Source organism: Geodermatophilus siccatus, from assembly GCF_900103785.1.
Taxonomy (GTDB): Bacteria; Actinomycetota; Actinomycetes; order Mycobacteriales; family Geodermatophilaceae; genus Geodermatophilus; species Geodermatophilus siccatus.
On the sequence record NZ_FNHE01000005.1, the window covers coordinates 57225 to 114895 of the forward strand.

Consider the following 57671-nt stretch of genomic DNA (forward strand, 5'->3'; position numbering starts at 1 on the left):
GCCGTCGTCCCAGCTGCACAGGTGGGCCAGCACCTCGGGGTGCGGCTGCTCGAGGACGGTGAACGCGCCCCAGCCCAGCTCGGGTGACTCCCGGTACCGGCGGACCAGCAGCTTCACGAACGACAGCAGCGAGTCGGGGTCGCGGCGCTGGTCGGCGACGTTGACGAAGCGCGGGGCGAACCCGCCGTCGACGACCGGGCCGGGCAGCCGGTCCGGGTCGGCGGTGGAGAAGCCGCCGTTGGGTCCCGACGTCCACTGCATCGGCGTCCGCACGGCGAGCCGGCCCTCGGCGTCGAGGTCCTCCCCCATGCCGATCTCCTCGCCGTAGAACAGCACCGGGGTGCCGGGCAGGGAGAACAGCAGGCTGTAGACCATGCGGATCCGGCGCGGGTCGCCGTCCAGCATCGGCGGTAGCCGGCGGCGCAGCCCGCGGCCGTAGACCTGCATGCGTTCCTCGGGGCCGAAGGCGGCGAAGACCTCCTGCCGCTCGTCGTCGGTGAGCTTGTCGAGGGTGAGCTCGTCGTGGTTGCGCACGAAGGTGGCCCACTGGCTGTCCGGGCTGATGGCCGGGCGCTGGGCCAGCGCGGTGGTGAGCGGACCGGCGTGGCCGCGGGCCAGGGAGAGGTAGAGGGCCTGCATGCCGACGAAGTCGAAGAGCATCGTCAGCTCGTCGCCATCGGCGCCCCCGAAGAAGTCGACCTGCTGCTCGTGCGGCAGGTTCACCTCACCGAGCAGGATGCCGTCGCCGGTGCGGCGGCCGACCAGCTGGCGCAGCGCGCGCAGGTACTGGTGCGGGTCCGGGAAGCGGTCCCGGTCCTCCTCCTGCACCTCCAGGAAGAAGGGCACCGCGTCGACGCGGAAGCCCGACAGCCCCAGCTGCAGCCAGAAGTCCATGACCTTGGCGACCTCGTCGCGCACCCGCGGGTTGGCCACGTCCAGGTCGGGCTGCTCCTTGTAGAAGCGGTGCAGGTACCACTCGCCGGTGGGCTCGTTGAAGGTCCAGAGGCTCTGCTCCTGGTCGGGGAAGACGACCTGGTCGGAGGTGTCCGGCGGCTCGTCGTCCCGCCAGACGTAGAAGTCGTGGAACGGGTCGTCGCGGCTGCGCCGGGCCCGCTGGAACCAGGGGTGCCGGATCGAGGTGTGGTTGACGACCAGGTCGGCGATCACCCGCATGCCGCGGTCCCTGGCGGTGCGGATGACCTCGATCAGGTCGCCGTGGGTGCCCAGCCGCGGGTCGACGCCGTAGAAGTCGGTGATGTCGTAGCCGTCGTCGCGCTCGGCGGTCGGGTAGAAGGGCATGAGCCACAGGCAGGTCACCCCGAGGTCGGCGAGGTGGTCGATCCGCTGTGCGAGGCCCGGGAGGTCGCCGCAGCCGTCGCCGTCCCAGTCCATGTAGGTCTCGACGTCGAGGCAGTAGACGACGGCGTTCTTCCACCACAGGTCCGCGGTGTCGGTGATGCGCATACCGGCGTCCCTACCGCATCCCGGGCTCGTCGAGCAGCTGGAACAGCAGGTGGTCCTGCCACTCGCCGGCGATGCGCAGGTACCGCGGGGCGACTCCGATGGGGGTGAACCCGCACTTGCGCAGCACCCGCTGGGAGGCGGCGTTGTGCAGCAGGGTGCCGGCCTGCAGCCGGTGCAGGCCGGCCTCGCCGAACGCCCACCTGGTCATCGCGGCGACCGCGGCGGTGGCGACCCCGCGGCCGGTGGCGTGCCGGGAGACCCAGTAGCCGAGGTCGCCGGAGAGGAACGGCCCGTGGACGACGTTGTTCACGCTGATCCGCCCGACCGGCTCGCCGTCCAGGAGGACCACCCCGGGCAGGATGCCGCCGAGCCGGTGCAGGTCCAGCAGCCGGGCGGTGTCCTGCCGCTGGAACTCCTCGGTCCAGTACCCGTCCGGGCGCGCGGGGTCCCACGGCGCGAGGTGGTCGCGGTTGGCCGTGAGCAGAGCGGTGAGGACCGGGACGTCGTCCTGGCTGACGAGACGGACGGTGACGCGGGGAGCCGGACGGCCCCGCTGCAGGAGCCCGCCACGAGCGTGCGAGTGGTGGGGAGCAGCGGGGTCCTTCATGGGAGGGCAGCCGGCTGCGGTTCCTGGTGGGGCCGGCGCGGCTGCGACGGGGCGGCCGGGTCGGTGGCCACCGCCGGGGCCGGGCGGGTCACGCCGAGCTGCGGCAGGACGTGCTCGCCGAAGGCGTCGAGGAAGGGCAGCTGCTCCTTGCCCACGTGGTGGAGGTAGATCTCGTCGAAGCCGAGCTCGGCGTACTCGGCGATCCACTCGGCGTGCTGCCCGAGGTCGGAGCTGACCCGGACGGCGCCCTCGACCGCCTCCTGCGGCACGTGCCGGCTGGCCTGCTCGAATGCCTCGGGGCCGTCGATGTCCCAGCACAGCGGCGGCGGGAAGGTGTTGGTGTGCCACTGCTCGTAGGCGATGGCCTTCGCCCGGTCCGGGTCGGGGTCCCAGCAGAGGTGCACCTGGAGCACGAGCCGGCCGCGGCCGCCGGCGTCCCGGTAGGCGCCGGTCAGCTCGCGCAGGGTCTCGTGCGGCTGGTTGATGGTGATGAAGCCGTCGGCCCAGTCGGCGTGCCGCCGCGCCGTCGGCACGCTCATCACCGGGCCGATGAGGGCGGGCTGCTGCTCGGGCAGGGACCAGATCTTGGCCCGCTCGACGTCCACCAGCCCGCGGTGGGTGACCTCCTCACCGGCGAGCAGGGCACGGATGACGTCGACGCACTCGCGCAGCCGGGCGTCCCGGATCCGCTTGGGGGGCCACGGGTCCCCGGTGATGCGTTCGTTCATCACCTGGCCGCTGCCCAGTGCCATCCAGAAGCGCCCGGGGAACATGGCCGCCAGCGTCGCGGCTCCCTGGGCGATGATCGCCGGGTGGTAGCGCTGCCCCGGCGCGTTGACCACGCCGCACGGCAGGCCGGTGGTGGCGAGCGCGGCGCCCAGCCACGACCAGGCGAAGCCCGAGTGCCCCTGGGCCTTGTTCCAGGGCGCGAAGTGGTCGGAGCACATCGCGGCGGTGAAGCCGACCTCTTCCGCGTGCTGGACCGCCCGCAGCAGCTCAGCGGGGTGCACCTGCTCGTGCGAGTTGTGGAACCCGATCACCGTCATGGCGGGCCCCTACCCCGCTGCCGCGGCCGCTACCTGCGGGATCGGCCGAGCCAGCGAGTCGACCACGCGGTTGGTGCCGGCGACACGCGCAGACCCGCCGCCGCACCCGACGACAACCCCATGATCAACACCGGTGGTGAGGGAGAGAGCCGCGGGGGTGGGGCAGGCGACGAGGCAGGGGGACCACCACGGCGACGCCGGCAGCGAACCGGGCGGCGGTTCGGTGCGCGGACGTCAGGCGGGGGCGGCGGTGCCGGTCCCCTCGGCGGGCGTGCTGGCGCCGCCGAGCAGCAGCAGCTCGGCGTCCGTGTGCTCCAGCGGTGCGGCGAACAGGTAGCCCTGCGCCAGCGCCACCTGACCGTCGCGCAGGTGGGTGCGCTGGCGCTCCTGCTCGATGCCCTCGGCGACGATCTCCAGGTCGAGGGTGTGCCCGAGGTTGATCAGCCCGCGCAGGATGGCCGGCATCGACTCGGCGTCGTCGATGGTGCTGACGAACGACCGGTCGATCTTGAGGATGTCGACGGCGAACTGCCGCAGGTGCGACAGCGACGAGTAGCCGGTGCCGAAGTCGTCGAGCGCCACCCGCACGCCGAGGCCGCGCAGCTCGTGCAGCCGCTCGGCGGCCAGCACCGGGTCACGCACCAGCACCGACTCGGTCAGCTCGAGCACCAGGGCCGACGGCGGCAGCCCGCTGGTCGTCAGCGCCGTCCGCACGTCGTCGAGCAGCCCCGGCGACCCGAGCTGGGACGGCGAGACGTTGACCGCCATCGACAGGTCGGCCGCGGCCGGGTGGTCGCGGCGCCAGGCGGCCGCGGCGGCGCACGCCTCGGTGAGGACCCACCGGCCGATGTCGGGGACCAGGCCGATCTCCTCGGCCACCGGCAGGAACCGCTCGGGCAGCACGACGCCGAGGGTCGGGTGCTCCCAGCGGATCAGCGCCTCGAAGCCGGTGACCCGCTCGCTGCCCAGGTCGACGACGGGCTGGTAGACCAGCCGGAACTGCCGGTCGGCGGCCGCGGCCCACAGGTCGGCCTCGAGCTGGCGGCGCTCCGCGGCGGCCGAGCGCATCTGCGGGTTGAACAGGACGTAGCGGCCCGGTCCCGTGCCCTTGGCCCAGTACATGGCGTTGTCGGCGTCGCGCAGCAGCGAGGACGCCGTCGCCGCGACGTCGCCGGTGGCGATGCCGATGCTCGCCGAGACGGTGACCCGCTGCCCGCCCAGGTCGACGGGGCCGGCGAGCGCGGCGAGCACCCGCTCGGCGATCCGGGTGGCCTCCTCCACGCCGGGCGAGCGCTCGACGAGGATGGCGAACTCGTCGCCGCCGAGCCGGGCGAGCGTGTCCTCGGTGCGGACGGCGGACTGCAGCAGCCCGCCGACCTCGCGGATGAGCCGGTCCCCGGCGGCGTGACCCAGGCTGTCGTTGACGGACTTGAAGCCGTCGAGGTCGAGGAAGACGACCGCCACCTCGCCGCCGCTACGAGCGGTGCGGCGCAGCGCGAGCTCCAGCCGGTCGGTGAACAGCGCGCGGTTGGCCAGGCCGGTGAGGACGTCGGAGAAGGCCAGCCGGGCCAGGTCGGCCTCGGTGCGGCGCACCCGGTGGGCGCCGAGGGCGGCTGCACCCGCGGCCGCGACGCCGCTGAGCAGCAGGTGCAGCAGCACCTGCAGGGAGCCGGTCACCAGGAGGGCGACGGCCAGATGGGTCGCGGTCAGCGTGGCCGCCAGCGCCCCGGCGAGGACCGCGATCTGCAGGCCGCGAGCCGGGGGCCGGGCCGGTACGTCGTCCACTGCTGGCCTTCCGTCGGGGAGCGCGTCCCCGACGGTCTCGGCGCGCCGGCCCGGCCGCTTGAGCGGACCGGGCCGGGCCCACCCCCAGGGGTGAGCCCGGTCAGCCGAGCCAGGTCCGCGCCTGGTCCGGGCAGGTCGGCGACCGACTGCCGCCGGCGGGTCGACCGCTCAGCTGCCGAGGAGGGGCTCGTACACCTCCTGGGTCCGGTCGAGGACCTCCTGCAGCTCGTCGGCGCCGCGGAACTCCTCGTCGATGTACTCCGCGCCCACCTGCTCGACGACCGCGGGGTCGTCGTGCGCGGTGCGCAGCGCGTCCTCGAGGACGGTGACGACCTCCTCGGGCATCCCGGCCGGGCCGGCGAGGCCGAACGTCGACCCGGACAGGGTCAGCTCCGGGAAGCCGGACTCGACCAGGGTGGGCGTGTCCGGCAGCCAGGACAGCCGCTCCTCCGAGGAGACCGCCAGCGGCCGGAACTGCCCGCTGTCGATGTTCGCGGTGACGTCCGAGGAGGCGTTGATGAGGACGGCGTCGACGTTCCCGCCGAGCAGCGCCGTCGTCATCTCCGCGTTGCCGTTGAACGGCACCGCGGTCACCTCGACGCCGTGGTCCTCGCGCAGCCGCTGCAGCTCGATGCCCTGCGGGGTCGAGGCCCCCGGGACGCCGACGGTGACGACGCCCGGCTGCTGCCGGGCGGCGGTGAAGAAGTCCGCGGCGGACCGGTACGGGGAGTCGGCACCGACCGCCAGGACGGAGGGCACCTCGGCCATGACCCCGATCGGCGTGACGTCGTCCTTGGTGTACCCCACCTCGTTGGCCAGGGGCGTGAGGACCAGCGTCCCCGCGGTCACCAGGGACAGGGTGTGCCCGTCGGGCTCGGCGGCGATCAGCTCCTGGGTGGCGAGCGCACCCGAGCCGCCGGGCAGGTTCTCGACCACCACGGTCTGCCCCAGCTGATCCTCCAGCGAGGCGCCGTACGCGCGGGCGGTCAGGTCGGTGGGCCCACCGGCTGCGTACGGGACGAGCAGCCGGATCTCCTCGCTCGGGTACGCGGCCGGGTCGCCGGCCGCGCTCCCTCCCTGCTCGGCGCAGGCGGTGAGCAGGCCGAGGGCGGTCAGCGCCGCGATGGTCCGGACGGGACGGGGCATCGTTGCCTCCAGGGACGTCGGGTGGCCTCAGCCGGGGGGGACCACGGCCAGGTCGGACGGGAAGGTCAGCCGGGCGCCGGTCACCGCCTGCAGGGCGTCGGGCGTGACGCCGGGCGCCACCTCCCGGACGACGAAGCCCTCGGGGCCGACGTCGAGGACGGCCAGGTCGGTGTAGACCCGGTCCACGACGGCCGCGGCGGTCAGCGGGTAGGTGCAGTGCGCCAGCAGCTTCGGGCGGCCGTCGCGCGTGGTGTGCGTGGTCACGACGAGGACCCGCTTCGCACCCACGGCGAGGTCCATGGCCCCGCCGACGGCCGGCGGCAACGCGGCCTCGTCGGTGGCCCAGTTGGCCAGGTCGCCGGTCTCGGACACCTGGAAGGCGCCGAGCACGCTGACGTCGAGGTGCCCGCCGCGCATCATCACGAACGCGTCGGTGTGGTGGAAGAACGAGCCGCCGGGCAGCAGGGTCACCGGCTGCTTGCCGGCGTTGATCAGCTCCGGGTCCTCCTCGCCGGGCGTCGGTGCCGGTCCCATCCCGAGGATGCCGTTCTCGCTGTGGTAGACGATCTCCTTGTCCGGCCCCACCACGTCGGCGACGAGCGTGGGCAGGCCGATCCCGAGGTTGACGTAGGAGCCGTCGGGGATGTCGCGGGCGACCCGGCGGGCGACGTCCGTCGGTGACAGCGGGCGGATCACGATCCGTCCTCTCCGGCGCTCGTCGGTCCCGTGCCGGGGGATGCCGTGCCCCCGCGCGCCCTCGCGAGCTCGGTCACGGAGCCACCTCCACCACGCGGTCGACGAAGATGCCGGGCGTCACGACGGCCTCGGGGTCGAGCTCCCCCAGCTCGACGAACTCCCGCACCTGGACGACGGTCAGCGCGGCCGCCGTCGCCATCGTCGGACCGAAGTTGCGGGCCGCGGTGCGGTAGACGAGGTTGCCCCAGCGGTCGGCGCGGTGCGCCTTGATGAGCGCGACGTCCGCGGGCAGGGGCCGCTCGAAGACCTGGCGGCGGCCGTCGAGGACCCGGACCTCCTTGCCCTCCGCGAGCAGCGAGTCCGCGCCGGTCGGTGTGAAGAAGCCGCCGAGTCCGGCGCCGGCCGCGCGCATCCGCTCGCTGAGGGTGCCCTGGGGGACGAGCTCCAGCTCGATCTCGCCGGCCCGCCAGAACTGCTCGAACCACACCGAGCCGGCCGAGCGCGGGTAGGAGCAGATGATCCGGCGGACGCGGCGCTCGCGGATCAGCGCCGCGATGTCGGTCTCCCCGCTGCCGGCGTTGTTGGTCACCACCGTGAGGTCCCGGGCCCCCTGCTCCAGCAGGGCGTGCACCAGCTCCACCGGGACGCCGGAGTTGCCGAAGCCGCCGACGAGCACGGTCGCGCCGTCGGCGACGTCCGCCACGGCCTCGGCGAGCGTGGCCACCCGCTTGTCGATCACGGCGCCGCCTGCCGGCGCCGGTACCAGCGCGGCGAGGTGGACGGCGGCGGGGTGAGCGCCGCCCGGACCACCAGGACGTCCGGTCCCTGGGCGTCGAGGCTCGCCGCCAGTGCGGCGGCGAACTCCTCGCCGAAGCCGTCGACCGCGCGGGCCGGGACGCCGAACGACCGCGCGAGGGCGACGAAGTCCGGGGTGGTCAGGTCCACGCCCCGGGCCGGGACGCCGGAGTGCAGCTGGTCGAACCGCAGCATCCCGTAGCCGCCGTCGTCGACGAGGACGGTCGTGACCGGCAGCCGTTCCTGGGCGAGGGTGGCCAGCTCCCCGCAGGCGAACAGGAAGCCGCCGTCCCCCACCAGCGCCAGGGCCCGGCCCCTGCCCGCGGCGGCCGCGCCGATCGCGGCGGGGAACGCGTAGCCGAGGGTCCCCCAGCCCAGCGCGTAGGCCAGCCGCCGCGGACCCGGCACGCGGGCGAAGGCGGCCGCCCAGTAGCCGGCGATGCACATGTCCGCGAGCAGCACCCCGGTCCGGTCCGACACCCGGTCGAGGGCGTCGAGCAGCCCCTCGGCCTGGGGCTCGTCCGCGCGCACCAGCGCCCGCACCTCCCCGGCCACCGCGTCCAGGGTGCTGCGGAGGGCGGGCAGACCGTCCCGCTGCGGCAGGCCGTCGAGCAGGGCGGCGAGCACGGCGGACACGTCGCCGGCCACGGTGACGTCGGCCGGGTAGTTCTTGCCGGCGTCGGCGGGGTCGACGTTGACGGCGAGCAGCGTCGGCGGGCGTGGCATCGCCCAGTTCTGGGTGTTCGTCCCGTCGAGGTCGCTGCCCAGGGAGACCACCAGGTCGGCCTCGTCCCACAGCCGGCCGACCGCGGGGACGTGCGGCGGGCCGGGCACCAGGCAGGGGTGGTCGGGCGGCAGCAGGCCGCGGCCGCCGAAGGTGGTGACCACCGGCGCGGCCAGGCGTTCGGCGAGCTCGCCGACGAGGTCGCCCGCTCCGGAGCGCAGCGCCCCGCCACCGGCCCACACCAGCGGGCGGCAGGCGCGGGCGAGCAGCTCGCGGGCGCGGGCCAGCTGGTCGCCGTCCACCGGCTGCTCGGGGTCGGGCGGCGCCGGCGCACGCCCGGGGCTGCCGGCCGGTGCGCCGAGGAGGTCGGTGGGGACCCCGAGGTAGACCGGTCCGGTGGCCGGCCGCAGGGCGGCCGAGCCGGCGCGGACGGTGTCCGCGTACAGGTCCCCGGGCGCCGCCGTCGCCACGGTGGCCTTGGTGACCGGGGCGAACATGGCGGCCTGGTCGCGGGTCTCGTGGAGCACGCCGCGGTACACGCCGGGACGCCGCAGTGTCGACGGGATGTCCGTGGCGACCACGAGCACCGGCGCCCCCGAGGCCATCGCCTCGCCCGTGGCGCCGAGCGTGTTCGCCGCACCCGGCCCCGTGGTCACCACGGCCACACCCAGCCGGCCCGTGGCGCGGGCGTACCCGTCGGCCGCGTACACGGCGGCCTGCTCGTGCCGGACCCCCACCACCCGGAGGCCCGCGGCGGCGGCGGCCTCCCAGACGGCGAGGTTGTGCACGCCGGGCAACCCGAACACCGTCTCCACGCCGAGGTCCCGCAGGCCCGCGACCAGGGAGTCCGCGCCCGTCCCCGATGCCGGGCCGCCCGCTCCGGCCCAGGTCGCCTCAGCCGCCGACGACATCGCGGAAGGTCTCCTCCGTCTCGGTGAACAGCCCGGCCAGGTCCGCGCTGCCCAGGAACTCCTCCGGCACGTACCGCGGGTCCAGGGCCTCGACGACGGCCTCGTCCTCGCTCGCGCTGCGCAGAGCGCCCTCGAGCGTCGAGACGACCTCGTCCGGCGTCTCCGCGGGCGCGATGACGCCGAACGTCGCCGTGCTCTGGGTCAGCTCCGGGTAGCCCAGCTCGACGAAGGTCGGCGCGTCGGCGTAGGGCAGCCGCTCCTCGGTGCCGACGGCCAGCAGCCGCAGCTCACCGGACTCGATCGCCGGCAGCACGTCCTGCGAGAGGTTCACGAAGCCGGCGGCGACGTTGCCGCCCAGCAGCGCGGTCTGCACCTCGGCGTTGCCCTCGAAGGGCACGACGGTCAGCGGCACGTCGTGGAGCTCGGTGATCCGCCGGGTCTCCGCCGCGTGGGTGTTGGTGGCTCCGGGGGTCCCGACGGTGACGGCCTGGGGGTCCTGCCGTGCCGCCTCGAACAGCGACTCCAGGTCCTGGTGCGGGGAGCCGGCCGGGACGACGATGCCGGAGGGCACCTGGGTGACCACGCCGATCGGGGCGAAGTCCTCGCGGGTGTAGCCGACGTCGTTGGCCAGGTAGTTGAGCACCGCGGTGGGCAGGGCCGTCATCGACAGCGTGTGGCCGTCGGGCTGCGACCCGATGAGCTCGGTGTACGCGGTGGCGCCGGACGCCCCGGGCAGGTTCTCGACGACGACCGGCCGGCCGAGCTCGCCCTCCAGGTGTGCGCCGAGCGCCCGCGCCGCGATGTCGGTCGGGCCGCCGGCGGTGTAGGGCACCAGCAGGCGGATGTCCTCCGAGGGGTAGTCGGCGGCGACGGACGCGGGGTCCTCGGCGCACCCGGAGAGGGCGGCGGCGGTGACCAGCAGGGCGGCGAGGGGGCGCAGGGGTCTCATCGTTCTCCAGGGGCGGACGGGACGTCGGTGTCGACGCTGTCGGAGGTGCGGCGGGTGTCGCGCCCGGGCGTCGGTGCCGTGCCGAGGTCGGCCTCGCCCTCGGGTTCGACGTGCCGGAAGGCGGCACGCCGCCGCCGGGCCATGACGAGGCTGAGGACCACCACCGCGGCCATGACGGCCAGCAGGCCGCCGGACAGGGGGCGGGTCACGAAGACGTCGAGGCTGCCGCCGGACAGCAGCATCGACTGCCGGAACGCCCGCTCCATGATCGAGCCGAGCACGAAGGCGAGGACCAGCGGACCGGGCTCGAAGCCGGTCTTCTTCATCAGCCAGCCGATGACGCCGAAGACCAGCACGACCCACATGTCGAAGGAGTCGTTGTTGACCGAGAAGACGCCGGCCATGGTCACCAGCAGCGCGAAGGCGGCGAGGACGCCGGCCCGCACCCGGAGCAGCTGCACGAAGACCCCGACCAGCGGGATGTTCAGGACCAGCAGCATCACGTTCCCGACGACCATCGAGGCGATCACGCCCCAGAAGATCTCCGGCTCCTCGCTGATCAGCTGGGGTCCCGGGGTCACCCCCTGGATCAGCAGGGCGCCGAAGATGAGCGCCAGCACCACGTTGGCCGGGATGCCGAGGGTCAGCAGCGGGATGAACGCCGAGGTGGACGACGCGTTGTTCGCCGTCTCGGGCCCGGCCACGCCCTCGATGGCGCCCCTGCCGAAGCGGCTGGGGTCCTTGGCGCGGCGCTTCTCCAGCGCGTAGGAGGCCAGCGAGGAGATCACCCCTCCGCCGCCGGGCAGCACCCCGATGACGAAGCCGAGCACCGAGCCGCGGGCGATGGCCCCGGAGGAGTCCCGGAGGTCCTGCCGCGTGGGCCAGATGTGCCTGATCCTGCGGGTGACCGCCTGCACCTTGTCGGTGCGTTCGAGGCTGTGCAGGATCTCGCCCACCCCGAACAGGCCCATGGCCACCGCGACGAAGTCCAGCCCGTCGAAGAGGGCGACCGAGCCGAACGTGAACCGGGTGGTGCCGGTGATGGGGTCCTGCCCCACGGTGGCCAGCAGCAGGCCCAGCGCCGCCATCGACAGGCTCTTCAGCGGCGACCCGCTGCCGAGGTAGGTGACCAGCAGGATGCCCAGGGCGGTCAGCGCGACGTACTCCGGCGGGCCGAAGGAGACCGCCAGGTCGGCCAGCGGCGGCGCGAGCAGCATCAGGCCGAGGACGGACAGGATCCCGCCGACGAACGAGCCGATGGCGGCGATGCCCAGCGCCGGCCCGGCCCGGCCCTGCCGAGCCATCTGGTAGCCGTCGAAGGTGGTGACGACCGAGGCCGCCTCGCCCGGCAGTCGCAGCAGCACCGAGGTGATCGTCCCGCCGTACATCGAGCCGTAGTAGATGCCGGCCAGCAGGATCACCGCGGTCGCCGGCTCGATGGTGTAGGTCAGCGGCAGCAGCAGCGCGATCGTGGCGGTGGGGCCCAGACCGGGCAGCACGCCGATGACGGTGCCGATGAGCACGCCGGCGAAGACGTAGAGCAGGTTGACCGGGTCGAGGGCGACCGCGAAGCCCTGGACGATGCCGTCGGAGATCCCCACGTCAGCCCCCCAGCAGCTGGTCGACCGGGCCCGCGGGGAACGGCACGCCGAGGACGACGACGAAGACCAGGTGGAGGACGATCGCGCCCGCCACGGCGAGGACGAGGGCCATCCGCCAGGACTCGCCGCCCAGGAAGCGCAGCCACGCGAACAGCAGCAGGAACGCCGAGACGACGAAGCCGATCGTCTGGAACAGGACGATGAAGAGCGCCAGGCCGGCCAGGCCCGCGACGATGCGCGCCGTCCCGGCCGTCCAGGGCTCGTAGTCCTCCGCCGGGTCGAGGAACAGCAGCACGACCGACGTGGCGATCAGGAGCCCGGCCACGATGGTCGGCCAGAGACCGGGGCCGGGCGCGGTGAGCTCGCCGAGTCCCATGTCCCGGCCCACGAGCACGGCGCCCACCCCCAGCGCCAGGAGCAGCAGCGGGGCGAGCCGGCGCAGCTCGGACCGGGCCGACCGGGGGTGTCGCGCGGGCGCCGGTGCTGGAGGAGACGCGGACATGGGTTCCTCGTCGGGTCGCGGCCGGGTGTGACGCCCGACACTACGAGCGGGCATTGTTCGTGGTCCAATTCCGAATCGGGACGCCGTTCATAACGCGTCTGCATCAATGGGGAGGAGCCGTGGAACTCCGCCACCTGCGGGCCTTCACCACCGTCGCCGAGGAGCTGCACTTCGGCCGGGCGGCCCGCAGGCTGCACCTCGCCCAGCCGGCGCTGAGCCAGCAGGTCAAGCAGCTGGAGCAGGACGTCGGCGCGGCGCTGCTCGAGCGGACGACCCGGCAGGTGCGGCTCACCAGCGCGGGCGCGGTGTTCCTCGAGCACGCCCACCGCGTCCTGCGGGAGGCCGAGCTGGCCCGCGAGTCGGTGCTGGTCACCGAGCGGGGCGAGCGCGGTGAGCTGCGCGTGGGGGTCACCGGTGTGATCACCTGGCGGCTGCTCCCCCGCATGGCGCGCGCCTACCGCCGGCGCTACCCGCACGTGCGGCTGGAGCTGCGGCCGTCGGTGTTCAGCGCCGCCCAGGTGAGCGCACTGATCGACGGGGAGATCGACGTGGGCTTCCTGCGGGCGCCGGTGCCCGCGGGACCGCTGGCCAGCCGGGTCATCCTCAACGAGTCCCTCATGGCCGTGCTGCCGCAGGACCACCCGCTGGCCGGCCGGCCGGAGGTGGACCTGGCCGACCTGTCCGACGAGAACTTCGTCAGCTACGTCTCCATGCAGGGCTCGGCGCTGCGGGACGCCGCGGTGCACGCCTGCTTCTCCGCGGGCTTCACGCCGCGCGTGGTCCAGGAGGCGCCGGACACGCACACCGTCGTCGCGCTGGTGGGCGCCGCGGTCGGCGTGGCCCTGATGCCCGCGTCGGCCGAGACGCTGCAGATCGAGGGCGTCGTCTTCACGCCGATCGCCGGTGGCGTCGACGTCCGGGTGCCGATCGCCCTCGCCTGGCGTGGGGGCGACACCTCCCCGGTGCTGGCGAACTTCCTCGCCACCGCCGAGGAGGTGCTGCCCAGCCCCGGGCCCGGGAGGGGCGGCCCCTGACCGGCACCCGGACGCCATCCGCGCCTACTCCTGGAGCAGCGGGCCGTAGACCTCGACGATCTCGTCGATCCGCGCCCGGAACTCCTCCCGGCCGATGAACTCGTCGGGCACGTACTGGTCCCCCAGGGCCTCGACCACCTCCGGCTGCTCCAGGCAGGCGGCGACGCCGTCCTCGAGGGTCTGCAGGACCTCGTCGGGCGTGCCGGCCGGAGCGGCGAGCCCGAACACCGACACGCTGTTGGTGAGCTCGGGGTAGCCCAGCTCGGCGAGCGTGGGCACCTCGGGCAGGTAGTCGACCCGCTCCTCCGGGCTGATCGCCAGCGGCACGAAGCTGCCGGCCTCGATGTTCTGCAGCACGTCCTGGGAGGCGTTGATGAAGACCGCGTCGACGTTCCCGCCGAGCAGCGCGGTGGTCATCTCGGCGTTGCCGGTGAACGGGACGAGGGACAGCTCGACGCCGTACTCCTCGGCCAGCCGCCGCAGCTCCATCGCCTGGGACGTCGTCGCGCCGGGCACCCCGACGGTCACCCGGCCCGGGTTCTGCTCGGCCTCGGCCAACAGCGCCCGGGCGTCGGCGAACCGCGACCCCTGCCCCACGGCCAGCACCGAGGGGATCTCGGTGACCGCGGCGATCGGCACGTAGTCGTCGTTGGTGTAGCCGACCTCCTCCTGCAGCGGGTTGGTCGCCGAGGCCGGCACCGCGATCAACGACAGGCTGTAGCCGTCGGCACCGCCCTGGATCATCGCCTGCATCCCGAGCGACCCGGAGGCGCCCTCCCGGTTCTCGACGACCACGGTCCGGCCGAAGTCCGCGGCCAGGCAGTCGCCGACGGTGCGTGCCGCCAGGTCGGTGGGGCCGCCCGGCGCGTACGGCACGTAGAGCGTGATGTCGTCGGCCGGGTAGTCCTGGGCGGCGGCTCCCTCCTCCTCGTCGCGTTCGGCCACGCAGGCGGTGAGCAGGACGGCGGAAGCCGCCGCGAGGACGGGCAGGGACGACCGGCGGGATCTCATGCGTGCCTCCACGGGGTGCGCTCGGGCCGGCGGCGGGTGGCGCCGTCGCCCCGGAGCCTGGTGTGCCGGTCGCCCGCATGTCATCCGGAGCGGCGAACCGTCATGAACCTGTGACCGTCGTCACGCGACGCCGTCGGAGGGGGACGGGGAGAGCGGCACCACGCCCGGTGTGCCGTGTGGGCGGCGGGCGGGCTGGGGAGTATCGGGGCGTGACGCGCACTCCCACCACCGACGAGTGGGGCATCGACGCCGGCTGGCTCGACGCCCTCGACGAGGAACACCAGGTCGCCGAGGCCACCATCGAGCGGCTGCGCGAGGTCATCGGCACCCCGCCGGCGGACCTCGAGGACCGCGCTCCCATCGTCGCCCGCCCCGGCGACGTCCTGGAGGTGGACGAGGCCGAGGTGACCCTCGAGGACGGCTCCGCCCGGCACGTCGACGGGGAGCTGCCCGACGACTTCCCGCTCGGCTACCACTGGCTGCAGGCTCCCGGCGGGCCGCGCCGCAGGCTCGTCGTCTCCCCGGGCCGCTGCTGGCTGCCCGACGACCGCGCCTGGGGCTGGGCGGTGCAGCTGTACGCCACCCGCAGCCGCGGCAGCTGGGGCATCGGCGACCTCGCCGACCTGCGCGCCGTCCGCGAGATGGCCGCGGACCAGGGCGCCGGGTTCGTCCTCATCAACCCGCTGCACGCCGTCGCCCCCACGCCGCAACAGGAGGCCAGCCCCTACCTGCCGGCCACCCGCCGGTTCCGCAACCCGGTCTACCTGCGGGTCGAGGAGGTGCCCGGCGCGGACGCCGTCGACCTCGACGGCGCGGCCGGTCGGGCACTGGGCGACGGCGAGCTCATCGACCGCGACGCGATCTGGGCGCGCAAGCGCGAGGTGCTGCACCGGGTCTTCGACGCCGCCGGCCGCGTCGACCCGGCCTTCCCGGACTGGTGGTGGCACCAGGGCCAGAAGCTGCAGGACTGGGCGACCTGGTGCGCGCTGGCCGACGTCCACGGCCCGGACTGGCACACCTGGCCCGCGGAGCTGCGGGACCCGCGCAGCGACGCCGTCGGTCAGTTCGTCGCCGAGCACGAGCGCGACGTCGCCTTCCACGCCTGGCTGCAGTGGTGCCTGCACCTGCAGCTGGAGCGGGCGACCGAGGGGATGACGGTCATCCAGGACCTGCCGATCGGCGTCGCCGGCGGCGGTGCGGACGCCTGGACCTGGCAGGACGTGCTCGCCCAGGGCGCGACCGTCGGCGCCCCGCCGGACGCCTTCAACTCGCAGGGCCAGGACTGGGGCTCCCCGCCGCTGGTCCCCTGGCAGCTGCGCGCCGCGGACTACGAGCCGTTCGTCGAGTCGATCCGGGCCACCATGGCCGGCGCCGGGGGCCTGCGCATCGACCACGTGATGGGGCTGTTCCGGCTGTGGTGGGTGCCCTCCGGCCAGAGCGCCGCGGACGGCGCCTACGTGCGCTACCCGGCCGAGGACCTGCTCGACATCGTCGCGCTGGAGAGCCACCGGGCGCAGGCCGTCGTCGTCGGCGAGGACCTCGGCACCGTCGAGGAAGGCGTCCGCGAGGCCATGGCCGAGCACGGCATCCTGAGCTACCGGCTGCTGTGGTTCGAGGACGACGACCCCGCCGAGTGGCCCGACGAGGCGATGGCCGCCATCACCACCCACGACCTGCCCACCGTGGCCGGGCTGTGGACCGGGGCGGACCTCGAGGAGCAGCGCGAGTACGGCACCGGGACCGACGAGGAGCTCGAGCGGGGCCGGACGTCGCTGCTGGAGAAGCTGCCGGGCCTGCGGAGGAACGCCCGGGCCGAGACGGCGGTGAAGCGGGCACACGAGCTGCTCTCCCGGGCGCCGTCGCTGCTGCTCTCGGCGACCCTGGACGACGCCGTCGGCGAGCGGCGCCGGCCGAACATGCCCGGCACCACCGACCGGCCCAACTGGTCGCTGCCGCTGCCGGTGCTGGTGGAGGACCTGCCCGCGCACCGGCTGCTGCAGGAGGTGGCCCGGACGCTGGCCGAGGGGGTCGGCCGCACCAGCGACCCGGAGGAGGACGCCCTCGGCGAGCAGCCCGGCGGGGAGGCCCGCGAGGGCGCCTGATCCGGGTCCGCGTCCGGCGCGGTCCCCGGTCCGGGGGCCGCGCCCGACGCGTCCGGGGCTCGACTCAGGACTCCGGGCCCTCCTGCTCGCGGGTGCCGCTGCCGTGCCCGTCCTCGAGGACGTCGTCGCCGTCGCCGCCGCGCTGGACGTCGTCCCCCTCGGTGCCGGTGGCGGTCGGGACCAGGCGCGGACAGCGCTCGTCGAGGTCGATCCCGACGACGAGCGGGTCGTGGTCGCTGGAGCGGTACGGGTCGGCGGCGTAGAGCGCCGGGTCGCCGTCGTACTGGTAGGCCGGGGACTCCACCGAGTTGACGTTCCAGTGCACGACGTCGGTGACCTTGGCGGTCAGGGCGGCGGTGCCCAGCGCGTGGTCCAGCGAGCCGGACAGCCCGCCGAAGACGTAGCTGTACCGGCCGGGGTCGAACCGCTCGCCGAGGTCGGTCCAGCCGGCGGCCCGCAGCTCCTCGACCGGGTCCTCCCGGCTGTGGGCGTTGAGGTCGCCCATCAGGACGACGTCCTGGTCGCCGGTGCGCTGCGCCAGCCCGGCGGCGAAGGCCGCGACCGACCGCGCCTGCCGGACGCGGTCGCCGTTCCACTCGCCCTGCCCGTCGCCGTCGTCGACGTTGTCGCCGGTGGCGTTGCCGGGCGTCTTGGACTTGAAGTGGTTGGCCACCACGGTGAAGGCGTCGCCGTCCGCGGCGAACGTCTGCGCCTGCGGCTCGCGGGCGTTGCCCCACACGGCCTCGTCGACCAGGCCGACCGGGTCCCCGACCGGCTGGACCCGGTCGGCGCGGTAGACGATCCCGTTGCGGATGGCGTCGCGCCGCACCCCGTACAGCTCCTGCGGCAGCGGCACGTAGGCCCACACCTCGGCGCCCGCGGCCTCGTCCAGCCGCCGCACGAGGTCGGCCAGCGCGGTGTCGGCGTTGCCGGGGGTCAGCCCCGTGGTGTCGGTGTCCTCGATCTCCAGCAGCGTGACGACGTCGGCGCCCAGCGCCCGGATCGCCGGGACGATCTTGCCGGCCTGCTCCTCGAACTCCGCGGGGCTGTCGGCGCCGCGGCCCGCGCCGCCGAGGGTGAGGAAGTAGTTGAGCACGTTGAACGTCGCCAGCCGGACGTCGCCGCCGACCGGATCTGGGGCTGCGGTGCGGGTGTCCTGCGGCGCGAGGACGCCGTCCGCGGTGCCGTCGGCCGGCTGCAGCCGCCACTGGCCGAAACCGAAGCCGAGGACGAGGGGCTCGGTGAGCTCCAGGACGTCGCCGACGCGCACCGGGCTGTCCGGGGACAGGTACGGCCGGTCCGTGAGGGACCGCGAGTCGTCCCGGCCGTCGTCGAGCAGGACCCTGCGCGCGGCGTTGCCGGCGACGACCGCGGCGGCCTCCGGGGTGCCCGGCCGGGCGACCTCGGTGGGCTGCACCAGCACGCCGCCCTCGGAGAGGGTCAGCTCGCCGTAGCGGGTGAGCGCGAAGACCTCGCTGACGGTCAACGCGTCGGCCGGCCGCACGAGCACGCCCTCGAGCCGCTCGCGGGCGGCGTCGTCGGCGGGCAGGTCGAGGGCCGCCGGTGCGGGCTCGGGCAGCAGGTCGCCGGTGCAGACGGCGACGGCGGTGCGCGCGGTGACCCGGGTCTGGCCGAACGACTCGCCGGGCACGCCGGTGACCGCGACCTCGTCGCCGAGCGCGACCGGGACGGTGCTGAGCACGAAGACGCCGTCCGACGTGGCCGGGTCGCCGTCGCCGGCGTCCTGCAGGTGGAAGCCCTCGAGGCCGTCGGGACCCTGCAGGTCGGCCACGACCGTGCCGCGGACCGTGACCGTCCGCCCGGCCAGCGGCGTGGCCGCGCCGCTGCCCTGCACCGCACCGATCGGGTGCGTCACCGGGGCCGCGCAGACGTCGGCCGGCTGCTGCCGGGGCGGCACGGCGGGCGCGGCCGACGCGAGGATCGGCAGGCCGGCGACCGCGAGGGCGACGACGGAGATGCCGACGGCGGCACGGACGGCGCCGCGGCCGGGACGGGTCGGTGGCTGCACGGGGACCTCCGGTGGACGACGAGGACGACCGGACGCTGGCAGCGCCACGTGGACGCTGCAGTCACGGTAGGTGTCCGACCGATGACACGCCCACTGCGGATGCGCGTGACCGTCGGTGACCTCCCCGGTGACCCGTGGTGCGCGGTGCGGACCCCGCCTCCCCTGGTCACCGTCCTCCGCCACCCGACGCTGGGATCGAACAGGCGTTCGACCTCGTGCGACACTCTCCGCGTGGCTGGCGGCATGCACCCCGGGCGGTCCGGTCGCTCCCTCGGCGAGCGCGCGGCGCGCTCGGGCCTCGGTCCGCCCGAGCCCCCGGCACCGCCCCCGCCGCCGGCCTCGACGAGCCGGCCCGACCGTGCGCGCGGCCGGCACTGCTGGGTGCACGACCCGCCCGGCGCCCCCGGTGTGTGGCCGGGGCTGCTCGTGGAGTGGCGACAGGGCGAGGACGGCTGGTCCGGCCGGGTCACCTACGCCGTCGCGGGGCCGCAGGGCACCGTGCTCGTCGAGGCGTGGGTGCCCGCCGCTCTCCTCGAGCAACGCTGATCACGGGTTACCGCCGCCCCCGGGTGGCTATGGCCTCTCCCGACGCACCGCCCCCCGACGCGGAGGAGAGAGACCCGTGAGCGAGCCCGACCGTCCCAACCTCGACGACGTCATGGAGACGACGGAGTCGGCCCCGCGCGACCGGCAGCAGCACGCCGGGGGCTACACCCGCTCCGACGACGAGCTGCAGCACCGGACCGAGCACGAGCGGCAGATGGTGGACGCCGACGACGCCGACCCCGCGGGCGCCGACGTCCACTCCGCGACCGACTGACCGATGACACCGCGGTCCTCCGGACCGCACCGCGGCCACGTGCCGTCCCCGTCCGGCGCTGAGCCGCTGCCCGTGTCCCCGGCGGGAGGCCTCCGGCCCCCACGCCGGACCCACCGCGGCCACGTGCCGTCCCCGTCCGGCGCTGAGCCGTCACCGGTCCGGAGGAGGTGCGGGTGAGCCGCCTGGGGCCGGGGGACGTCGCCTGCTGGGTGCTGAAGTCCACCCGCCCGCCGGAGCTGATCGACCCCGGCTGGCGGGAGGGCACGGTGCTGGGGCTGACCCGTTGCGTCCGGCGCTCCTACCGGCTGGACCTCGTGCACCCGGGCCAGCCGTGCCTGCTGTGGGTCAGCGGCCGGACCGACCCCGGCGTGCACGCGCTCGGCGAGGTGACCGGCGGGGCCGAGGAGCGCGACGGCGGACCGGTCCTCCCGGTCCGGCTGACCCGGCTGCCCTCGCCCGTCGCCCGCGCCGACCTGCTGGCCGACCCGGTCGCCCGCGACGCCGAGGTGCTGCGGATGCCGGCCGGCAGCAACCCGTCGTGGCTGTCCCCGCAGCAGTACGCCGCCGTCCTCGCCCACCTGCCCCCGCACCCGGACGCCGCGCTGGGACCATGGCCGGTGTGACTCCCACCCGGTACCGCTGGGGCGCGATCGCCTGGCTGCTGACCCTGCAGTTCTTCGTCGTCGAGACCGTCGTCCAGCTGCAGACCGGCGGCTCGTACAGTCGCGCCGACGACGTCATCAGTGCCCTGGGGACGTCGGACTCCGCGGCGCCGCTGCTGATGAACGCCTCGTTCGTCCTGCAGGGCCTGCTGATCGCCGTCGGCACGGTCCTGCTGCGCCCCGCGCTGGCCGGCCTCGGCGGCCGGATGGTCCCCGCCTTCCTGACCGCGGCCGCCGTCGGCGTCGTCCTCGTCGGGCTCTTCCCGCTCGGCAGCCAGGACGACCTGCACCAGGCCGGTGCCGGGCTGCACTTCGTCGGCGGCGGGCTGGGGCTGCTGGCGCTGGCGTACGCCGTCCGGCCGCGCTCGGAGGCCCTGGGGACGGCGCTGGCGCTGCTGGGCCTGCTGAGCAGCGCGATGACGGTCTTCTTCGCCCTCGGCATCACCACGTTCCTCGGCGAGGGCGGCACCGAGCGGGCCTCGGCCTACCCCATCCCGATCGGGCTCGCGCTGGCCGGCGGCGCGCTGTGGGCGCTCAGCCGGCGCCCGCAGGTCGACCCGCGCCCCTCACGCCGCGAGCTGCGCTCCCAGGAGCGGGCCGAGCGCGCCGAGCGGGCCCGCGAGCGCGACGCCGCCCTGGAGGCCGCGACCGCCCGCCCCGAGCCAGCCCGGGCGCAGACCGACACCGAGCCCGACGACGACTTCGACCCCGAGGACCCCTGGGCGGCCTCCCGGCGCCGCAACTGAACCCGTCTCACCCGGTCGGCTGGAACCGGAGCACCTCGCTGACCGGACGCCGTCCCGACACGGGGCCGTCGGTGGTCGACGGGTAGCCCATCCGCAGCAGCATCTGCGGGTAGCCGACCAGCGAGAGCCGGGCGCGCATCCGGGTGCGGGTGGCCGGCCAGTCCAGCGCCTGGGTCAGCGGCGAGGTGGCCAGCCCCTCCACCGTCGCCGCGAGCAGCAGCCGGCCCAGCGCCCGGCCGGCCAGCAGCCACGCCGTCCGGTCGTCGCCGTCGGTCCCCAGCAGGACGACGGTCGGCCGCTCCACCTCCGGCGGGGGCGCCGCGGGGTCACCGGCCGGCAGGAAGTCGTGCGGGGCGCGGCTGCCGGCGACGAAGTCGCGGACCAGCCAGTTCGACGGCCGCGTCGCCGGGTCCTCCTCCGGGACCGCGCCGACCGGGATGCCGTCCACCGCCGCCGGGTCGGTGCGCAGCCACCGCTCGAGTTCGGCGAGGTACTCGGGGTCGCTGCGCTCGAGCTCCTCGGCGCGGGAGACCAGGAAGGCGGTGGCGAGCTCCTCGTCGGAGCCGGTGACCGTCTTGACCCAGACACCCAGCAGCCCGGCGTCGGCCTGCATCCGCTCCAGCACGCCCTCGGGGACGGCGCGCGGCAGGAACGGCGCCCGCTCGGTGTGCCGCCGGCCGATCGCCTCCGCCAGGGCGGCGTCGGCGGGCGCGACCTCGCGCGGTGCCCCGGCGCGCACGGTGGCGAGGTGGTCGGGGTCCTCCGCTGTCGGCAGCAGCTCGACCTCCGCCTCGACGCCGGCCGCCCGCAGCGCGACGGCGGCGAACTCGGCGGCCACGCCGCAGCTGATCACCTGCTGCCGGCCGGTCCGGTCCAGCACCGGCAGCGCCCGCTCCTGGTCCCGGTGCAGCTCGAGGCGGTCGTCGGAGGCGGTGAACCGCCACGGCTGGGTGTTGTGGATCGACGGTGCCCGGGTGGCGGCGGCCACCACCGCCGTCCACTGCTGCTCGTCCATCCCGACTCCTCCCCGCCCGGGACGACGACACCCCGGGACTCTCCTGCCTAGCCCATGGACGGCGCCAGGTCGACGGTCCCGGGACCTTCCCGGGACCGGCCCGTCCGGGGGACGATGCCCGCCATGAGCGCACCCGACACCGGTGTCCGGCGCCCGCGTGTCCTGGTCGGCTACGACGGTTCGCCCAGCGCGGTGAACGCGATCGAGGCGGCCGCGGCACTGCTGCCCTCGGCCACCGCCTCGATCCTCAACCTCTGGGAGCCGCCGTTCACCTCGCCCGAGCTGCGGCACCGCGTCATGGAGCGCGCCGCCAACGCCGAGGCGCTGGGCCTGCTGGTGGAGAACGAGGGCAGGGCCGAGGCCGAGCGGCTGGCCGGAACCGGCGTGAAGCTCGCCAAGGCCGCGGGCTGGGACGCCGAGCCGCTGGTCAAGCGCACCTTCGGCGGCGACGGTTACGCGTTCGCCCGCACCGCCGAGGAGCTCGACGCCGACCTGATGGTCGTGGGCTCGCGCGGGATGAGCGGCATGCGCGCCTCGATGGGGAGCGTCTCGGAGCTGGTGGTGCACGTCAGCCCGGTGCCGGTGCTCGTCGTGCCGCACCCGCTGACCACGGTCGAGTGGGCGGCGGTGGAGTCCGGGCCGGTCGTCGTCGGCAACGACGCCTCGGAGCACGCGCAGCGGGCGCTCACCGCGGCCACCACGCTGTTCCCGCACCGGAAGCGGCTGATGGTCACCGTCGAGGAGTCCGTGGGCTCCCCTGCCCCGTCCCCCGTCGAGGGCACCGAACTGGTCACCGTCCGCTGCTCCGGGCGGGCCGGCCGGCCGCGGGCCACCGCGGCGACCCTGGCCGACGAGGCCGCCCGCCGCCGCGCAGCGGTGGTCGTCGTGGGCAGCCGCGGCCGCGGGGGCGCCCGCGACACCCTGGTCGGCCACGTCACCCGCGCGCTGCTGCACTGCGCGCACCGGCCGGTGCTCGTCGTCCCGTCCCGCCCGGCCGGCTGAGCTCAGGCGCTCGCGGCGGCCCGCTGCACCTCCGGGTCGGGCCGCCGCACCGCCGCGCGCCGGCGGGACAGCGCCACGCCGGCCAGGCAGACCGCGCCGCCGGCCACGGCCAGGGGCGGCGGCACCTCGTCGAGCAGCAGCCAGCCCATCAGCACCACCAGCGGCGGCACGAGGTAGGTGGTGACGCCCAGCCGCCCGGCGTCGGTGCGCGCCAGCGCGTAGGCCCAGGTGCTGAAGGCCAGCGCGGTCGGCACCGCGCCGAGGTACACCAGCCCGGCCACCGACCCGGGCGAGGCCGCGCCCAGCTCCGCGACCAGCGACCCGGCCCAGGGCAGGCAGCACAGCGCCCCGACCGCGCAGGCCGTGGCCGTGACCTGCAACGGGGGCAGCCGGCGCAGCACCGGCTTCTGCGCGACGACCCCCGCGGCGTAGGTGACCGCGGCGACCAGGCAGAGCACCACGCCGAGCACGTCGGCCTCGGCGCCTCGGGTGGCCAGGCCGATGAGCAGCACGCCGGCGAAGGCCACCGCCAGGCCGGTGACCAGCCACCGCGGGAAGCCCTCGCCCAGCCACAGCCCGGCGAGGACGGCGATGAGGATCGGCCCGACGTTGACCAGCATCGCCGTCGTCCCGGCGTCCAGGTGCTGCTCGGCCGCGTTGAGCGCCACGTTGTACACGCCGAACCAGCCGATCCCGCAGACCGCGAGCAGGCCCCACTCCCGCCGGGTGGGCGCCACCCACGGCCGCCCGACCGCGAGGAGGAGCAGGCCGAGCACCGCGGTGCCGACCAGCAGCCGGCCCAGCGCCAGCGCCCCCGGCGAGAGGTCGGCCCCCACGGCGCGGATGCCGACGAACGCCGACGCCCAGGCCAGCACGGTGGCGGCGACGGCGGCGAGCACGGGGACGGGGACGCGACGGGGCACGCAGCGACCCTAGGCACCGCCCACGACGCTGCGCTGGCGCTTCCCGGACGCTGTCCTCCCCGTTGCGGAGACGGGCAGGACCGCTGCGTTCAGCCGCGCAGGTGCTCGGCGTAGGTGCGCCGCCCGCGCGCGCCGCGGGTGGGCAGCGCGCCGCCGTCACGGACCGCCGCGGAGAGCCGGCCCGGCACCGGGGTGGCCACGACGTGGGCGTTCGACTCCCGCGCCGCCGCCCACGCCCGCGCGACCTCCGCCGCGGTGAGCTCCTCGGGTCCGCCGAACTCGACGACGTCCCCGGCCGGCGCCCCGAGCGCCACCTCCGCGGTGTGGGCGGCGGCCTCCGCGACGTCCACCGGCTGCAGCCGCCAGCCCATCGGCACCGGCAGCACCGGCCCGCGCCGGGCCGTCGTCAGCAGCTGGTCGACGAAGTCGTGGAACTGGGTGATCCGCAGCAGCGTCACCGGCAGCCCCGACGCCAGCAGCACCTGCTCGGCGGCGTACTTGGCGTGGTAGTAGCCGTAGGGGATGCGGTCGACGCCCACGATGGAGACGAACACCAGGTGCCGCAACCGGTCCCGGTCCACCGACTGCACCAGTCGCCGCGTACCGGCGACGTCGGCCTCCCAGTAGTCCCCCCGCGCGTCACTCGCCGCGTGCACGACGACCTCCGCACCGGCCAGCGCCGTCGGCAGGTCGCGGCCGGTCGCCAGGTCGCCGCGCACCCCGCCCGGACCGGTCCCCCGCCGCGACATCTGCCGCACGCGGTGGCCGCCGTCCTGCAGGCGCTCGACGACCAGGCGGCCGAGCCGCCCCGTCCCTCCCGTCACGAGAACGTCCATGCCCGGCAGTCTGGCCGGACCGTTCCGTCCCGGCGTGGCAGACCCGCCGCATCTCACATGCGAGATATCGTGACCGCTCGTGACGGCCACCGACCCCACCACCGACACCGCTGGCACCCCGACGTACGAGGCCGCTGCCAGCACCGCGGCGCACGAGGCCACCGCCATGCAACGCATCGGCATGCTCGTCCGCGACGCCCGCCGGCACCGCGGGCTGACCCAGCAGCAGCTCGCCGAGCGGCTGGGCACCAGCCAGAGCGCCGTCGCCCGCATCGAGCAGGGGGGCCAGAACCTCACCCTCGAGCTGCTCGGCCGGCTCTCCGAGGCGCTGGAGCGAGAGCTGTTCAGCGTCGGCCCGTCCGGCCCCACCCACCTGCGGGTCGCCGGCGGCGTGCCGCTGCGCGGCAGCGTCGTCGTCAAGTCCTCGAAGAACGCCGCCGTCGCACTCCTGTGCGCAGCGCTGCTCAACCGCGGCCGGACGACGCTGCGCAACGTGGCCCGCATCGTCGAGGTGGACCGGATCCTCGACGTGCTGCGCTCGATCGGCGTCTCGGCGACCTGGGACGGGACCGGTCGCGACCTCACCCTCGTCGTCCCCGACGAGCTCGACCTGGCCGGCATCGACGCCGACGCCGCCCGCCGCACCCGCAGCATCATCATGTTCCTCGGCCCGCTGCTGCACCGGGCGCCGTCGTTCGACCTGCCCTACGCGGGCGGCTGCGACCTGGGCACCCGCACCGTCGAGCCGCACATGATCGCGCTGCGCCCCTTCGGGCTGGAGGTCGAGGCCCGCGGCGGCAGCTACCACGCCGCGGTCACCGCCCCCGGCACGGCCGACCGCACCATCGTGCTGACCGAGCGGGGCGACACCGTCACCGAGAACGCGCTGCTGGCGGCGGCCCGCGTCGACGGGACGACGACCATCCGCAACGCCAGCTCCAACTACATGGTCCAGGACCTCTGCCTGTACCTGCAGCTGCTCGGCGTCGAGGTCCAGGGACTGGGCAGCACCACCCTCGTCGTCCGCGGGCGGCCGGTGCTCGACGCCGACGTCGACTACACGATCAGCGAGGACCCGGTGGAGGCGATGAGCCTGCTGACCGCCGGCATCGTCACCGACTCCGAGCTGACCGTGTGCCGGGCGCCGATCGAGTTCCTCGAGGTGGAGCTGGCCACCCTCGCCGAGATGGGGCTGCGCTACAGCCTCTCCCCGGAGTACCTGGCCGCCAACGGGCACACCCGGCTGGTCGACGTCACCATCTCGCCGTCGCAGCTCAAGGCGCCGATCGACAAGATCCACCCGATGCCGTTCCCGGGCCTCAACATCGACAACCTGCCGTTCTTCGCCGTCATCGCGGCCGCGGCCACCGGCTCGACGCTGATCCACGACTGGGTCTACGACAACCGGGCGATCCACCTGTCCGACCTCACCCGGCTCGGCGCCGACGTCCGGCTGCTCGACCCGCACCGCGTGCTGGTGAGCGGCCCGACGCGCTGGTCGAGCGCGGAGGTGGTCTGCCCGCCGGCACTCCGCCCGGCGGTGTGCATCCTGCTGGCGATGCTCGCGGCCAAGGGGACGTCGGTGCTGCGCAACGTCGACATCATCGCCCGCGGCTACGAGCAGCTCTACGAGCGCCTGGTCGAGATGGGCGCCCGCATCGAGGTCTTCCACGACTAGGCCGCCGACGTGCTCGAGGTCGCCGCAGCCGACGTGGCGGGCTTCTTCGCGCCCGAGCGGCCCGGCCCGCTGGTCCAGCAGCACATCGCGCACACCGGCGTGGGGGTCTGCCGGGTCGACCGGTGGCCCGCGCCGCGGACCGTGGTGGCCGAGTCGGCCGGCAACGTCGCGCTGCGCGGGGTGCCGCGCGACATCGACGGTCTGGCCGGGTTCGTCGAGGCGCCACCCGAGTGGCTGCCGACGCTGCGCGCCATCGACCCGGGCACCGCGATCTGGCCGCGCGTGATCGCCGTCCTGCCACCCACGGCGGAGACACCGCCGCCGGTCGCCGCGGTCCGGCGGCTGGGAGCGGGCGACGCGCCGGCACTGGCCGTGCTCTCCCCCTCGCTCGCCTGGATCGGCGCGACCTGGGGCGGCGCGGCCGGGCTCGCGGCGTCCGGGTGGGCCTGGGCCGCGTTCGACGGCGACCGACCGGTCTCCGTCGCGTGCCCGTTCCTGGTGGGCCGGCGGTTCGAGGACCTCGGCGTCGTGACCGAGCCCGGGGCCCGAGGCCGCGGCCTGTCGACGGCGTGCGCCGCCGCGGTGGTGGCCGACGTCCGTTCCCGCGGGCGCACGCCGACCTGGACGACCAGCCCCGACAACCGGGCGAGCCTGGCGGTCGCGGCCCGGCTCGGCTTCGTGCGGGAGCGCGACGACGTCCTCTACGCCGTCCGCACGCCGATCCCGCCGGTCGACTGAGAGAGGACCCCCCGCCCCCCACCGCTCGCAGGCTCGGGGCGGGACCCTGCAGGAGGGCCGGGGACCTGCAGGGACCAGTGGGGCCCGTGCCGGGGCCGCCGTGCCGCTCCCACGCCGTTCCGGCCGCCCTGGCGCCGCTGCACCAGCGCGGACGCGCGAGGAACAGCGCGAGAGCGCGGGCCGGTCGAGCCGTTCAGCGCTCCTGGTCGGTGGGGCGCACCAGCACCTCGTTGACCGCCACGTGCGGCGGCTGGGTGACCACGTAGACGATCGCGCGGGCGACGTCCTCGGCGTGCAGCGCCCGCATGCTCGTGTACATCTGCACCGACGCCGCCTTGGCCTCGGACTGGGTGATGTGGTCGGTCAGCTCGGTGCTCACGGCGCCGGGCTCGACCAGGGAGACGCGCACGCCCGTCGTCGTCACCTCCTGGCGCAGCGACTCGCTGAAGGCGTTCACCGCCCACTTGGAGGCGTTGTAGACCCCGGCGCCCTTGCGGGCCTGGCGGCCGGCGACGCTGGAGATGTTGACGACGTCGCCCGAGCCCTGCTCGACCATGCCCTCGATCGCCGCGTGCGTCATGTACATCAGCCCGAGCACGTTGGTGTCGAGCATGCGCCGCCAGTCCTCGGGATCGGCGCCGACGATCGTGCCGAGCAGCATCACCCCGGCGTTGTTGACCAGGACGTCGAGCCCGCCGAGCCCGCTGCGGGTGCGGGCGACGGCGTCGCGGCAGGACGCCTCGTCGGTGACGTCGAGGTCGAGGGTGACCACCTCCGCGCCGGCCTCGCCGAGCCGAGCGGCCAGGCCGTCGAGCCGGTCGCGACGACGGGCACCGATCGCCACCGACGCGCCCGCCTCGGCCAGGGCCACGGCCGTGGCCTCGCCGATCCCCGACGACGCCCCGGTGACCAGCGCGACCCTGCCGGACAGCGGGCGGGCGAGCTCGGTCATGCGACCTCCTCGTCGTGCGGCCACCGGGTGCGGCCGTCGTCCCAGCCTCGCCGATGCTCCCCGTCCCGGCAGCGCGGGCGGGTCAGACCAGCGTGACGCCGAAGCCGCGGACGGCCAGCCGCACCAGCACCGGGCCGGGGCGCAGCAGGTCGTCGACCCGTGCCGCCGAGGCGACCTCGAGGTCGGCCAGCCGGGCTGCGGCGGCGTTCGGGCCCACGCGGCGGGCGCGGTCGAGAGCGGCCGCGTTCGCCCACACCTTGCGCCGGGACTCGCGCAGGAACACCTGGCTGGCGGTGCGGTTGACCGGGGCCAGCAGCCGGTCCAGCCGCGTCCGCCGTCCCCCGGCGCGGTGCAGCTCGCCGTCCTCGGCGGCGACCCGGGAGGCGAGCACGCGGTCGATCCGCTCGTGGTCGCGCCCGCGCATCGCCAGCACCGCGGGGGTGTCGAACTCCTCCGGCGGGATGACCCGCACCAGCGACTGCGGCAGGTCGTAGTTGATGTGCGCGTTCATGCCCAGCAGCACGTGCGCCTCCGGCGGCAGCTCCGGCCGCGCGCCGAAGGCCAGCCGCCACGGCCGGGGGGCCGACGCCGGGTCGCGGCGGTGGGCGGTCAGCGCGTCGAGGTAGAGGCCGGCGAAGTCGACGTCCCACTCCTCGACCCAGGCCGGGTCCTCGAAGGCGCCCGCGTCGATCGCCGCGCCCACGGCGACCGTCGTCCGCAGGTACACGCCCAGGAAGAAGCGGGCCGGGTCGCGGTCGGCCTCCAGCGGCGCCAGCAGCTGCCCCATGCGGTCGACCAGCGCCGCGACGGCCTCCGTCACGCTACGGCCCCGTTGCAGGGTCCCGCCGCGGCCCCGTACCGAGGCTCGCCCCGAGCGTGCGAGGGGTGAGGAGGACGGGGTCCTTCCACGGTGGGGGCAGCGGGGTCCTCCACGGGGTCCTTCCTCAGACCAGCGCGTCGAGGCCGTCGTCCGGGGGCAGCGTCATCGCGGCGTCCACCGGTGGGCGGTGCGGCTGGTCCAGGCCGCGCATGCGGGCCGCGTGCAGCGCGAGCAGCAGGTTCAGCCGGAGGGTCGGGTCGGTGGTGAAGGGCCCGAGCAGCCGCTCCAGCTTGCCGATCCGGTAGCGCATCGTGTTGTAGTGGAAGTGCAGGCGGCGCGCGGACTCCGCGACGTTCAGGTTCGTCTCCAGCAGCACGCGCAGCGTCTCCCGCAGGTCGGCGGAGTCGGGGTCGGCGGCGTCGGCCAGCGTCCCCAGCACCTCGTCGACGTAGTTGCGCAGCTCGGTGCTGTCCGGGATCAGCGACAGCAGCCGGAAGACGCCGAGCTGGTCGAAGTGGGTCACCGCCTGCGTCCCGTGGATCTCCTGGCCCACGCCGAGGGCGCGGGACGCCTGCTGGTGGGCCTCGCCGAGCGCCGACAGCGAGCCGGCCGGGCGACCGATGCCGGTGCCGAGCACCCGCCCGACCCGGCGCACCCGGGCGTTGACCCGGCCGGTCACCGCGCTCACCAGCGAGGTGATCTCCTCCGGCGTCCGCCCGTCGAGGGGCAGCACGGTGACGATCTCCGTCGACAGCCCGGCCACCGCCGCGCCGGAGACCTCGGTCTCCAGCGCGGCTCGCCAGCCGTCGGCCAGCCGGTCGAGGACGTCGAGGGCACGGGCGGGGTCGGCCTGCGGGTCGGCGGCGGTCTCCGTGGCGGTCACCAGGACGACGACCGGGCCGTCGAGCCGCCAGCCGAAGGACCGGGTCTGGGCCAGCGCCCGCTCGGTGTGCCGCAGCGACCCGGCGACCAGCCGGCGCACCAGGTCGCCCTGGAAGCGCAGCTCGACCGAGTGCACGGCCTGCTGGCGGATCACCGAGAGCGCCGCCACCACCGCGGCCCGCTCGAGGAGGGCGCCGGCGCCCACCAGCAGCGGCCCGGTCCGGTGGACGGCGACCAGCCAGCCGTGCCGCTGGTCGCCGGCCATGATCGGCGCGACCGCGTACTCCCCCACCCCGCCGGGCAGCTCGTGGTGCCCGGGCACGAGCAGGATGCCGTCGGCCGGGGAGAGGTCGGCGTCGGCGAGCACGTCGGCCGGGGTGACGACGGTCTGGTCGGCGCGCAGGCCCGAGAGCCGGCGGGACGGCGCCATCATCGCCATCTCGTCCTCTGCCTCGGCGTCCAGCAGCCACAGCCAGTCGCTGATCTCGGCGACGTCCTCGGGCGGACCGGCGCTGGTGACGATCTCGCGGTCCGGCCCCAGGCCCAGCACGGCGGCGCCCTGGAGGGAGTCGGCGAGCTGCTCGGTGACCTCGGCCAGCCCCCCGCCGCTGAGCGCCACGTCGATGAACTGGTCGTGCATGCGGCTGGAGAGCGCCAGCGCCTCGCTCTGCTTGCCGACGACGGCACCGAGCACCTCGGAGACGACCTCGCCCATCCGCACCGTCGCGGGCAGGGCGAGCACCGGCAGCGCCCGGCGGTCGGCCTCGGCCAGCACGTCGGCCGGCACCGGCGGCGGCCCCTCCGTCCGGCGGTAGGCCAGCGCCGTGGTGCCCATGGAGTCCAGCCGCTCCACCAGGGCGCGGCAGTTGGCGGCGTCGGCCGGCGGCAGCCGCGCCCCGAGGACGACGAGGACGTCGGGCCCGGCCACGGCCAGGGGGTCGGCGGGGTCGTCGACCACCATGTAGCGGACGACGCGGTCGAGGCCGCCGTGCCCGGCGACGACCTCCGTCCCCGCGAGGCCGGGCAACCGCAGCGCCTCGGCCAGGCTGAGGCCCATGCGCTCCTGCCAGCTGGGCCGCTCCCCGCGGCTCTCGGTCACCGGCGCCTCCGCTGCCGACAGGTGACGCCAAGATGAGACCAAGCCCTCACCCAGCGTGGGGACGACGAGGGGTGCTTCACCCTGGGTCACGACACCAACCTTCTCAGTTGCCGATGCACACGGCCACACAGCAGCACCCTGTCAGGAGTGCCCGGACCTGATCGTCCATTCTTGGCGACATCCGCCATACTTGGGCGTGCGACGCGCCGCATAGGTTCGAGACCCGGTTCCACTCCGCCCGGTGGATGGTAGGCCGGTTCCCGCCCCAGGGTGCCGCCCACCTCCCTCCAGCGGGTGGACGGGCCCGGGCGGGGGGTCCCGAGCCGACGGTGCTCCCCGTGGTCTTCCAGCGTGAAGAGGGTCGCCATGCGCACCATCGACGAGACCGCAGGCCCGGGCGGTAACCGCCCCGGGGCTCCGACCTCCCCGCGTGGCCGCGCCGCGCGGGCCGGACTACCGACCATCCCGCTGCCGCGCGAGTCTGCCCAGGCCACCGCGCGCACCGCTCCCCCCGCCCGTGCCGCCACCGCCGTGCCCGCCTCGGCGAGCACCGGTGTCGCCGACCTCCTGCGCGGTCCGGTGCGCCCGGCGCGCGTCCTGCTCAGCGTCCCCGCCGCCGTCTACCTGCAGGTGCCCACCGAGCGCGGCGGCGACGTCGTCGGCGTGCTCACCAGCGACGCCGCCCGGCTGCCGCTGGCCTGCGTGCTCTTCCGCCCCAGCAACGGCCGCCCCCTGGTGGCGCTGCCGCCCGACGCCCCGGCCGAGGTCGGCGGCGGGCGCATCGTCGTGGGTGACCTCGCCGTCAGCGCGGCCGCCTGGTGGGACCCGCGGCCCCGGCTGCCACGTCCCCGCCCGGCGCTGCTCCCCGAGGGCGTCCGCCAGCTCCGCAACGCCCTCTACGGCGAGGGGGTGCCGCACAGCGCGTTCACCCTCCCCGGCCTGCCGGCCGGTCCCGGTGGCCCGCTCGCCGCGCTGCGCGGCGCCGTCCGCCGGGCCGACCTCGACGCCGCCCTGCGCACCGCCACCCGGCTGATCGGCCTGGGCCCGGGGCTGACCCCGGCCGGGGACGACGTCATGGCCGGGACCATGGCCGGTCTCGTGCTGCTGGGCCACCCCGCCGCTGAGCGGTTCGCCGCCGCGGTCTCCGCGCTGGCGGCCGGCCGGACGACGGAGCTGTCCCGGTCGCTGCTGCGGCACGCGGCCGCCGGCCGGGTCAGCGCCGAGTACGCCGCGGTGCTGCACGGCCTGGTCGGCGAGCGTCCGCTGGGCCCGGCGATCGACGGTCTGCTGGCCACCGGCGCCACCAGCGGCCGGGCGATGGCCCTGGGGCTGTGCACCGCGATCGACCTCGTCGACCGGACCATGCGCGTCCGCTGAGGACCCCAGAGCAAGGACGAGGAGCCCCCTCCGCTGCGGGAGGGGGCTCCTCGTCGTAGCGCCGCTCGACTCACTCACCGCACACGCCTGACCTCTGACGCGAAGCGTCACCGGTGGCGAACGGTACGTTGCGCCCGGATCCCGCTGTTGCGTCTGGGCTCCCCGGCACGGGGAGCGGTGCCTGGTGAGGTGGCGTGTCGCTCTCCTTCGGTCAGTGCCGCCTGGCGGCGCGCTCGGTCGCCTCGGCGGACGGGTACCCCGAGGTCCGGAATGCCATGAGGCCTCGAGGTCCGACGAGGATCTTGCGGCAACGGGCTCCCCTGGTGTTGCAGGTCCTGCTCGCCGACCGGGAAGGCCGTCTCGCATGGGGGGCGCCGCACGAGTTCGCGATCCTGCAGCCACCAGCGGGATGCAGACGAGTTCATGGTCGAGGCAGCTCAGTGCTGCGCGCTCTCAACTCCTCGTGGGACGTGCTGGTGTTCATGGCGGTCATGCTCGTGCTGCTGGGGATTGCCACCGCGCTCAGCATTGCTGCGCCGAGTACACGGCAGGCCGGCCTCTGGCTGGCTGTAGGCGTCGTCGCAGTCGTCGCAGCAGCGATGCTGATGGTGTCCATCACTCAGGTGCGGGAGCTGGTGACGGGAGGACGGCGCCGACAGCTGACAGCGCTCGGTGCCGTCGAGTCGAGGCTCTGGTCGGTTGCGCTGTGCCATGTGATGGACCCGGCCCGAGTCCAGCCACTACTCGAGACAGCTCGTGCACGCATCGCCTCTGGAGAGCAGCACCTCTTCTGCGCTGCAACAGCCGTGACCACCGCCGCAGCTCGGACCAGTCTGGCCCAGGTGACCGAGCCCCTGACGACGTCGCCGTCCGTGCGGATCCTGCTCGGCTCGGATGACCCTCGACTCGAGGAGCCCGGCCAGCAACACCCTCGTCCAGGTCGTGGACTCGGCTTCCTGTTGGGCGCTTCAGCGATCGTCGTGGCCGTCGTCGCCCAGCAGGTGAGCCGCGAGGAGCAGCGACTCTGCGTGGGCACACAGTCGTGTGCAAGCGTGCCCACGGGCTACGGCGACGCACTGTACTGGAGCATCAGCCGAGTTCTCGGCGGCGATCCAGAGGGCCTGGGCGTAGCAGCCGTGGGCAGTCGGGTCGTCGGTCTCCTGCTGACCTTCTACGGCCTCTTCATCCTTGCCTTCATCCTCGACAAGGTCTTGGAGAGGCGCATCGCCGAGGATGCGCAGAGCGCTGCCGAACTGGTCGAGCAGTTCAACGACCGGGTGAGTGACCGGATACAGACCGTGGTCGAGCAGGGTGCGTCACCTCTACCGTCCCGTGCTCCCGACGTGGTCCGAGTGCCGGGTGTCATCTACTTCCTGGTCGGCATGCTCACAGGACTCTCGACGAAGATCGTCCACGTCAGGCTGGGGACGTCTCGACGTCCTGACCCGAGACGCGGAGACGACCGATCTGAGGGTGCATGAGCCACTGACTGCAGGACTCACAGCCGGCAGGCGTGGATGCTGGTGACGAGGATCGCGCGGGCGCCGAGCTCCCAGAGCTCGTCCATCACCCGGTTGGTCTCGTGCTGCGCGACCATGGCGCGCACCGCCGACCAGCCCTCCGTCTGCAGCGGGCTGACCGTCGGCCCCTCGAGGCCGGGGGTGAGCGCGGTGGCCTTCTCCAGCAGCTCGTTCGGGCAGTCGTAGTCGAGCATCACGTACTGCCGGGCCACCAGGACACCGCGCAGCCTGCGGCGCAGCTGCGAGACCGCGGGCACCTCCTCGGCCCCGGCCCGCCGCACCAGGATGGCCTCGCTGGTGAGCACCGGCTCGCCGATGATGTGCAGCCCGGCCGCGCGCAGCGTCGTCCCGGTCTCGACCACGTCGCACACGGCGTCGGCGACGCCGAGCCGGCAGGCGGTCTCCACCGCCCCGTCGAGCTTGACCACCGACGCCGCGATGCGCCGCTCGTCGAGGTGGCGCTGCAGCAGCACCGGGTAGGCCGTGGCGATCCGCTTGCCGGCCAGCTGCTCGACGGTCTCGATGCCGGACTCCACCGGCGTGGCGAACCGGAAGGAGGAGCGGCCGAAGCCCAGCGGCATGACCTCCACCGCGGCAGCGCCCTCGCCGACCGCCGGCGCGGTCTCCAGCAGCATGTCGCGGCCGGTGATGCCGACGTCCAGCGTGCCGGCGGCGACGTAGACGGCGATGTCACGGGGCCGCAGGTAGAAGAACTCGGTGTCGCTGTCGGGATCGTAGACGGCGAGGTCCTTGGTGCTGCGGCGCTGCCGGTAGCCGCTCTCGGCGAGCATGGCAGCCGCGGGCTCGCTCAGGACGCCCTTGTTCGGCACGGCGATGCGCAGCACGGAGGAACTCCTCGAGGTCGGTGACGGACGGTCGGCCCTCCTGCAGGGTCCCGCCGCGAGCCTGCGAGCGGTGGGGGGCAGGAGGGTCCTTCTTCAGAGATGGGCATAGACGTCTTCAAAGATGGGCATAGACGTCGTCCAGGGTCAGCCCCCGGGCGAGCATCAGGACCTGTACCCGGTAGAGGAGCTGGCTGACCTCCTCGGCGGTGCGCTCGGCCCCCTCGTGCTCGGCCGCCATCCAGGACTCGGCGGCCTCCTCGACGACCTTCTTGCCCGCGGCGTGCACGCCGTCGCGGACCGCCGTGACCGTCCCCGAAGCCGGGTCGCCCGCGGCGACCTTGGCCGAGAGCTCGACGAACAGCTGGTCGAAGGTCTTCACGCGCGGCTCCCGTCGGCCGGTCGGATCGAGAAGCCGGTGGGCCGGCCGGGCCCGCGCAGGCCGCGGAGGGTCAGCGCCGTGGCCAGGGCGGCCACGGCCGCCTCCCAGCCCTTGTCCTCGGCCGAGCCGGGCAGCCCGGCCCGGTCGCGCGCCTGCTCCTCGGTGTCGCAGGTGAGGACGCCGTTGCCGACGGGCTTGCCCGCATCGAGGGCGACCCGCGTCAGGCCGGCGGTGACGGCGTCGCAGACGTACTCGAAGTGCGGCGTCCCGCCGCGGATGACGACGCCGAGCGCGACGACGGCGTCGTGCCGCTCGGTGAGCGCCTGGGCGACCACCGGCAGCTCCACCGCCCCCGGCACCCGCGCGACGGTCGGCTCGGGGACGCCGCTGGCGACCGCGGCGGCGACCGCGCGCTCCAGCAGCGCCCCGGTGATCTCGGCGTGCCAGGTCGTGGCGACGATGCCGAGCGTCAGCCCGACCGCGTCGACCGCCGCCGCCTCGGGCGCACCCCTGCCGCTCACGAGACCTCCTCGCTGGCGCTCGTCGGCCGCGTTCGCGGCGCCACCGCTGTGCCCGACGGTGGGCCCGCGACGCTCACAGCTGCTGCTCCGTCTGGCGCAGCGGGACGTCGGTGCCGGGCACGGTCGCGGCGTCGGCGGGACCGGACTCGGTCTCGGGCTCGATGATGTCGAGCAGGTGGCCCATCCGGTCGCGCTTGGTGCGCAGGTAGGCCAGGTTCTCCGCGGTGACGTGGCTGGGCAGCGGCACCCGGCCGGTCACCTTGAGCCCGTAGCCCTCCAGCCCGGCGCGCTTGGCGGGGTTGTTGGTGAGCAGCCGCATGGTGTGCACGCCGAGGTCGACGAGGATCTGCGCGCCGGTGCCGTAGTCGCGGGCGTCGGCGGGCAGGCCGAGGTCGAGGTTGGCGTCGACGGTGTCGATCCCCATGTCCTGCAGCTGGTAGGCCTGCAGCTTGTGCAGCAGGCCGATGCCCCGGCCCTCGTGCCCGCGGATGTAGAGCACGATGCCGCGCCCCTCCTGGGCCACCGCGGCCAGCGCGGCCTGCAGCTGGGGGCCGCAGTCGCAGCGCAGCGAGCCGAACACGTCGCCGGTGAGGCACTCGGAGTGCACCCGCACGAGCACGTCCTCGCCGTCGCCGATGTCGCCGTAGACGAAGGCGACGTGCTCGCGCTCGTCGTAGGAGCTGCGGTAGCCGACGGCGGTGAAGGTGCCCGGCGCCAGCGGCACGGTGGCCTCGGCGACGCGCTCGACCAGCTTGTCGAAGCGCTTGCGGTAGGCGATCAGGTCGGCGATGGAGATCAGGCACAGGTCGTGCTCGTCGGCGAAGACCCGCAGCTCGTCGCCGCGCGCCATCCCGACCGGGTCCTTCTCGCTGACCAGCTCGCAGAGGGCGCCCGAGGGGCGCAGCCCGGCGAGCACCGCGAGGTCGACGGCGGCCTCGGTGTGGCCGGGCCGGCGCAGCACACCGCCGTCCCTCGCACGCAGCGGCACGATGTGCCCGGGCCGGGCCAGGTCGGTCGAGTCGGTCTCCACCGAGGCGAGCAACCGGATGGTGTGGGCACGGTCGGCGGCGGAGATGCCGGTGGTCACGCCCTCGCGGGCGTCCACGGTCACGGTGTAGGCGGTGCCGCGGCGGTCCTGGTTGACCCGGAACATCGGCGGCAGGTCCAGCCGGTCGGCGTCGGCCTCGGTGACGGCCACGCAGATGTAGCCCGAGGTGTAGCGGACCATGAACGCGACCAGCTCGGGGGTGGCCAGCTCGGAGGCGAAGATCAGGTCGCCCTCGTTCTCGCGGTCCTCGTCGTCCATCACGACGACCGGGCGGCCGCTCTTGACCGCGGCGATGGCGTCCTCGACGGTGTCGAGGCGGATGCTGGCGCTCACGAACCCTCCTCGCTGGCGTACGTCGGCTCCGTGCGCTCGGCTGCTGTGCCCCTGCGTGAGCTCGCCGGCTCGCTCACGAGCGTGCTCCCAACAGGCGTTCCACGTACTTGGCGATCACGTCGACCTCCAGGTTGACCGGGCTCCCGGGAGGGACGGCACCCAGCGTGGTCTCGCGCAGGGTGGTGGGGATCAGGCTGACCTCCAACCACGGCTCGGGGTCGTCCGCGGCGCTCACGGCGCTCACGGTCAGGGAGACGCCGTCCACGGTGATCGAGCCCTTCTCGACCACGTAGCGCGCCAGCTCCGGCGGCAGCGCGACCCGCACGACCTCCCAGTGCTCGCCGGGGGTGCGGGTGACGACGGTGCCGACACCGTCGACGTGGCCCTGCACCAGGTGCCCGCCGAGCCGGGTGTGCGGGGTGACCGCGCGCTCCAGGTTGACCGGGTCGCCGGCACCGAGGGCGCCGAGGCTGCTGCGGCGGAGGGTCTCGGCCATCACGTCGGTGGTCCACTCCTCGGCTGTGCCGTCGCCCCCCGGGCCCGTACCAGCGAACCCGGTGACGGTGAGGCAGACCCCGTTGACGGCGATCGAGTCGCCCAGCGCCACGCCCTCGAGGGCCTTGCGCGCCCGGATGCGCAGCCGGGCGGCGTCCGCCTCCCGACCCACCCCACCGGACTCCTCGCGGGCGAGCAGGACGCCGACCTCCTCGACGATGCCGGTGAACACGATCAACTCCCTCCGGTCGCGCCGCGGTGGTCCGCGACGCGCCGGTCTCCAGTGTGCCGGTTGGGCCGCAGCCGGATCTCCACGTCCCCGCCCAGGCGGGTGAGGCCGACGACCGAGAGGGTCAGCGCATCGCCGATCCCGGTGATTCCCAGGTCCCCGACCAGCGGTGCGCCGGCGCCCAGGAGCTTCGGCGCCAGGTGCACGACCGCCTCGTCGACCAGTCCCTCGCGCAGGAAGGCGGCCGCCAGTGTCGGGCCGCCCTCCAGCAGCACCCGCCGCACGTCGCGGGCGAAGAGCTCCTCGAGCAGCTCCTGCGGGCCGGCCGCGACGCTGACGAGGGTGGGCGCGGCGTCGTCGAGCACCCGGGCGGTCCCCGGCAACCGGCCGCGGCGGTCGAGGACCACCCGCAGCGGCTGCCGCGCGGCGGCCGGGTGGGTGGGAGGCAGCTCGGCGTCGCGGACGGTCAGCTGCGGGTCGTCGGCCAGCGCCGTCCCCGACCCGACGACGACCGCGTCACAGGTGGCCCGCAGCCGGTGGACGGCGGCCCGCGCCTCCGGGCCGGTGACCCAGCGGCTGCTGCCGTCGGCGGCGGCCACCCGGCCGTCGAGGGTGCCGGCGACCTTCCAGACCACGAACGGGCGGTGCTCCCGCACGCCGGTCAGCCACGCGCCCAGCGCGCCCTCCTCGGCGGCCTGCTGCTCCACGCCGAGCTCGACCTCGATGCCGGCGGCGCGCAGCCGGGCCGCGCCGCCCCCGGCCAGCTGCGTCGGTTCGGGGACGGCGACCACCACGCGGGCCACGCCGGCGGCGATGAGCGCCTCGGTGCACGGCCCGGTGCGGCCGGTGTGCGCGCACGGCTCGAGGGTGACGACGGCGGTGCCCCCGCGGGCCCGCTCCCCGGCCTGCGCGAGCGCCCGGACCTCGGCGTGCGGGCCCCCGGGCGGTGCGGTCGCGCCCTCCCCCACCGGCGTCCCGTCGGCGGCCAGCACCACCGCGCCCACCGCCGGGTTCGGGCTGGTGGTGCCGAGGACGCCCATGCCCAGCTCGCGCGCCCGGGCCATGGCCGAGAGCTCGGCCGCGGAGACGCTCACCTCTGCCGCGCCGCGGCGGCCTGCGCGCGCAGGCCGGCGATGGCGCGCGCCGGGTCGTCGGCGCCGTAGACCGCGGAGCCGGCCACGAAGACGTCGGCGCCGGCGGCGGCGGCCTGCTCGATGGTGTCGGCGTTGATCCCGCCGTCGACCTCGACCAGCAGCGTGAGGTGCCCGGTGTCGACCAGCTCCCGGGCGCGGCGGACCTTGGGCAACGTCTCGGCGATGAAGCGCTGCCCGCCGAAGCCGGGCTCGACGGTCATGACCAGCAGGGTGTCGAACGCGGGGAGCACGTCGAGGTACTCCTCCAGCGGCGTGCTCGGCTTGAGCGCCAGGCCGGCCAGCGACCCGGCCGCGCGCAGGTCACGGGCGACGGCGCGCGGGTCGCCGGTGCAGGCCTCGGCGTGCACGGTGACGTTGCGCGCGCCCGCCTCGGCGTAACCCGGCGCCCAGCGCTCCGGGCCCTCGATCATCAGGTGGCAGTCCAGCGGCACTGGGCTGACCGCCTGCACCGCCTGCATGACCGGCAGTCCGAAGGTCAGGTTCGGCACGAAGTGCGCGTCCATGACGTCGAAGTGCAGCCAGTCGGCGTCGGCGACCCGTTGCGCCTCCTCGGCCAGCCGGGCGAAGTCCGCCGACAGGAGGCTGGGCGCGATGAGGGGGCTGCGGGGCACGTCCGCCGAGTCTAGGCGGCGGTGATCACCGTCCCGCGCGCGAGCGGCGGTAGGCGAGGCCGCCGGCCACGGCCGCGAGCGCGGCCACCACGGCTGCCGCGACCAGCCAGCCGCTGCCGCTCCCCTCGTCGTCCTCGGTGGCGGCGCCCGGCACCGACGCGGTGGGCGCGGCGGGGGTGGACACCACCGTGGGAGCCGGCGGGGCGGGCGCGGCCGTCGTGGGGGCGGCCGCACCCGGGGCGACGGCGAGGACCGGCGCGGGCAGCTCCGGCTCCGGCCCGCCGGGCACCTCCTGCTCGATCCAGGCGTCCTCGGTGCCGTCGGCGTAGACCTGCACCGTCGGGAAGGCCAGCTCGGTCACACCGGCGGGCAGGGTCGCCACGGTGACCGCGTACTCGGCGTCCGCGCCGACCGGCAGTGCGGGCCCGCCGACGTCGAAGCCCTCCGCGGTCGGGGTGAGCACCCACCCGGGCGGCCCGGCGGCCAGCGTCACGTCGGCCGGGTCGATCCCGTCGGGCAGCTGGGTGCGCATCGCGGTGATGCCCGAGGCGGCCTCCGACGCGGCGGAGAAGGCGAGCGTCACCGGGCCGGTGCCGGCCACGGCGCCCTCCGCGCTGACCTCGACGTGGGCGGCCGCCGTCCCGGTCCCGGCGGCGAGCAGGACGGCGCCCATCAGGACGGTGGCGGGGGTCCGGCGCACGGCCGGCGATCGAGTCGTCACGGTGCAGTGGTCGTCGGCGGGACGCGCCCGGTTCCCGCCGTCTCGCTCCGTGGCCGGGTGGTGGCTATCCGTAGGAGTCCCCGGCGCGCCGGAATGAGACGTCCGCTCTGAGCTGCACCGCGTCCCGAGACCCCCAATACGGAACTGACCCTCCTTATCGTTCGAGCCGTGGTCCGAGGGAGACGGCGGACAGCGGGGCACCGAGCGGGGCGTCGCTCCTCGGTGGTCGTCCCCGTCGCCTGGTTCACCTGTGCCGGACTCGCCGTGACCCTCGCGCTGGCCCTGCTCACCGGGGTGCTCGCCCGCCGGGCCGGTCTCGAGCAGGGCACCCGGGCCTTCGAGAGCCTCGCCCGCGTCACGGCCGCCACGCTCACCCCCGCCCTGGACGGTGACCCCACCCGGCCGCCCGCCACCCCCGGCGACCTGCGCACCCACGTCAGCGCGCTGGTCGCGGCCGGCCCGGTGGTCGCGGTCCGGGTGCGCGCCGGTGACGGTCGGGTGCTCTGGGCCGACGACCGCAGCGTCGTCGGCCGGGTGGCCCCGCTGCCGCCCGAGGCACGGCGGGCCCTGGACTCGGGGTCGGTCGCCTCGCAGGTCGCCGATTCCGACGACCCGGGCGTGCTCGCCGGCCGCAGCAGCGGCCGGGTGCTGGTGGCCTGGGTGGCGGTGGAGGACGTGCACGGCACGCCCCTGCTGGTCGAGTTCCACGAGAGCTACTCCGAGGTCACCGAGATCGCCGAACGCGCCTGGATGCGCTTCACGCCCGCCGCGCTGGGCGCCCTGGCGCTGCTGCAGGTGATCCAGGTGCCGCTGGCCTGGCGGCTGGCGTCCCGGCTGCGCCGCTCGCGGCAGGCCGAGGACGCGCTGCTGCAGGCCGCCGTGGACGCCTCGGACGCCGAGCGGCGCCGGATCGCCGGCGAGGTGCACGACCACGTCGTCCAGGACCTCACCGGGCTGGCCTACGACCTCGACGCAGCACGGATGCGCGGCAGGCCGCGCAACGCCGAGGACGCCGAGCTGCTGGAGCGGACCGCGGCCGCGGTGCGCCAGACCGTCGAGGACCTGCGCGCCCTGCTCGTCGCCCTGATCCCGGCCCGTGGCGCCTTCCGCGGCGGCCTGCTGCCGGCCCTGCAGGTGCTGGCGCAGGAGGTCGGCCGCTCCGGCATCCGCGTCTCCGTGTCCGCCGACGCCGCCCGGGACCTGCCCGGGCCGACGGCCGCACTGCTCTACCGCTGCGCCCAGGAGGCGCTGCGCAACGTGACCACGCACAGCCGGGCGACCTCGGTCGAGGTCGTCGTCACCCGAGACCAGGGGGTTGCCACCATGCGCGTCGAGGACGACGGGCAGGGCTTCGACGAGAGCCGCCTGGACGAACGGTTCGCGGCCGGCCACGTCGGGCTGCGGGCGCTGGGTGAGCTGCTGGTGGACGCGGGCGGCTCACTGACGCTGACCAGCGCCCCGGGACAGGGCACCCGGTTGGTCGCGACCGTGCCGCTGTCCACCACTGCGCCCCTGTCCGCCGGAGCGGCACGGTGATCCGGGTGCTGGTCGTCGACGACCACGCCGTGGTCCGGCGGGGCATCTCCAGCCTGCTGGACGCCGCCGACGGGCTGGAGTGCGTGGGCGCGGTCGGGGATGGCGACACCGCCCTCGAACTGGTCGAGCGGCTGGACCCCGACGTCCTGCTGCTGGACCTGTCGATGCCGGGCCCGGACGGTGTGACGGTGATCCGCACGCTGCGTGAGCGCGGCCGCACCACCCCGGTGCTGGTGCTCACCTCCTTCGGGGAGCCCGACCTGGTGCTGCCCGCGCTGATCGCCGGCGCCGACGGCTACCTGCTCAAGTACCAGGACGGCGAGTCGATCCTCGACGCGGTGCGCTGCATCGCCGCCGGCGGAGCGCCGATCGACCCGATGGTGACCTCCGCCCTCCTCGCCGACCTGCGCGACCGCGGCCAGGGCGACCTGCTCACCGACCGCGAGAAGGAGGTCCTCGAGCTGGTCCGGCAGGGCCTGCCGAACAAGGTGATCGCCCGACGGCTGCGGATCAGCGAGGCCACCGTCAAGACCCACGTCACACGCATCCTGCAGCGCATCGGTGCCACCGACCGCACGCAGGCGGCGCTGTGGGCCGAGCGCCGGCTGCGGCCGGCCGGGCCGCACCGGACGACGGGATGAGCGGCCACGGCCGGCACCGCCCGAGCCGGCGCGGAGCGGTCCCACCGCCGGACCCGCAGCAGCGTCCGGTCCTGCTGCACTACGCGGCGAGCGGGTGGCCGGCGCGGCGGCGGTGGTCCGAGCGGCTGGCGCTGGCGGCCGGCGCGATCGCCGTGCTGGGGGCCATCGGCATCGTGACGCTCACCGGTGCCTGGGCCGGCTTCTCGCTGCTCGGTGGGCCGACCGAGCCCGCCCGCCGGGCGACCGAGGAGCCCGCGGTCGGCACTGCGGCCCCCACCCGCCCGCCGTCGACGTCACCCGCCGCACCGTCGCAGGACGCCGGCGCGGCACCGCAGCGCGGCACGACGCAGGGAGCGGACCGGTGGGCAGGGACCTCCCTCGCCGCGCAGTCGACCGCCGCGCCACCCGAGGCCGCGCCGCAGGACGCCGCCCCGCGGACGACGGCGGCGCCGCAGGACCGTCCGGCCCCGTCCACCTCCCCGCAGATCGCGGGAACGCCGCCTCCGGCGACGGCGGCCGGGGGGCCGCAGGCGACAGCACCCGCGCCGGAGGCGGGGAACGCCGGGACGACCGGCTCTCCGGCCGGGACGCCGTCGGCGGACGCCCCGGTACCGGCGCCCGCGCCCGCGCCGAGTACGCCGCAGGCTCCCGCGACGCCCTCCTCCTCGCCCCCGCCGCGGTCGGACGCCGACCGGCACCCGCGCGACCACGACCACGACCACGACCACGACCGGCACGAGGACGAGGGGAAGAAGGACAAGGACAAGGACAAGGGGTGGGAGGAAGACGAGGACGAGGACGAGGAGTGGGACGGGGGGCACGGCAGCGGGACCGCCGAACCGGTGCGGGGCAGCTCCTCCGCACTCCCGACGACGAAGCCGGCCCCGACCACGTCGGCCCCGGTGACGACGGCTCCGGCCACGTCGGCCGCGGCCCCGGTGACGACGGCCCCGGCGTCGACCTCGCCGGCCGGGTGACCGCCCGGCTCAGCGGGTGCGGCGCAGCAGTGCCATGAACATCGCGTCGGTGCCGTGCCGGTGCGGCCACAGCTGGCCATAGGACCCGCGGGCGATGCCGGGCACCTCCGGGAACAGCGGCGCGACCGGCAGCACCTCGACGTCGTCCCGGCCGGCCGCGGCGTCGACCACGGCGACGGTCTCGTCGGTGTGCGGCGAGCAGGTCACGTAGGCGACCACCCCGCCGGGGCGCACCGAGGCCAGCGCACCGTCGAGCAGCGCCGTCTGCAGGTCCACCAGCGGCGGGACGTCGTCCGCGGTGCGTCGCCAGCGCACCTCGGGGCGGCGGCGCAGCGCTCCCAGGCCGGTGCACGGCGCGTCGAGCAGCACGCGGTCGAAGGACCCGGGCGACCACGGCGGCGTCCGCCCGTCGGCGACCACCACCTCGACGTCGTCCTCGTCGCGCAGGGCGCGGCGGACCAGCTCGGCGCGGTGCGGCGCGCGGTCGGCGGCGGTGAGCCGCACGCCCTCGGGCCGGACGGCGGCGAGCAGCCCGGCCTTGCCGCCGGGGCCGGCGCACACGTCGAGCCAGGCGGTGTCCGGACCCTCCAGCGGCGCGCGGGTCAGCAGCAGAGCGGCCAGCTGGCTGCCCTCGTCCTGCACCGCGGCCCGCCCCTCGCGCACCGACGGGACGCGCGCCGGGTCCCCACCACCCAGCCGGACGGCGTACGGCGACCACCGACCGGGCTGCCCGCCGGCCTCGGCCACCAGCTGGTCGCGGGGCACCCGCCGGGCGACCAGGTGCACCTCGGGCGCGGCGTCGTCGGCCAGCAGCGCGGGCTCCACCTCGGCCTCGTCGCCGAGCGCGTCGCGCCAGGCCTCGACGATCCAGCGCGGGTGGTCGGTGGCCAGCGCCAGCCGCTGGTCGCCGTCCCCGTCGAGGCGCTCGATCCAGGCCGCGCGGTCCCCGCCCGCGGCGACCTTGCGCAGCACCGCGTTGACCAGCCCGGAGGCGCCGGTGCCGACGATCGCCCGGGTGAGCGCCACGGTGGTGTCGACGGCGGCGTGTGCCGGCACCCGCAGGTCCAGCAGCTGGTGGGCGCCCAGGCGCAGCAGGTCGAGCACCCGCGGGTCGAGCTCGGCCAGCGGCCGGGAGACCAGCGGAGCCAGGACCGCGTCGAGCGTGCCGGTGGCGCGCAGGGTGCCGTAGGCCAGCTGGGTGGCGAAGGCGGCGTCGCGCTCACCGAGGTCGGCGGCGCGCTCGCGCAGCAGCTGGGGCAGCAGCAGGTTGGCGTAGGCGTCGCGGCTGCTGACGCCGTCGAGGACGTCGAAGGCGGTCAGCCGCGCGCCGTCGAGCACCGGGCGGGAACGACGGGACGGCGGACGCCGGTCGGCGCGCCGGGGAGCGCTCACGAGACCTCCTCGCCGGCGCTCGTCGCCCCCGCGAGCGGCGCTGCTGTGCTCATCGGTGAGCTCGCGAGCTCGCTCACGAGACCTCGCCCCCCAGCCGCTCGCCCGGCGCCGGCCGCGCCCCGCGCGCCCAGTCCGGCGCGGGCAGCATCCGCTTGCCGGCCGGCTGCACGTCGCCGAGCCGGACCGCGCCGCGCCCGGTGCCGACCAGCACGCCGGTCGGCCCCACCGACAGCTCGCCGTCCGCCAGCCCCAGGGACGTCGGCAGCGGCTCGACCGGCCCCAGCCGCAGCCGGTCGCCGCGCCACGTCGTCCAGGCCCCGGGCGCAGGGGTGACCCCTCGGACCCGCCGGTCGACGACGTGGGCCGGCAGCGACCAGTCGACGCGGGCGTCGGCCGGCTCGATGCGCGGCGCGAGACTGATCCCCTCGGTCGGCTGCGGCCGGGGCTCCAGCGTGCCGGCCGCGATGCCGTCGAGGGTGGTCCGCAGCAGCCGGGCGCCGCTGATCGACAGGCGGCCCAGCAGGTCGCCGGCGGTGTCGCGCGGGTCGATCGGCTCGGTGACCACGCCGTAGACCGGTCCGGTGTCCAGGCCCGCCTCCAGCCGGAAGGTCGAGGCGCCGGTGACCTCGTCGCCGGCCATGATCGCGTGCTGCACCGGCGCGGCGCCCCGCCAGGCCGGCAGCAGCGAGAAGTGCAGGTTGACCCAGCCGTGCCGCGGCAGGGCGAGCGCGGCCTGCGGCACGAGGGCGCCGTAGGCGACGACCGGCGCGCTGTCGACGGCGAGCTCGGTGAGCTGCTCGAGGAACTCCGGCTCGCGCGGCGAGCGGGGCTGCAGCACGGGGACGCCGGCGGCGTCGGCCCGCTCGGCGACCGGCGAGCGACTCACCGTGCGGCCGCGGCCGGAGCGGGCGTCGGGGCGGGTGAGGACGGCGACGACCTCGTGGTCGGAGGCCAGCAGCAGTTCCAGCGAGGGGACGGCGACATCGGGCGTCCCGGCGAAGAGGAGCCTCAGTGGGGGCTCACCTCCACGCGCGGCAGCCACGCCCCGGCACCGGCCCACTCGGCCTCGTCGATGACCGCCAGCGCGGCGGCGCGGGCCTCGGCGTCCAGCCGGTCGACGAACAGCACGCCGTCGAGGTGGTCCACCTCGTGCTGCACCGCGCGGGCCAGCAGGTGCGAGCCCTCGATCCGCACCGGCTCGCCGTGCAGGTCGAACCCGGTGGCCGCGACGTACAGGTGCCGGCGGCAGTCGAAGGTGAAACCGGGGATGGACAGGCAGCCCTCCGGGCCCTCCTCGGTCTCCTCCCCCACCGGCGTCACCTCCGGGTTCACCAGGTGGCCGACCTCACCGTCGACGAACCAGGTGAACACCCGCAGCCCGACGCCGATCTGCGGGGCGGCCAGCCCGGCGCCGCCGGCGGCGAACATGGTCTCGGTGAGGTCGGCGACCAGCCGGCGCAGCTCCTGGTCGAAGTCGACCACCGGGGCGGCGGGGGTGCGCAGCACCGGGTCGCCCAGCAGCCGGATGGGGGTCACGCTCACCGGTCGATCGTAGAAGGTGTCCCCTCGGCCCCCGCCGCTCGCAGGCCGGCCTCGCCCGGGGACCCAGCCCGAGCGCCGAGGGCTGAGAGGGCGAGGTCCTCCTGCGTGCCGAGGGGGCACCAGGACGGCGCGCCGTCCCCCCGGCCGGGTGGACCCGGCTCAGCCGGACGAGGTCGTGGTCACCACCGCCGACAGCCCCTGCGGCTCGCCGCCGCTGGGGCCGTCGTCCGGGCCGCACCGGCTGATCGACACGGTGACGGCCAGGACCGCGACCAGGAGGACGAGGCCGAGCACGATCCGCCGCAGCCAGCGGCGCAGGTCGCCGGGGTTCTCCGTGGAGCGGTGCGGGTCCTCAGCGGCGGCCCGCTCGGCGCGGGGGTCGGGGGGCGGGTCGGTCGACGTCACAGGCCCTCCTCGGCCACCGGACGGACGCCGAGCGCCCGGTGCTGAGCCGCTCGGGGAACGCCGCTGCGCTACCCCGGCGGGGCGGTCGCCACACGGCCCGGCCGACCTGGTGCGGGCCTCAGACCAGCTCGAGCGGGTCCAGCTGGACGCGGACGTGCTCGGGGGCCTTCTTGGCGCTGCGCACGCCCTGCACCTCGGCCAGCGCGGCGGCCAGCGCGGCGCCCTCCGACCGCGGCACCCGCACCAGGTAGCGCTCCCGCTCGCCCTCCTGGCCGGGCCGCGGCTGTTCGGGCACCGGGCCCAGCAGGTCGGCGTCGGCGGGCAGCCGGGCGGCCGCGAGGAACTCCGCCAGCGCCGGCGCCGTCCCGGACAGCGCGGCCATCCGCGTCGCCGGCGGGAAGCCGAGCTCGCGACGGTCGGCGAGCTCGCGGGCGGCCAGCCAGCCCGGGTCCCAGCGCACCAGCGCCTGCACGACGGGGTGCGCGGCGTCGGCCGCGACGACCACCTGACCGCCCGCCGACGCCGGGCGGACGAGGGCGGCGGCGTTCATCCACCGGCGCAGCGTCTCCTCACCCGCGCGCAGGTCGGCCCGGCCGAGCAGGGCCCAGGAGTCCAGCAGCAGCGCGGCGCCGTACCCGCCCTCGGCGACCGGTTCGGCACCCGGGGTGGCGACGACCAGCGCCGGCCCGCCGGGCACGCCCGGCAGCACCCCGGACCCGCGGCCGGACACCCGCACCGCGGCGCCCGGGAAGGCCCGGCCCAGCTCCTCGGCGGTGCGGGCGGCGCCGACGACCGAGGCGCGCAGCTTCGTGCCGTGGCAGTACGGGCAGTCGAAGGTCGCCGCGGGGCGGGCGCACCAGCGGCAGGCCGGCACCCTCGACCCGCCCGGGCCGGGGGTGGGCGCGACGCCCAGCGGCCCGGAGCAGACCGCACAGCGGGCCGGCGCCCGGCACCGGTCGCAGGCCAGGCCGGGCGCGTAGCCGGCCCGCGGCACCTGCACGAGCACCGGCGCGCCGTCGGCGAGGGCCTGGCGCGCGACGCGGTGGGCGAGGCTGGGCAGCCGGGCGGTGCGGGCGGCCGGGTCGCGGGCCAGCTCGGCGTCGGCGCCCAGGGCCTGCACACGCGGCGCGGCCGCGCGCAGGGTGGCGCGGTCGGCGGCCAGCTCGTGCGCCCAGCCGCTCTCCACCAGCAGCTGCGCCTCCGCGGTGCGCGCGGTCGCGGCGAGGACGGCCGCGCACGAGGCGAGGTGGGCGCGGTGCACGAGCACGTCGCGGGCGTGCGCGTAGGGCGCCCGGGGCTCGGCGTGCAGGTCGTCGCCGTCGTCCCAGACGGCGACCAGCCCGAGGTCGGCGACCGGGGCGTAGACCGCGGCACGGGTGCCCAGCACCACCCTCGCGGCGCCGCGGACGACGTCGAGGAAGCGGCGGTAGCGGGCGTCGGGGGCGGCGTCGGCGCGCAGGACGACGACCGATCCCGCCGGCAGCCGGGCCTCCGCGGCGGCGGCCAGCCGGTCGAGGTCGCGGCCGTCGGGCGCCACGACGAGGGCGCCGCGCCCGCCGGAGAGGGCGGCCTGGCACAGCTCGACCAGCCGGGCCGGCCAGTCCTCCCCCGGCAGCGCCGTCCACACCGCGCGGGCCGGCCGGCCCTCGGCGACCGCGGTGAGCAGCGCCGGGCCGGTCGGGTACCGGGCGAAGCCGGCCGGGTCCGGGGGTGCCGGCGGCGGGAGCGGCTCGGCGGGTGGGCGCTTCTCGGCCGCGGCGCGGCGCGGCGGGACGGCGAGGCGGAGCACGTCGGTCACCGTGCCGCCCCAGCGCTCGGCCACCGCGCGGGCCAGCGTGAGGACCTCCGGGGTGAGCACCGGCTCGGCGGAGACGACCTTGGCCAGCGGCGCGAGCTTGCGCCCCGACTCGCTGACGTCGGTCAGCTCCAGGACGAAGCCGTCGACCAGCTGCCCGGCGAAGCGCACCCGCACCCGGCACCCGGCCCGCACCTCGTCGGCCATCGCGTCGGGGACGGCGTAGTCGAAGGGCCGGTCCAGGTGCGCCAGGGGCACGTCGACGACGACCCGGGCCACCCGCTTCGGCCCCTCCCGGAGGCTCGCCCCGAGCTCGCGAGGGGTGACGGGGGCGGGGTCCTTCGACAGCGGGGTCTCCGTTCGGCGCGGGCTGAGCGGTCACCCGTCAGTGTCGCCGCCGGGTCCGACGGGACCCGGCGACCCCGCTGCGGGCGTGGACGTGACGGGGCAGCGCGGTCGCCCTCCAGCGCCGCGGGCCGAGCGAGCGAGGGGAGGGTGGTCCCCCTTCAGACCCCCGCGGCCGAGCGCAGCGCCTCGACGCGGTCCAGCCGCTCCCACGGCAGCTCGACGTCGGTGCGGCCGAAGTGACCGTAGGCGGCGGTCGGGGCGTAGATGGGGCGCAGCAGGTCCAGGTCGCGCACGATCGCGCCGGGCCGCAGGTCGAACACCGCGCCGATCGCCTTCTCCAGGACGTCGTCGGCGACCGCGCCGGTGCCGAAGGTCTCGACGAACAGGCCGACCGGGTGCGCGGCGCCGATGGCATAGGCGACCTGCACCTCGCAGCGGCGGGCCAGCCCGGCGGCGACGACGTTCTTGGCCACCCAGCGCATGGCGTAGGCACCCGAGCGGTCGACCTTCGACGGGTCCTTGCCGGAGAAGGCGCCGCCGCCGTGGCGGGCCATGCCGCCGTAGGTGTCGACGATGATCTTGCGGCCGGTCAGCCCGGCGTCACCCATCGGGCCGCCGATGACGAACTTGCCGGTCGGGTTGACCAGCAGCCGGTAGCCGTCGGTGGGCAGGCCGAGGGCGGCGAGCTCGGGCTCGACCACCAGCTCCTGCACGTCCGGGGTGAGCAGCTGCTCGATCGAGATGTCCTCGGCGTGCTGCGAGGAGACCACCACGGTGTCGACGCCGACCGGGCGGTCGTCCTCGTAGACGACGGTGACCTGGGTCTTGCCGTCGGGCCGCAGGTAGGGCACCGAGCCGTCCTTGCGGACCGCCGAGAGCCGGCGGGAGAGCCGGTGCGCCAGCGCGATCGGCAACGGCATGAGCTCGGGGGTCTCGTCGGTGGCGTAGCCGAACATCAGGCCCTGGTCACCGGCGCCCTGACGTTCGATCTCGTCGTCGGCGACACCGGCGGTGCGCGCCTCGTAGGCGGTGTCCACGCCCTGGGCGATGTCCGGCGACTGCGAGCCGATCGAGACGCTGACCCCGCAGGAGGCGCCGTCGAAGCCCTTGCGGGAGGAGTCGTAGCCGATGCCGAGCACGGTCCTCCGGACGATGTCGGCGATGTCGACGTAGCCGGCGGTGGTGACCTCACCGGCGATGTGGACCTGACCGGTGGTGATCAGGGTCTCGACGGCGACGCGGCTGCGCGGGTCCTGCGCGAGCATCGCGTCGAGGATGGAGTCGCTGATCTGGTCGGCGATCTTGTCCGGGTGGCCCTCGGTCACCGACTCGGACGTGAAGAGGCGGCGTGACACGCGGTACTCCCTGGGGTCGGTGACGGTCGGGTGGACGCCCGGGGTGAGCGTCTCGTCGGGTGCACGTTACCGGCGTGTGCCCGAGGCGGTGTCGGGCTCAGGCCAGCCGGGGGGCGACGACGTCCCAGATGCCGGCGGCCACGGCGTCCTTGCTGCCCTCGGGCAGCTCGGTGGTGGTGCCGTCGGCGGCCAGGACGACGGCGGCGTTGTCGGCCCGGCCGAACACCCGGCCCGCCGAGACGTCGTTGACCACGAGCAGGTCGCAGCCCTTGCGGGCGAGCTTGGCGCGGGCGTGGGTGAGGACGTCGGCCTCGTCGTCCCCCGTCTCGGCGGCGAAGCCGACGACCAGCTGGCCGGCGGGGCGCTTGGTGACCAGCTCGGCGAGGACGTCGGGGTTGCGCACCAGCGGGACGGCCTCGGGCTCGGCGCTGCTGCCCTTCTTCAGCTTGGTGGGTGCGACCGTGGCGGGCCGGAAGTCGGCGACCGCGGCGGCCATGACCACGACGTCGGCGTCCTCCGCCTCGGCGAGCACCGCGGTGCGCAGCTCCTCGGCGGTGCCGACGCCGACGACGCGGACGCCGAAGGGCGCCGGCAGCTCCACGTTGGCGGCGACGAGCGCCACCTCGGCGCCGCGGGCGGCGGCGACCCGGGCCAGCGCCCAGCCCTGCTTGCCGGACGAGCGGTTGCCCAGGTAGCGGACCGGGTCCAGCGGCTCACGGGTGCCCCCGGCGCTGACGACGACGCGACGGCCGGCGAGGTCCGCCGCGAGGGCGGCGGGGCCGCCGGCGAGCACGACCGAGGCGAGCGCGGCGATGTCGGCGGGCTCGGGCAGCCGGCCGGGGCCGGAGTCCGGGCCGGTGAGCCGGCCGACGGCGGGCGGCAGCACGATCGCGCCGCGGCGGCGCAGCGTGGCGACGTTGTCCTGGGTGGCCGGGTGCAGCCACATCTCGGTGTGCATGGCCGGGGCGAAGACCACCGGGCAGTGCGCGGTGAGCAGGCTCGCGGTGAGCAGGTCGTCGGCCCGGCCGGCGGCGGCGCGGGCCAGCAGGTCGGCGGTGGCCGGCGCGACGACGACGAGGTCGGCGGTCTGGCCGATGCGGACGTGCGCCACCTCGTCCACGTCGGACCACACGTCGGTGGTGACCGGGTTGCCCGACAGCGCCTCGAAGGTGGCCGCGCCCACGAACCGCAGGGCGGCCGCCGTCGGGACGACGCGGACGTCGTGCCCGGACTCGGTGAACGCGCGCACCAGCAGGGCGGCCTTGTACGCGGCCACGCCCCCGGCGACGCCCAGCACGATGCGGCTCATGCCGTCCATCCTCCACACACGGGAACGCACCCGGCAGCGATCGCCGGGTGCGTTCTCCTGAGCTCTGGTGGCCCCGTCCAGGGGCCCGCTCCGAGCGTGCGAGGGGTGCGGAGGACGGGGTCCTCTCTCAGTTGTCGCCGGCCGTGTGGGTCAGCAGACCCTCGTTGATCTCCCGCAGGGCGATGGAGAGCGGCTTCTCCTGCGGAGCGGTGTCGACCAGCGGGCCGACGTACTCCAGCAGGCCCTCGGAGAGCTGGCTGTAGTAGGCGTTGATCTGGCGCGCGCGCTTGGCGGCGAAGATCACCAGGCCGTACTTGCTGCTGGTGCGCTCGAGCAGCTCGTCGATCGGCGGGTTGGTGATGCCCTCGGGGGCAGGTGCGACTCCGGACACGGGCGGGCGTGCTCCTCAGCTCGTCAGTCGGGAGTGGCGGGCGGCGGCGCCGGGCCCCGTCACTCGGGCGCGCCGCTGCTCCGGAGGGACCCGGGCGACGGCGCAGTCAGCAATCCTACCAACTCGTCGGCAGCGCGGGTCACGTCGTCGTTGACGACCACCACGTCGAACTCGCCGGCGGCGTCGAGCTCGGCCTGCGCGATGCGCAGCCGCTCCTCCTGGACCGCGGGGGGCTCGGAGCCCCGCCCGGCCAGCCGGCTGACCAGCTCGCCCCAGGACGGCGGGGCCAGGAACACCAGCTGGGCGTCGCCGTCGCGGGCCCGGACCTGCCGGGCGCCCTGGAGCTCGATCTCCAGCAGCGCCGGCCGCCCGGTGGCCAGCTGCTCCCGCACCGGACCCGCCGGCGTGCCGTAGCGGTTGCCGGCGTACTCGGCCCACTCGAGCAGGCCGTCCTCGGCGATCAGCCGGTCGAACTCGGCGTCGCTGACGAAGTGGTAGTGCACCCCGTCGACCTCACCCGGCCGGCGCCGACGGGTGGTGGCCGACACCGACACCCAGACCTCGGGGTGCCGGCGTCGGACCTCCGCCACGACCGTGCCCTTGCCGACCCCTGACGGGCCGGAGAGCACGGTCAGCCGTGCCGGGGCGTGCTCCGGGACAGCAGCTGCCACGCGTCGTCGTCCTCGACCTCCGGTGCCTGGTCCTGCGGGTCAGCCCTCGACGGGGACCTGCTCGGCGGCGACCTTCTCGCCGCCGAACTCGGTCTCGAGGGCCCGGCGCTGGTTGGCACCCAGACCGCGCACCCGGCGGGTCGGGGAGATCTCGAGCCGCTCCATGATCTTCGCAGCCCGGGCCTTGCCCACACCGGGCAGGGACTCCAGGACCGCGGAGACGCGCATCTTGCCGATCACCTCGTCGGTCTCGCCCTGGCGCAGGACGTCACCGACCGTGGCGCCCTTGCTCTTGAGCCGCTCGCGCAACTCGGCTCGGGCCTTGCGGGCGGCCGCGGCCTTCTCGAGGGCCGCGGCACGTTGCTCGGGGGACAGGTCAGGGAGGGGCATGGTGCGACCCAATCTGTCGTCGCCGGTCATCCGATCGGCCGGCGGGGCTCGGGCTGTGTCGGGGGCAGGACTCACTGCTGAGCCTGTCGGCCAACCTAGCTCCACCTATATGTGCAGGTCACGCGGGTCTGAACCCCGGGTTTCCGGCAATCCGTGAGCCGCCCGTGACGACGAGTGACCAAAATTGCTCACGTACGGTCATACCCGCTGCTCAGGCCCGGTGTCGGTACCGGACGGTTCCGGCCGGAACCGTTCTGACACGCCGGGCCCGACACGCCGGTCGGCGGCGTATACGTGCTGGTGAACGGCCGGACAGGGGGCTGGTCCGGTACCGCGTCCGGCCGTGGACGAGCGGCCGGCGACGGGGCGCAGACCTCGCCGGGGCACGGCGGCGTCTCAGCCGGTCAGCTCCGCGGCCCAGCGCTCGGCGGCGGCGCGCAGCCCGGCCGGGTCGGGCCCGGCGGCCAGCACGTCCCGCGACACGGTCGGGACGACGGCGGTGCCGCGTCCGAACAGCCGGCGCAGGTCGGTCACCGACCCGCCCTGCGCGCCCAGCCCCGGCGCGAGCACCGGCCCGCCGAGGTGGGTGAGGTCGACGTCCAGCTCGGGCAGGGTGGCCCCCACGACGACGCCGAAGGAGCCGGACCCGTCGGCGGCGTTCCAGTCCCGCACGGTGTCGACGACGACCTGCGCGACCGACCGCCCGTCCACGAGCGCGTGCTGCAGCGTGCCGGCGTCCGGGTTGGAGGTGCGGGCCAGCACGAACAGGCCCCCGCCGTGCCGGCGGGCGGTGTCGACGGCCGGCTGCAGCGAGCCGGGGCCGAGGTAGGGGCTGACGGTCAGGGCGTCGGCGGCCATCGGGTGGTCCGGGCGCAGGTAGCCGGCGTAGCCGTCCATCGTCGAGCCGATGTCCCCGCGCTTGGCGTCGAGCAGCACCAGCGCGCCGGCGGCGCGGGCACGGGCGACGGCGTCCTCCAGCACGGCCAGGCCGCGCGAGCCGTGCCGCTCGTAGAAGGCCAGCTGCGGCTTGAGGACGGCGACGGTGCCGGCCAGGGCGTCGACGACGGTGCCGGTGAACCGCGCCAGGCCCTCGGGGCTGTCGGGCAGCCCCCAGCGCTCCAGCAGCGGCGCGTGCGGGTCGATGCCGACGCACAACGGCCCGCGGGCGGCGACGGCGTCGGCGAGGCGCCGTCCGAACGGGGCGGTCACCGCGCCACCGCCCGGGGCAGGGTGTCGCCCAGCGCGTCGACGCAGTCGCGGGCGAGGAAGGGGTTGGCGAAGGCGCCCGACGCCGACAGCACCGCGTCGGCCCCGAGGGCGAACAGCGCCTCGAACGAGGCCGGGTCGGTGACCCCGCCCATGGCCAGGACGTCGAAGTGCCGGCTCCCGGCCCCGCGCAGGGCGACCAGCCGGCGGGTGAAGTCCAGCGCGGAGTCGCGCACCGCCGCCCCCGACAGCCCGGCCAGCTCGCGGCCGGGGAAGGTCGGCTCGCCGTCGCTGCGCCGCACCCGGCTCTGCAGCGTGTTGATGCCCGCGACGCCGTCGACCAGCGGCGCGACCCTCGGCACCAGCGCGGCCAGCCGCGGCTCGTCGAGCCAGGAGAGCTTGGCGACCAGGCCGGTGCGGTCGTCCAGCGCGCGGCGCACGCCCTCGACCACGGCGACGGTCGCGTCGGCGTCCAGGCACAGCGGCGGCTTCACGCCCGGGGCCGAGGGGTTGAGCGTGTTGGGGCAGGACAGGTTGAGCTCGACGACGCTCGCGCCGGCCTCCTGCGCCAGCCGCGCGGTGAGGGCGAAGTCGTCGACCAGGGCGGGGCCGTCGCCCTCCCCCATGACGCTGACGACCAGCAGCTGGTCGTCGCCGACGGCGTCCAGCGACCGCTCGAGGTCGGCCGCCCACTCCTCGGGCGCCGGCGACGGGACGCCGAAGGAGTTGACCGTGCAGACCTCCGGCGAGCCCGGGAGCACCCAGTCCCACGGGTCGGCGGTGACCTCGGCGGCCGCGCCCGGGGGCCGGCTGCTCGTCTCCCGCTGCGCGAAGACCCAGTTGGGCTGCTCGTTGGGCTCGTGCGCGCGGCTGCGGACGGTCTTGTAGGTCAGCACGCTGTAGCCGTTGCGCGCGAAGTGGCGGACCCACTCCGCACCGCCGCCCAGCACGCAGGCGGGCACGCCGATGGGGAAGCCGACGTCCCGGCCCAGCACCCGCCAGCGCCGTCCGCCGGCCACCGGGCGCTGCGCCAGCCGCGGCCCGACCGGGGTGGTCAGGTTGTCGCGGTAGGAGCCGAGGACGTCGTAGGCCGGGGTCGGCACGCCGGCGTCGGCGAGCACCGCCGCGTGGCGCGCGAAGAACAGCACGCGGGTCAGCAGCGGCAGGTCCCCCTCGTCGGCGGCCCCGGTGGCGAGCCGCGTCGCCACCCCGCGGGCCGCCGCCGCCAGGGCGTCGAGCTCCGGCTGCGGCGGCCGCGCGAAGCGGGTCACCCCGGCGAGGAAAGCCGCGGGCAGGCCGTCGACCAGCCCGCGGGCGACCAGGTCGTCCCGCACCCGCCCGACGGCGTCGCTGCGCGACGCCGTCGTCACGCCCCGGTCCCGGCGAACGTGCTCGGCCCGCCATGGGTGCCGCCGGCGAGCGCGGCGTGGACCTCCTGCAGGCTGCGCACCCCGACGTCCCCGCGGCGCAGCGCCTCGACCCCCTGCACCGCGGCGGCCAGGCCCTGCACCGTGGTGATGCACGGGATGCCCGCGGTGACGGCGGCGGTGCGGATCTCGTAGCCGTCCAGCCGGGGCCCGCTGTTGCCGGGCGAGCCGAACGGCGTGTTGACGACGATGCCGACGTCCCCGGCCAGGATCCGCTCCACGCAGTTGCCCGGGCCGTCGCTGACCTTGCCGACGACCTCGCAGGCCACGCCGTTGCGGCGCAGCACCTGCGCGGTGCCGGCGGTGGCCATCACCTGGAAGCCGAGGTCGGCCAGCCGCTTGACCGGGAAGACGGCCGAGCGCTTGTCCCGGTTGGCCAGCGAGACGAAGACCGTGCCCTCGGTGGGCAGCGACCCGTAGGCGGCCTCCTGCGACTTGGCGAAGGAGGTGCCGAAGCCGGTGTCCAGGCCCATGACCTCGCCGGTGGACTTCATCTCCGGGCCCAGCACGGTGTCGACGCCGTGCCCCTCGACGGTGCGGAACCGGTGGAAGGGCAGCACCGCCTCCTTGACCGCGATCGGCATGTCCGCGGGGAGGTCCGCCGCGTCCCCGGTCTCGGGGAGCACGCCGGCGGCACGCAGCTCGGGGATCGTCTCCCCCACCGCGATCCGGGCCGCGGCCTTGGCCAGCTGCACCGCGGTCGCCTTGGACACGAAGGGCACCGTGCGCGACGCCCGGGGATTGGCCTCGAGGACGTGGAGGACGTCGTCCTTGAGCGCGTACTGGACGTTGAGCAGCCCCCGGACGCCGATGCGCGCGGCGAGCTGCTCGGTCGCCCGCCGGATGCGCACCACGTCGTCGGTGCCCAGGGTGATCGGCGGCAGGGCGCACGCCGAGTCGCCGGAGTGGATGCCGGCCTCCTCGATGTGCTCCATGACGCCGCCGAGGAAGAGCTCGGAGCCGTCGAAGAGCGCGTCGACGTCGATCTCCACGGCGTCCTCGAGGAACCGGTCGACCAGCACCGGGTGCTCGGGGCTGACGTCGGTGGCCTTGGCGATGTACGCCTCGAGCGTGGCGTCGTCGTAGACGATCTCCATGCCGCGCCCGCCGAGCACGTACGACGGCCGGACCAGCACCGGGTAGCCGATGCTCGCGGCGATCTCCCGCGCCTCGGCGAAGGCGGTCGCCGTGCCGTGCTTGGGCGCCTGCAGGCCGGTGTCGGACAGCACCCGCGAGAACGCCCCGCGGTGCTCGGCGGCGTCGATCGACTCCGGCGAGGTGCCCAGCACCGGCACCCCGGCGTCCTTGAGCCGCTGCGCCAGGCCCAGCGGGGTCTGCCCGCCGAGGGTGCAGATGACCCCGGCGACCGGGCCGGCGGCGCGCTCGGCCTCGACCACCTCGAGGACGTCCTCGAAGGTCAGCGGCTCGAAGTACAGCCGGTCGGCCGTGTCGTAGTCGGTGGAGACGGTCTCGGGGTTGCAGTTGACCATCACGGCCTCGTAGCCGGCGTCCTGCAGCGCCATCACGGCGTGCACGCAGGAGTAGTCGAACTCGATGCCCTGCCCGATCCGGTTGGGTCCCGAGCCCAGGATCAGCACCGCCGGCTTCTCCCGCGGCTCGACCTCGGTCTCCTCGTCGTAGGACGAGTAGTGGTACGGGGTGCGGGCGGCGAACTCGGCGGCACAGGTGTCGACGGTCTTGTAGACCGGCCGCACGCCCAGGCGCCGGCGCAGCGTCCGGACGCCGTCCTCACCGGCCAGCTCGGGGCGCAGCGCGGCGATCTGCCGGTCGGACAGGCCGTGCCGCTTGGCCCGGCGCAGCAGCTCGGCCGTGAGGGACGGCGCGTCGCGGACCTCGGCGCCGACCTCGCCGACCAGGGCGATCTGGTCGACGAACCACGGGTCGAAGCCGCTGGCCTCGGCGACCTGCTCGACGGTGGCACCGGCGCGCAGCGCGGCCTCGGCGACGTAGAGCCGCCCGTCGACCGGCGTGCGCAGCGCCTCGAGCAGCTCGGCCGCCGACCGGGTGTCCTCCGGCCCGGTCCAGAACCCCGCGGTCTTCGTCTCCGTGGACCGCATGGCCTTGCCCAGCGCCTCGGGGAAGTTGCGGCCCAGCGCCATGACCTCGCCGACGCTCTTCATCGTCGTGGTCAGCCGCGGGTCGGCGCCGGGGAACTTCTCGAACGCGAACCGCGGGATCTTGACGACGACGTAGTCCAGCGCCGGCTCGAACGACGCCGGGGTGACGCCGGTGATGTCGTTGGTGATCTCGTCGAGCGTGTAGCCGATGGCCAGCTTCGCGGCGATCTTGGCGATCGGGAAGCCCGTGGCCTTGGACGCCAGCGCGCTGGACCGCGACACCCGCGGGTTCATCTCGATGACGACCAGCCGGCCGTCGGCCGGGTTGACCGCGAACTGGATGTTGCAGCCGCCGGTGTCGACGCCGACCTCGCGCAGCACCGCGATGCCGACGTCGCGC

General features: G+C 75.6%; 54 protein-coding genes (2 of these 54 cut by a window edge). 14 read left to right on the top strand and 40 right to left on the bottom strand.

What is annotated here, in order from left to right; genetic code table 11:
* The 11 genes from BLS21_RS10985 to BLS21_RS11035 all read right to left on the bottom strand — a co-directional run.
* Positions 1-1464 carry the 5' portion of an alpha-amylase family protein gene (locus BLS21_RS10985; RefSeq protein ID WP_091217797.1) on the bottom strand. It extends 207 nt beyond the left edge of the window, so 1464 of the gene's 1671 nt are visible here — the first part of the coding sequence; the start codon lies at positions 1462-1464; the stop codon falls past the left edge of the window.
* A 10-nt stretch (positions 1465-1474) separates the two neighbouring features.
* Positions 1475-2071 carry a GNAT family N-acetyltransferase gene (locus BLS21_RS10990; RefSeq protein WP_091217800.1) on the bottom strand — a complete coding sequence of 199 codons (597 nt, stop codon included), beginning with the start codon at positions 2069-2071 and terminating at the stop codon, positions 1475-1477.
* Positions 2068-3117 carry a TIGR03885 family FMN-dependent LLM class oxidoreductase gene (locus tag BLS21_RS10995; protein WP_091217802.1) on the bottom strand — a complete coding sequence of 350 codons (1050 nt, stop codon included), beginning with the start codon at positions 3115-3117 and terminating at the stop codon, positions 2068-2070. The genes BLS21_RS10990 and BLS21_RS10995 overlap by 4 nt, the downstream gene beginning before the upstream one ends.
* 234 nt (positions 3118-3351) lie before the next feature.
* Positions 3352-4902 (bottom strand): putative bifunctional diguanylate cyclase/phosphodiesterase, encoded by a 1551-nt coding sequence (locus BLS21_RS11000; protein ID WP_091217805.1) that lies wholly within the window; start codon positions 4900-4902, stop codon positions 3352-3354.
* Between the two features lie 168 nt (positions 4903-5070).
* Complete coding sequence (locus BLS21_RS11005; RefSeq protein WP_091217808.1) at positions 5071-6048, bottom strand: tripartite tricarboxylate transporter substrate binding protein; 978 nt, start codon at positions 6046-6048, stop codon at positions 5071-5073.
* A gap of 27 nt (positions 6049-6075) precedes the next feature.
* Positions 6076-6744, bottom strand: coding sequence for a 3-oxoacid CoA-transferase subunit B (locus BLS21_RS11010; RefSeq protein ID WP_175479538.1), 669 nt, complete (start codon positions 6742-6744; stop codon positions 6076-6078).
* A 73-nt stretch (positions 6745-6817) separates the two neighbouring features.
* The gene (locus BLS21_RS11015; protein WP_091217815.1) at positions 6818-7483 is read right to left on the bottom strand and encodes a 3-oxoacid CoA-transferase subunit A; all 666 of its coding nucleotides are present in this window, start codon (positions 7481-7483) and stop codon (positions 6818-6820) included.
* On the bottom strand, positions 7480-9174 hold the full coding sequence (locus tag BLS21_RS11020) for a thiamine pyrophosphate-binding protein (protein ID WP_091217817.1): 1695 nt from the start codon (positions 9172-9174) through the stop codon (positions 7480-7482). Before BLS21_RS11020 ends, BLS21_RS11015 begins: the two co-directional genes overlap by 4 nt.
* Entirely contained in the window at positions 9158-10123 is a 966-nt protein-coding gene (locus BLS21_RS11025; RefSeq protein WP_091217820.1) for a tripartite tricarboxylate transporter substrate binding protein, read from the bottom strand. The genes BLS21_RS11020 and BLS21_RS11025 overlap by 17 nt, the downstream gene beginning before the upstream one ends.
* Positions 10120-11724, bottom strand: a complete 1605-nt coding sequence (locus BLS21_RS11030; RefSeq protein ID WP_091217824.1) for a tripartite tricarboxylate transporter permease — start codon at positions 11722-11724, stop codon at positions 10120-10122. The genes BLS21_RS11025 and BLS21_RS11030 overlap by 4 nt, the downstream gene beginning before the upstream one ends.
* 1 nt (position 11725) lies before the next feature.
* Positions 11726-12226 carry a tripartite tricarboxylate transporter TctB family protein gene (locus tag BLS21_RS11035; RefSeq protein ID WP_091217828.1) on the bottom strand — a complete coding sequence of 167 codons (501 nt, stop codon included), beginning with the start codon at positions 12224-12226 and terminating at the stop codon, positions 11726-11728.
* Positions 12227-12345: 119 nt separating this feature from the next.
* Between BLS21_RS11035 and BLS21_RS11040 the strand changes: the two genes are divergently transcribed.
* The gene (locus tag BLS21_RS11040) at positions 12346-13260 is read left to right on the top strand and encodes a LysR substrate-binding domain-containing protein (protein ID WP_175479539.1); all 915 of its coding nucleotides are present in this window, start codon (positions 12346-12348) and stop codon (positions 13258-13260) included.
* A 24-nt stretch (positions 13261-13284) separates the two neighbouring features.
* On the opposite strand, the gene BLS21_RS11045 is transcribed toward BLS21_RS11040, so the two are convergent.
* Complete coding sequence (locus BLS21_RS11045; RefSeq protein ID WP_091217833.1) at positions 13285-14271, bottom strand: Bug family tripartite tricarboxylate transporter substrate binding protein; 987 nt, start codon at positions 14269-14271, stop codon at positions 13285-13287.
* Between the two features lie 209 nt (positions 14272-14480).
* On the opposite strand from BLS21_RS11045, the gene malQ reads away from it, so the two are divergent.
* Positions 14481-16373: a 4-alpha-glucanotransferase gene (gene malQ / locus BLS21_RS11050; RefSeq protein WP_245700299.1), complete on the top strand. Its 1893-nt coding sequence runs from the start codon at positions 14481-14483 to the stop codon at positions 16371-16373.
* A 64-nt stretch (positions 16374-16437) separates the two neighbouring features.
* On the opposite strand, the gene BLS21_RS11055 is transcribed toward malQ, so the two are convergent.
* Positions 16438-18402 (bottom strand): ExeM/NucH family extracellular endonuclease, encoded by a 1965-nt coding sequence (locus BLS21_RS11055; protein WP_245700301.1) that lies wholly within the window; start codon positions 18400-18402, stop codon positions 16438-16440.
* Between the two features lie 231 nt (positions 18403-18633).
* Here BLS21_RS11055 and BLS21_RS11060 point away from each other — a divergent pair, with 231 nt between their 5' ends.
* From BLS21_RS11060 to BLS21_RS11075, 4 genes are all read left to right on the top strand, one after another.
* A complete protein-coding gene (locus tag BLS21_RS11060) occupies positions 18634-18948 on the top strand; it encodes a hypothetical protein (RefSeq protein WP_245700303.1) in 315 nt (104 codons plus the stop codon).
* Between the two features lie 76 nt (positions 18949-19024).
* Complete coding sequence (locus BLS21_RS11065; protein WP_091217836.1) at positions 19025-19222, top strand: hypothetical protein; 198 nt, start codon at positions 19025-19027, stop codon at positions 19220-19222.
* Between the two features lie 173 nt (positions 19223-19395).
* Entirely contained in the window at positions 19396-19845 is a 450-nt protein-coding gene (locus BLS21_RS11070) for a hypothetical protein (RefSeq protein ID WP_091217838.1), read from the top strand.
* A complete protein-coding gene (locus BLS21_RS11075; protein ID WP_091217841.1) occupies positions 19833-20630 on the top strand; it encodes a DUF998 domain-containing protein in 798 nt (265 codons plus the stop codon). The genes BLS21_RS11070 and BLS21_RS11075 overlap by 13 nt, the downstream gene beginning before the upstream one ends.
* 7 nt (positions 20631-20637) lie before the next feature.
* Here BLS21_RS11075 and BLS21_RS11080 read toward each other — a convergent pair whose 3' ends face one another.
* Entirely contained in the window at positions 20638-21645 is a 1008-nt protein-coding gene (locus BLS21_RS11080) for an Acg family FMN-binding oxidoreductase (protein WP_091217844.1), read from the bottom strand.
* Between the two features lie 123 nt (positions 21646-21768).
* Here BLS21_RS11080 and BLS21_RS11085 point away from each other — a divergent pair, with 123 nt between their 5' ends.
* Positions 21769-22647 carry a universal stress protein gene (locus tag BLS21_RS11085; RefSeq protein WP_091217846.1) on the top strand — a complete coding sequence of 293 codons (879 nt, stop codon included), beginning with the start codon at positions 21769-21771 and terminating at the stop codon, positions 22645-22647.
* Positions 22648-22649: 2 nt separating this feature from the next.
* On the opposite strand, the gene BLS21_RS11090 is transcribed toward BLS21_RS11085, so the two are convergent.
* Together BLS21_RS11090 and BLS21_RS11095 are read right to left on the bottom strand one after the other, a co-directional pair.
* The gene (locus BLS21_RS11090; RefSeq protein ID WP_091217849.1) at positions 22650-23570 is read right to left on the bottom strand and encodes a DMT family transporter; all 921 of its coding nucleotides are present in this window, start codon (positions 23568-23570) and stop codon (positions 22650-22652) included.
* An 89-nt stretch (positions 23571-23659) separates the two neighbouring features.
* Entirely contained in the window at positions 23660-24406 is a 747-nt protein-coding gene (locus BLS21_RS11095) for an SDR family oxidoreductase (protein WP_091217852.1), read from the bottom strand.
* Positions 24407-24485: 79 nt separating this feature from the next.
* On the opposite strand from BLS21_RS11095, the gene BLS21_RS11100 reads away from it, so the two are divergent.
* Positions 24486-26084, top strand: coding sequence for a helix-turn-helix domain-containing protein (locus BLS21_RS11100; protein ID WP_245700305.1), 1599 nt, complete (start codon positions 24486-24488; stop codon positions 26082-26084).
* Positions 26085-26093: 9 nt separating this feature from the next.
* The gene (locus BLS21_RS11105) at positions 26094-26822 is read left to right on the top strand and encodes a GNAT family N-acetyltransferase (RefSeq protein WP_091217855.1); all 729 of its coding nucleotides are present in this window, start codon (positions 26094-26096) and stop codon (positions 26820-26822) included.
* Between the two features lie 193 nt (positions 26823-27015).
* On the opposite strand, the gene BLS21_RS11110 is transcribed toward BLS21_RS11105, so the two are convergent.
* The 3 genes from BLS21_RS11110 to BLS21_RS11120 all read right to left on the bottom strand — a co-directional run bounded on the left by BLS21_RS11110 (position 27016) and on the right by BLS21_RS11120 (position 30575).
* On the bottom strand, positions 27016-27774 hold the full coding sequence (locus BLS21_RS11110; RefSeq protein WP_091217857.1) for an SDR family NAD(P)-dependent oxidoreductase: 759 nt from the start codon (positions 27772-27774) through the stop codon (positions 27016-27018).
* Between the two features lie 82 nt (positions 27775-27856).
* Positions 27857-28594 (bottom strand): DUF5995 family protein, encoded by a 738-nt coding sequence (locus BLS21_RS11115; protein ID WP_091217860.1) that lies wholly within the window; start codon positions 28592-28594, stop codon positions 27857-27859.
* Between the two features lie 124 nt (positions 28595-28718).
* Positions 28719-30575, bottom strand: coding sequence for a PucR family transcriptional regulator (locus BLS21_RS11120; RefSeq protein ID WP_091217862.1), 1857 nt, complete (start codon positions 30573-30575; stop codon positions 28719-28721).
* Between the two features lie 531 nt (positions 30576-31106).
* Between BLS21_RS11120 and BLS21_RS11125 the strand changes: the two genes are divergently transcribed.
* Positions 31107-31952, top strand: a complete 846-nt coding sequence (locus BLS21_RS11125) for an oxamate carbamoyltransferase subunit AllH family protein (protein WP_245700307.1) — start codon at positions 31107-31109, stop codon at positions 31950-31952.
* A gap of 323 nt (positions 31953-32275) precedes the next feature.
* The gene (locus BLS21_RS11130) at positions 32276-33433 is read left to right on the top strand and encodes a hypothetical protein (RefSeq protein ID WP_139177082.1); all 1158 of its coding nucleotides are present in this window, start codon (positions 32276-32278) and stop codon (positions 33431-33433) included.
* Between the two features lie 17 nt (positions 33434-33450).
* Here BLS21_RS11130 and hisG read toward each other — a convergent pair whose 3' ends face one another.
* The 8 genes from hisG to BLS21_RS11170 form a co-directional block, all read right to left on the bottom strand.
* The gene (hisG, locus tag BLS21_RS11135; RefSeq protein ID WP_091217869.1) at positions 33451-34317 is read right to left on the bottom strand and encodes an ATP phosphoribosyltransferase; all 867 of its coding nucleotides are present in this window, start codon (positions 34315-34317) and stop codon (positions 33451-33453) included.
* Positions 34318-34432: 115 nt separating this feature from the next.
* Positions 34433-34696 carry a phosphoribosyl-ATP diphosphatase gene (locus BLS21_RS11140; protein WP_091217871.1) on the bottom strand — a complete coding sequence of 88 codons (264 nt, stop codon included), beginning with the start codon at positions 34694-34696 and terminating at the stop codon, positions 34433-34435.
* A complete protein-coding gene (gene ribH / locus BLS21_RS11145) occupies positions 34693-35217 on the bottom strand; it encodes a 6,7-dimethyl-8-ribityllumazine synthase (RefSeq protein WP_091217875.1) in 525 nt (174 codons plus the stop codon). Before ribH ends, BLS21_RS11140 begins: the two co-directional genes overlap by 4 nt.
* Before the next feature lie 73 nt (positions 35218-35290).
* The gene (locus BLS21_RS11150) at positions 35291-36598 is read right to left on the bottom strand and encodes a bifunctional 3,4-dihydroxy-2-butanone-4-phosphate synthase/GTP cyclohydrolase II (RefSeq protein ID WP_091217878.1); all 1308 of its coding nucleotides are present in this window, start codon (positions 36596-36598) and stop codon (positions 35291-35293) included.
* Between the two features lie 73 nt (positions 36599-36671).
* Positions 36672-37325, bottom strand: coding sequence for a riboflavin synthase (locus BLS21_RS11155; RefSeq protein WP_091217880.1), 654 nt, complete (start codon positions 37323-37325; stop codon positions 36672-36674).
* Between the two features lie 2 nt (positions 37326-37327).
* On the bottom strand, positions 37328-38416 hold the full coding sequence (gene ribD / locus BLS21_RS11160) for a bifunctional diaminohydroxyphosphoribosylaminopyrimidine deaminase/5-amino-6-(5-phosphoribosylamino)uracil reductase RibD (RefSeq protein ID WP_217636092.1): 1089 nt from the start codon (positions 38414-38416) through the stop codon (positions 37328-37330).
* The gene (gene rpe / locus BLS21_RS11165) at positions 38413-39087 is read right to left on the bottom strand and encodes a ribulose-phosphate 3-epimerase (protein WP_091217883.1); all 675 of its coding nucleotides are present in this window, start codon (positions 39085-39087) and stop codon (positions 38413-38415) included. Before rpe ends, ribD begins: the two co-directional genes overlap by 4 nt.
* Positions 39088-39112: 25 nt before the next feature.
* Positions 39113-39787, bottom strand: a complete 675-nt coding sequence (locus BLS21_RS11170; RefSeq protein ID WP_091217886.1) for a DUF1775 domain-containing protein — start codon at positions 39785-39787, stop codon at positions 39113-39115.
* 285 nt (positions 39788-40072) lie between these two features.
* Here BLS21_RS11170 and BLS21_RS11175 point away from each other — a divergent pair, with 285 nt between their 5' ends.
* Genes BLS21_RS11175 through BLS21_RS11185 form a run of 3 tightly spaced genes read left to right on the top strand, consistent with a single transcriptional unit; the run spans position 40073 to position 42962 of the window.
* The gene (locus BLS21_RS11175; RefSeq protein ID WP_139177083.1) at positions 40073-41344 is read left to right on the top strand and encodes a sensor histidine kinase; all 1272 of its coding nucleotides are present in this window, start codon (positions 40073-40075) and stop codon (positions 41342-41344) included.
* The gene (locus tag BLS21_RS11180) at positions 41341-41985 is read left to right on the top strand and encodes a response regulator (RefSeq protein ID WP_091217893.1); all 645 of its coding nucleotides are present in this window, start codon (positions 41341-41343) and stop codon (positions 41983-41985) included. Before BLS21_RS11175 ends, BLS21_RS11180 begins: the two co-directional genes overlap by 4 nt.
* Complete coding sequence (locus BLS21_RS11185; protein ID WP_139177084.1) at positions 41982-42962, top strand: hypothetical protein; 981 nt, start codon at positions 41982-41984, stop codon at positions 42960-42962. The genes BLS21_RS11180 and BLS21_RS11185 overlap by 4 nt, the downstream gene beginning before the upstream one ends.
* Positions 42963-42971: 9 nt before the next feature.
* Here BLS21_RS11185 and BLS21_RS11190 read toward each other — a convergent pair whose 3' ends face one another.
* From BLS21_RS11190 to carB, 13 genes are all read right to left on the bottom strand, one after another.
* Positions 42972-44354, bottom strand: a complete 1383-nt coding sequence (locus BLS21_RS11190; protein ID WP_091217897.1) for an RsmB/NOP family class I SAM-dependent RNA methyltransferase — start codon at positions 44352-44354, stop codon at positions 42972-42974.
* A gap of 73 nt (positions 44355-44427) precedes the next feature.
* Positions 44428-45396: a methionyl-tRNA formyltransferase gene (fmt, locus tag BLS21_RS11195; RefSeq protein WP_245700310.1), complete on the bottom strand. Its 969-nt coding sequence runs from the start codon at positions 45394-45396 to the stop codon at positions 44428-44430.
* Positions 45363-45896, bottom strand: coding sequence for a peptide deformylase (gene def / locus BLS21_RS11200; protein ID WP_091217900.1), 534 nt, complete (start codon positions 45894-45896; stop codon positions 45363-45365). The genes fmt and def overlap by 34 nt, the downstream gene beginning before the upstream one ends.
* A 159-nt stretch (positions 45897-46055) precedes the next feature.
* The gene (locus tag BLS21_RS11205; RefSeq protein ID WP_091217903.1) at positions 46056-46301 is read right to left on the bottom strand and encodes a hypothetical protein; all 246 of its coding nucleotides are present in this window, start codon (positions 46299-46301) and stop codon (positions 46056-46058) included.
* 118 nt (positions 46302-46419) lie between these two features.
* Positions 46420-48375, bottom strand: a complete 1956-nt coding sequence (locus BLS21_RS11210) for a primosomal protein N' (protein ID WP_091217907.1) — start codon at positions 48373-48375, stop codon at positions 46420-46422.
* Between the two features lie 227 nt (positions 48376-48602).
* Positions 48603-49799, bottom strand: a complete 1197-nt coding sequence (gene metK / locus BLS21_RS11215; protein ID WP_091217910.1) for a methionine adenosyltransferase — start codon at positions 49797-49799, stop codon at positions 48603-48605.
* Positions 49800-49896: 97 nt separating this feature from the next.
* Positions 49897-51108 carry a bifunctional phosphopantothenoylcysteine decarboxylase/phosphopantothenate--cysteine ligase CoaBC gene (gene coaBC, locus BLS21_RS11220; protein ID WP_091218430.1) on the bottom strand — a complete coding sequence of 404 codons (1212 nt, stop codon included), beginning with the start codon at positions 51106-51108 and terminating at the stop codon, positions 49897-49899.
* A gap of 127 nt (positions 51109-51235) precedes the next feature.
* Positions 51236-51499, bottom strand: coding sequence for a DNA-directed RNA polymerase subunit omega (gene rpoZ / locus BLS21_RS11225; protein WP_089305624.1), 264 nt, complete (start codon positions 51497-51499; stop codon positions 51236-51238).
* 59 nt (positions 51500-51558) lie between these two features.
* Positions 51559-52170: a guanylate kinase gene (gene gmk, locus BLS21_RS11230; protein WP_091217913.1), complete on the bottom strand. Its 612-nt coding sequence runs from the start codon at positions 52168-52170 to the stop codon at positions 51559-51561.
* 39 nt (positions 52171-52209) lie between these two features.
* Complete coding sequence (gene mihF, locus BLS21_RS11235) at positions 52210-52560, bottom strand: integration host factor, actinobacterial type (RefSeq protein ID WP_091217915.1); 351 nt, start codon at positions 52558-52560, stop codon at positions 52210-52212.
* Positions 52561-52956: 396 nt separating this feature from the next.
* A complete protein-coding gene (gene pyrF, locus BLS21_RS11240; protein ID WP_091217918.1) occupies positions 52957-53769 on the bottom strand; it encodes an orotidine-5'-phosphate decarboxylase in 813 nt (270 codons plus the stop codon).
* Positions 53766-55136 carry a beta/alpha barrel domain-containing protein gene (locus BLS21_RS11245; protein ID WP_245700312.1) on the bottom strand — a complete coding sequence of 457 codons (1371 nt, stop codon included), beginning with the start codon at positions 55134-55136 and terminating at the stop codon, positions 53766-53768. Before BLS21_RS11245 ends, pyrF begins: the two co-directional genes overlap by 4 nt.
* On the bottom strand, positions 55133-57671 hold the 3' portion of the coding sequence (gene carB, locus BLS21_RS11250; RefSeq protein WP_091217920.1) for a carbamoyl-phosphate synthase large subunit. 791 nt of this gene lie beyond the right edge of the window; only the last 2539 of its 3330 coding nucleotides appear in the window; the start codon falls outside the window, past its right edge — the gene reads right to left on this strand; it ends in the stop codon at positions 55133-55135. Before carB ends, BLS21_RS11245 begins: the two co-directional genes overlap by 4 nt.

What these genes read in the sequence shown, in the direction of transcription:
- BLS21_RS10990 (WP_091217800.1), bottom strand. Translation starts at nt 2,071, where the DNA reads ATGAAGGACCCCGCTGCTCCCCACCACTCGCACGCTCGTGGCGGGCTC.
- BLS21_RS10995 (WP_091217802.1), bottom strand. Translation starts at nt 3,117, where the DNA reads ATGACGGTGATCGGGTTCCACAACTCGCACGAGCAGGTGCACCCCGCT.
- BLS21_RS11005 (WP_091217808.1), bottom strand. Translation starts at nt 6,048, where the DNA reads ATGCCCCGTCCCGTCCGGACCATCGCGGCGCTGACCGCCCTCGGCCTG.
- BLS21_RS11020 (WP_091217817.1), bottom strand. Translation starts at nt 9,174, where the DNA reads ATGTCGTCGGCGGCTGAGGCGACCTGGGCCGGAGCGGGCGGCCCGGCA.
- BLS21_RS11025 (WP_091217820.1), bottom strand. Translation starts at nt 10,123, where the DNA reads ATGAGACCCCTGCGCCCCCTCGCCGCCCTGCTGGTCACCGCCGCCGCC.
- BLS21_RS11035 (WP_091217828.1), bottom strand. Translation starts at nt 12,226, where the DNA reads ATGTCCGCGTCTCCTCCAGCACCGGCGCCCGCGCGACACCCCCGGTCG.
- BLS21_RS11045 (WP_091217833.1), bottom strand. Translation starts at nt 14,271, where the DNA reads ATGAGATCCCGCCGGTCGTCCCTGCCCGTCCTCGCGGCGGCTTCCGCC.
- BLS21_RS11075 (WP_091217841.1), top strand. Translation starts at nt 19,833, where the DNA reads ATGGCCGGTGTGACTCCCACCCGGTACCGCTGGGGCGCGATCGCCTGG.
- BLS21_RS11080 (WP_091217844.1), bottom strand. Translation starts at nt 21,645, where the DNA reads ATGGACGAGCAGCAGTGGACGGCGGTGGTGGCCGCCGCCACCCGGGCA.
- BLS21_RS11085 (WP_091217846.1), top strand. Translation starts at nt 21,769, where the DNA reads ATGAGCGCACCCGACACCGGTGTCCGGCGCCCGCGTGTCCTGGTCGGC.
- BLS21_RS11095 (WP_091217852.1), bottom strand. Translation starts at nt 24,406, where the DNA reads ATGGACGTTCTCGTGACGGGAGGGACGGGGCGGCTCGGCCGCCTGGTC.
- BLS21_RS11110 (WP_091217857.1), bottom strand. Translation starts at nt 27,774, where the DNA reads ATGACCGAGCTCGCCCGCCCGCTGTCCGGCAGGGTCGCGCTGGTCACC.
- BLS21_RS11185 (WP_139177084.1), top strand. Translation starts at nt 41,982, where the DNA reads ATGAGCGGCCACGGCCGGCACCGCCCGAGCCGGCGCGGAGCGGTCCCA.
- coaBC (WP_091218430.1), bottom strand. Translation starts at nt 51,108, where the DNA reads ATGAGCCGCATCGTGCTGGGCGTCGCCGGGGGCGTGGCCGCGTACAAG.
- mihF (WP_091217915.1), bottom strand. Translation starts at nt 52,560, where the DNA reads ATGCCCCTCCCTGACCTGTCCCCCGAGCAACGTGCCGCGGCCCTCGAG.